The organism is Plasticicumulans lactativorans (assembly GCF_004341245.1).
Lineage (GTDB): Bacteria > Pseudomonadota > Gammaproteobacteria > Competibacterales > Competibacteraceae > Plasticicumulans_A > Plasticicumulans_A lactativorans.
Window position 1 is genome coordinate 1 of the sequence record NZ_SLWY01000005.1, and the last position, 55,156, is coordinate 55,156.

Annotated in this window: 55 protein-coding genes and 6 tRNA genes (1 of these 61 cut by a window edge); 48 read left to right on the forward strand and 13 right to left on the reverse strand. The window is 69.8% G+C overall.

Annotation, left to right across the window (positions count from 1 at the left end):
* Window positions 1-1,650 precede the first annotated feature (1,650 nt).
* The 5 genes from EV699_RS04590 to rpsU form a co-directional block, all read right to left on the reverse strand.
* Window positions 1,651-1,727, reverse strand: a tRNA-Ile gene (locus tag EV699_RS04590).
* Between the two features lie 49 nt (window positions 1,728-1,776).
* The gene (gene rpoD, locus EV699_RS04595; RefSeq protein WP_132539453.1) at window positions 1,777-3,633 is read right to left on the reverse strand and encodes an RNA polymerase sigma factor RpoD; all 1,857 of its coding nucleotides are present in this window, start codon (window positions 3,631-3,633) and stop codon (window positions 1,777-1,779) included.
* Window positions 3,634-3,721: 88 nt separating this feature from the next.
* Window positions 3,722-5,452, reverse strand: a complete 1,731-nt coding sequence (gene dnaG, locus EV699_RS04600) for a DNA primase (protein ID WP_132539455.1) — start codon at window positions 5,450-5,452, stop codon at window positions 3,722-3,724.
* A 78-nt stretch (window positions 5,453-5,530) separates the two neighbouring features.
* Complete coding sequence (locus tag EV699_RS04605; RefSeq protein ID WP_132539457.1) at window positions 5,531-5,977, reverse strand: GatB/YqeY domain-containing protein; 447 nt, start codon at window positions 5,975-5,977, stop codon at window positions 5,531-5,533.
* Between the two features lie 27 nt (window positions 5,978-6,004).
* Window positions 6,005-6,220 (reverse strand): 30S ribosomal protein S21, encoded by a 216-nt coding sequence (rpsU, locus tag EV699_RS04610; protein WP_132539459.1) that lies wholly within the window; start codon window positions 6,218-6,220, stop codon window positions 6,005-6,007.
* 118 nt (window positions 6,221-6,338) lie between these two features.
* On the opposite strand from rpsU, the gene tsaD reads away from it, so the two are divergent.
* Window positions 6,339-7,361 carry a tRNA (adenosine(37)-N6)-threonylcarbamoyltransferase complex transferase subunit TsaD gene (gene tsaD, locus EV699_RS04615; RefSeq protein WP_132539461.1) on the forward strand — a complete coding sequence of 341 codons (1,023 nt, stop codon included), beginning with the start codon at window positions 6,339-6,341 and terminating at the stop codon, window positions 7,359-7,361.
* Between the two features lie 3 nt (window positions 7,362-7,364).
* Here tsaD and plsY read toward each other — a convergent pair whose 3' ends face one another.
* Window positions 7,365-7,994, reverse strand: a complete 630-nt coding sequence (gene plsY / locus EV699_RS04620; protein ID WP_132539463.1) for a glycerol-3-phosphate 1-O-acyltransferase PlsY — start codon at window positions 7,992-7,994, stop codon at window positions 7,365-7,367.
* A 103-nt stretch (window positions 7,995-8,097) separates the two neighbouring features.
* Here plsY and folB point away from each other — a divergent pair, with 103 nt between their 5' ends.
* Together folB and folK are read left to right on the forward strand one after the other, a co-directional pair.
* Window positions 8,098-8,454 carry a dihydroneopterin aldolase gene (gene folB / locus EV699_RS04625; protein WP_132539465.1) on the forward strand — a complete coding sequence of 119 codons (357 nt, stop codon included), beginning with the start codon at window positions 8,098-8,100 and terminating at the stop codon, window positions 8,452-8,454.
* A gap of 7 nt (window positions 8,455-8,461) precedes the next feature.
* A complete protein-coding gene (gene folK, locus EV699_RS04630) occupies window positions 8,462-8,956 on the forward strand; it encodes a 2-amino-4-hydroxy-6-hydroxymethyldihydropteridine diphosphokinase (RefSeq protein WP_132539467.1) in 495 nt (164 codons plus the stop codon).
* A 13-nt stretch (window positions 8,957-8,969) separates the two neighbouring features.
* On the opposite strand, the gene EV699_RS04635 is transcribed toward folK, so the two are convergent.
* Both EV699_RS04635 and EV699_RS04640 read right to left on the reverse strand, forming a co-directional pair.
* Window positions 8,970-9,647: a TIGR04211 family SH3 domain-containing protein gene (locus EV699_RS04635; RefSeq protein ID WP_132539469.1), complete on the reverse strand. Its 678-nt coding sequence runs from the start codon at window positions 9,645-9,647 to the stop codon at window positions 8,970-8,972.
* 77 nt (window positions 9,648-9,724) lie between these two features.
* Complete coding sequence (locus EV699_RS04640) at window positions 9,725-10,474, reverse strand: pteridine reductase (protein WP_132539471.1); 750 nt, start codon at window positions 10,472-10,474, stop codon at window positions 9,725-9,727.
* A gap of 65 nt (window positions 10,475-10,539) precedes the next feature.
* Between EV699_RS04640 and EV699_RS04645 the strand changes: the two genes are divergently transcribed.
* Entirely contained in the window at window positions 10,540-11,736 is a 1,197-nt protein-coding gene (locus EV699_RS04645) for a class I SAM-dependent methyltransferase (protein WP_132539473.1), read from the forward strand.
* Window positions 11,737-11,748: 12 nt separating this feature from the next.
* On the opposite strand, the gene EV699_RS04650 is transcribed toward EV699_RS04645, so the two are convergent.
* From EV699_RS04650 to EV699_RS19860, 3 genes are all read right to left on the reverse strand, one after another.
* Window positions 11,749-11,964 carry a hypothetical protein gene (locus EV699_RS04650; RefSeq protein WP_132539475.1) on the reverse strand — a complete coding sequence of 72 codons (216 nt, stop codon included), beginning with the start codon at window positions 11,962-11,964 and terminating at the stop codon, window positions 11,749-11,751.
* A gap of 75 nt (window positions 11,965-12,039) precedes the next feature.
* Window positions 12,040-13,254 (reverse strand): multifunctional CCA addition/repair protein, encoded by a 1,215-nt coding sequence (locus tag EV699_RS04655; protein ID WP_132539477.1) that lies wholly within the window; start codon window positions 13,252-13,254, stop codon window positions 12,040-12,042.
* A 16-nt stretch (window positions 13,255-13,270) separates the two neighbouring features.
* Window positions 13,271-14,269 (reverse strand): glycosyltransferase, encoded by a 999-nt coding sequence (locus EV699_RS19860; RefSeq protein ID WP_165904034.1) that lies wholly within the window; start codon window positions 14,267-14,269, stop codon window positions 13,271-13,273.
* 117 nt (window positions 14,270-14,386) lie between these two features.
* On the opposite strand from EV699_RS19860, the gene EV699_RS19865 reads away from it, so the two are divergent.
* Window positions 14,387-15,946: a GGDEF domain-containing protein gene (locus EV699_RS19865; protein WP_165904035.1), complete on the forward strand. Its 1,560-nt coding sequence runs from the start codon at window positions 14,387-14,389 to the stop codon at window positions 15,944-15,946.
* A gap of 72 nt (window positions 15,947-16,018) precedes the next feature.
* A complete protein-coding gene (locus tag EV699_RS04670) occupies window positions 16,019-17,125 on the forward strand; it encodes an aminopeptidase (protein ID WP_243662559.1) in 1,107 nt (368 codons plus the stop codon).
* On the opposite strand, the gene EV699_RS04675 is transcribed toward EV699_RS04670, so the two are convergent.
* Window positions 17,098-18,054 carry a complex I NDUFA9 subunit family protein gene (locus tag EV699_RS04675; RefSeq protein ID WP_132539485.1) on the reverse strand — a complete coding sequence of 319 codons (957 nt, stop codon included), beginning with the start codon at window positions 18,052-18,054 and terminating at the stop codon, window positions 17,098-17,100. The genes EV699_RS04670 and EV699_RS04675 overlap by 28 nt on opposite strands.
* 280 nt (window positions 18,055-18,334) lie before the next feature.
* Here EV699_RS04675 and EV699_RS04680 point away from each other — a divergent pair, with 280 nt between their 5' ends.
* From EV699_RS04680 to EV699_RS04740, 14 genes are all read left to right on the forward strand, one after another.
* Complete coding sequence (locus EV699_RS04680; RefSeq protein WP_243662560.1) at window positions 18,335-19,135, forward strand: sulfite exporter TauE/SafE family protein; 801 nt, start codon at window positions 18,335-18,337, stop codon at window positions 19,133-19,135.
* Between the two features lie 80 nt (window positions 19,136-19,215).
* Complete coding sequence (locus EV699_RS04685) at window positions 19,216-19,653, forward strand: hypothetical protein (RefSeq protein ID WP_132539489.1); 438 nt, start codon at window positions 19,216-19,218, stop codon at window positions 19,651-19,653.
* Window positions 19,654-19,671: 18 nt separating this feature from the next.
* Window positions 19,672-20,427: an SDR family oxidoreductase gene (locus tag EV699_RS04690; protein WP_132539491.1), complete on the forward strand. Its 756-nt coding sequence runs from the start codon at window positions 19,672-19,674 to the stop codon at window positions 20,425-20,427.
* Between the two features lie 111 nt (window positions 20,428-20,538).
* Window positions 20,539-21,603, forward strand: a complete 1,065-nt coding sequence (locus EV699_RS04695) for an efflux RND transporter periplasmic adaptor subunit (protein WP_132539493.1) — start codon at window positions 20,539-20,541, stop codon at window positions 21,601-21,603.
* A gap of 3 nt (window positions 21,604-21,606) precedes the next feature.
* A complete protein-coding gene (locus EV699_RS04700) occupies window positions 21,607-24,699 on the forward strand; it encodes an efflux RND transporter permease subunit (protein ID WP_132539495.1) in 3,093 nt (1,030 codons plus the stop codon).
* Window positions 24,696-25,442: an SIR2 family NAD-dependent protein deacylase gene (locus EV699_RS04705; RefSeq protein ID WP_243662561.1), complete on the forward strand. Its 747-nt coding sequence runs from the start codon at window positions 24,696-24,698 to the stop codon at window positions 25,440-25,442. Before EV699_RS04700 ends, EV699_RS04705 begins: the two co-directional genes overlap by 4 nt.
* A 139-nt stretch (window positions 25,443-25,581) precedes the next feature.
* The gene (locus tag EV699_RS04710) at window positions 25,582-27,840 is read left to right on the forward strand and encodes an arginine/lysine/ornithine decarboxylase (protein ID WP_132539497.1); all 2,259 of its coding nucleotides are present in this window, start codon (window positions 25,582-25,584) and stop codon (window positions 27,838-27,840) included.
* 99 nt (window positions 27,841-27,939) lie between these two features.
* Window positions 27,940-29,985, forward strand: a complete 2,046-nt coding sequence (gene pbpC, locus EV699_RS04715) for a penicillin-binding protein 1C (RefSeq protein WP_243662562.1) — start codon at window positions 27,940-27,942, stop codon at window positions 29,983-29,985.
* 178 nt (window positions 29,986-30,163) lie between these two features.
* Window positions 30,164-30,652: a DUF2244 domain-containing protein gene (locus tag EV699_RS04720; protein WP_132539501.1), complete on the forward strand. Its 489-nt coding sequence runs from the start codon at window positions 30,164-30,166 to the stop codon at window positions 30,650-30,652.
* Window positions 30,653-30,731: 79 nt separating this feature from the next.
* Window positions 30,732-31,928: a cytochrome c oxidase subunit II gene (gene coxB, locus EV699_RS04725; protein ID WP_132539503.1), complete on the forward strand. Its 1,197-nt coding sequence runs from the start codon at window positions 30,732-30,734 to the stop codon at window positions 31,926-31,928.
* Window positions 31,929-31,939: 11 nt separating this feature from the next.
* Window positions 31,940-33,538, forward strand: coding sequence for a cytochrome c oxidase subunit I (gene ctaD, locus EV699_RS04730; RefSeq protein WP_132539505.1), 1,599 nt, complete (start codon window positions 31,940-31,942; stop codon window positions 33,536-33,538).
* A 60-nt stretch (window positions 33,539-33,598) separates the two neighbouring features.
* Window positions 33,599-33,724 carry a hypothetical protein gene (locus EV699_RS20410; RefSeq protein ID WP_279389399.1) on the forward strand — a complete coding sequence of 42 codons (126 nt, stop codon included), beginning with the start codon at window positions 33,599-33,601 and terminating at the stop codon, window positions 33,722-33,724.
* Window positions 33,721-34,281, forward strand: a complete 561-nt coding sequence (locus EV699_RS04735) for a cytochrome c oxidase assembly protein (RefSeq protein ID WP_243662563.1) — start codon at window positions 33,721-33,723, stop codon at window positions 34,279-34,281. The genes EV699_RS20410 and EV699_RS04735 overlap by 4 nt, the downstream gene beginning before the upstream one ends.
* Before the next feature lie 55 nt (window positions 34,282-34,336).
* Window positions 34,337-35,203 (forward strand): cytochrome c oxidase subunit 3, encoded by an 867-nt coding sequence (locus EV699_RS04740; RefSeq protein ID WP_132539507.1) that lies wholly within the window; start codon window positions 34,337-34,339, stop codon window positions 35,201-35,203.
* 6 nt (window positions 35,204-35,209) lie between these two features.
* On the opposite strand, the gene EV699_RS04745 is transcribed toward EV699_RS04740, so the two are convergent.
* Window positions 35,210-35,413: a twin transmembrane helix small protein gene (locus EV699_RS04745; RefSeq protein ID WP_132539509.1), complete on the reverse strand. Its 204-nt coding sequence runs from the start codon at window positions 35,411-35,413 to the stop codon at window positions 35,210-35,212.
* Between the two features lie 101 nt (window positions 35,414-35,514).
* On the opposite strand from EV699_RS04745, the gene EV699_RS04750 reads away from it, so the two are divergent.
* The 28 genes from EV699_RS04750 to rpoB all read left to right on the forward strand — a co-directional run.
* A complete protein-coding gene (locus tag EV699_RS04750; protein ID WP_243662573.1) occupies window positions 35,515-36,288 on the forward strand; it encodes an SURF1 family protein in 774 nt (257 codons plus the stop codon).
* A complete protein-coding gene (locus tag EV699_RS04755) occupies window positions 36,276-36,872 on the forward strand; it encodes a hypothetical protein (RefSeq protein ID WP_132539513.1) in 597 nt (198 codons plus the stop codon). The genes EV699_RS04750 and EV699_RS04755 overlap by 13 nt, the downstream gene beginning before the upstream one ends.
* Window positions 36,873-36,876: 4 nt before the next feature.
* Complete coding sequence (locus tag EV699_RS04760; protein ID WP_132539515.1) at window positions 36,877-37,875, forward strand: COX15/CtaA family protein; 999 nt, start codon at window positions 36,877-36,879, stop codon at window positions 37,873-37,875.
* On the forward strand, window positions 37,872-38,771 hold the full coding sequence (cyoE, locus tag EV699_RS04765; protein WP_132539517.1) for a heme o synthase: 900 nt from the start codon (window positions 37,872-37,874) through the stop codon (window positions 38,769-38,771). Before EV699_RS04760 ends, cyoE begins: the two co-directional genes overlap by 4 nt.
* A 179-nt stretch (window positions 38,772-38,950) precedes the next feature.
* A complete protein-coding gene (ccoN, locus tag EV699_RS04770) occupies window positions 38,951-40,399 on the forward strand; it encodes a cytochrome-c oxidase, cbb3-type subunit I (RefSeq protein WP_132539519.1) in 1,449 nt (482 codons plus the stop codon).
* Window positions 40,400-40,421: 22 nt separating this feature from the next.
* Window positions 40,422-41,156 (forward strand): cytochrome-c oxidase, cbb3-type subunit II, encoded by a 735-nt coding sequence (gene ccoO / locus EV699_RS04775; protein WP_132539521.1) that lies wholly within the window; start codon window positions 40,422-40,424, stop codon window positions 41,154-41,156.
* Window positions 41,157-41,207: 51 nt separating this feature from the next.
* Window positions 41,208-41,438, forward strand: a complete 231-nt coding sequence (locus EV699_RS04780) for a cbb3-type cytochrome c oxidase subunit 3 (RefSeq protein ID WP_132539523.1) — start codon at window positions 41,208-41,210, stop codon at window positions 41,436-41,438.
* On the forward strand, window positions 41,419-42,354 hold the full coding sequence (gene ccoP / locus EV699_RS04785) for a cytochrome-c oxidase, cbb3-type subunit III (RefSeq protein WP_132539525.1): 936 nt from the start codon (window positions 41,419-41,421) through the stop codon (window positions 42,352-42,354). The genes EV699_RS04780 and ccoP overlap by 20 nt, the downstream gene beginning before the upstream one ends.
* Window positions 42,355-42,500: 146 nt before the next feature.
* Complete coding sequence (ccoG, locus tag EV699_RS04790; protein WP_132539527.1) at window positions 42,501-43,904, forward strand: cytochrome c oxidase accessory protein CcoG; 1,404 nt, start codon at window positions 42,501-42,503, stop codon at window positions 43,902-43,904.
* 2 nt (window positions 43,905-43,906) lie between these two features.
* On the forward strand, window positions 43,907-44,737 hold the full coding sequence (locus tag EV699_RS04795) for a FixH family protein (protein ID WP_132539529.1): 831 nt from the start codon (window positions 43,907-43,909) through the stop codon (window positions 44,735-44,737).
* A 5-nt stretch (window positions 44,738-44,742) separates the two neighbouring features.
* Window positions 44,743-47,193 (forward strand): heavy metal translocating P-type ATPase, encoded by a 2,451-nt coding sequence (locus EV699_RS04800; protein WP_132539531.1) that lies wholly within the window; start codon window positions 44,743-44,745, stop codon window positions 47,191-47,193.
* A gap of 9 nt (window positions 47,194-47,202) precedes the next feature.
* Window positions 47,203-47,409, forward strand: a complete 207-nt coding sequence (gene ccoS / locus EV699_RS04805) for a cbb3-type cytochrome oxidase assembly protein CcoS (protein WP_132539533.1) — start codon at window positions 47,203-47,205, stop codon at window positions 47,407-47,409.
* A complete protein-coding gene (locus EV699_RS19870) occupies window positions 47,399-47,539 on the forward strand; it encodes a hypothetical protein (RefSeq protein WP_165904033.1) in 141 nt (46 codons plus the stop codon). Before ccoS ends, EV699_RS19870 begins: the two co-directional genes overlap by 11 nt.
* An 81-nt stretch (window positions 47,540-47,620) precedes the next feature.
* Window positions 47,621-48,607, forward strand: coding sequence for a bifunctional biotin--[acetyl-CoA-carboxylase] ligase/biotin operon repressor BirA (birA, locus tag EV699_RS04810; RefSeq protein WP_132539535.1), 987 nt, complete (start codon window positions 47,621-47,623; stop codon window positions 48,605-48,607).
* Window positions 48,604-49,347, forward strand: a complete 744-nt coding sequence (locus EV699_RS04815) for a type III pantothenate kinase (RefSeq protein WP_132539537.1) — start codon at window positions 48,604-48,606, stop codon at window positions 49,345-49,347. The genes birA and EV699_RS04815 overlap by 4 nt, the downstream gene beginning before the upstream one ends.
* 59 nt (window positions 49,348-49,406) lie before the next feature.
* Window positions 49,407-49,482, forward strand: a tRNA-Thr gene (locus EV699_RS04820).
* A gap of 177 nt (window positions 49,483-49,659) precedes the next feature.
* Window positions 49,660-49,744, forward strand: a tRNA-Tyr gene (locus tag EV699_RS04825).
* A 71-nt stretch (window positions 49,745-49,815) separates the two neighbouring features.
* Window positions 49,816-49,889 (forward strand) — tRNA-Gly (locus EV699_RS04830).
* A gap of 15 nt (window positions 49,890-49,904) precedes the next feature.
* Window positions 49,905-49,980 (forward strand) — tRNA-Thr (locus EV699_RS04835).
* Window positions 49,981-50,035: 55 nt separating this feature from the next.
* Window positions 50,036-51,226 (forward strand): elongation factor Tu, encoded by a 1,191-nt coding sequence (gene tuf, locus EV699_RS04840; RefSeq protein WP_132539540.1) that lies wholly within the window; start codon window positions 50,036-50,038, stop codon window positions 51,224-51,226.
* A gap of 56 nt (window positions 51,227-51,282) precedes the next feature.
* A tRNA-Trp gene (locus EV699_RS04845) sits at window positions 51,283-51,358 on the forward strand.
* A gap of 84 nt (window positions 51,359-51,442) precedes the next feature.
* Window positions 51,443-51,820 (forward strand): preprotein translocase subunit SecE, encoded by a 378-nt coding sequence (gene secE / locus EV699_RS04850; RefSeq protein ID WP_132539542.1) that lies wholly within the window; start codon window positions 51,443-51,445, stop codon window positions 51,818-51,820.
* Between the two features lie 4 nt (window positions 51,821-51,824).
* A complete protein-coding gene (gene nusG / locus EV699_RS04855) occupies window positions 51,825-52,358 on the forward strand; it encodes a transcription termination/antitermination protein NusG (RefSeq protein WP_132539544.1) in 534 nt (177 codons plus the stop codon).
* 102 nt (window positions 52,359-52,460) lie between these two features.
* A complete protein-coding gene (gene rplK / locus EV699_RS04860) occupies window positions 52,461-52,892 on the forward strand; it encodes a 50S ribosomal protein L11 (RefSeq protein ID WP_132539546.1) in 432 nt (143 codons plus the stop codon).
* Window positions 52,893-52,895: 3 nt separating this feature from the next.
* Window positions 52,896-53,594 (forward strand): 50S ribosomal protein L1, encoded by a 699-nt coding sequence (gene rplA, locus EV699_RS04865; protein WP_132539548.1) that lies wholly within the window; start codon window positions 52,896-52,898, stop codon window positions 53,592-53,594.
* A 293-nt stretch (window positions 53,595-53,887) separates the two neighbouring features.
* Window positions 53,888-54,424: a 50S ribosomal protein L10 gene (gene rplJ, locus EV699_RS04870; RefSeq protein ID WP_132539550.1), complete on the forward strand. Its 537-nt coding sequence runs from the start codon at window positions 53,888-53,890 to the stop codon at window positions 54,422-54,424.
* Window positions 54,425-54,478: 54 nt separating this feature from the next.
* Window positions 54,479-54,856, forward strand: a complete 378-nt coding sequence (gene rplL / locus EV699_RS04875; protein ID WP_132539552.1) for a 50S ribosomal protein L7/L12 — start codon at window positions 54,479-54,481, stop codon at window positions 54,854-54,856.
* Between the two features lie 202 nt (window positions 54,857-55,058).
* Window positions 55,059-55,156, forward strand: partial view of a DNA-directed RNA polymerase subunit beta gene (rpoB, locus tag EV699_RS04880; RefSeq protein WP_132539554.1) — the start only. The gene runs 3,979 nt beyond the window's last position; the window shows 98 of its 4,077 coding nt (coding positions 1-98); its start codon is at window positions 55,059-55,061; its stop codon lies off the right edge, out of view.

Genomic DNA, 55,156 nt, shown 5'->3' on the forward strand with positions numbered 1-55,156 from the left:
ACGCTGTTTGCCCTGGTCAACCTGTATCAGGCGAGGAAACCACTCATGGCCTGAGTGCGCCTGCCATCCGCCTGCAGTGGCTAAAACGGCCCTGCAGGCGCAGGGCGACTGACCCATTTCCGGATTCGGCGCCGGAAGCGGGTCAGAAAATGACCGGTCCGGGGGCGGGTGAATGGGGAATGGATCTGATCAGAGGTTCCTATGGTTTGATGGCGCTCTGATCTTGGTCGGACTGCTTCTTACGTTTGGTTCAGTTTTGCTATCACCGTCTGCTCGGGTAGACCGACCATTCATTCCAGACGGCGAAGTCCCACAATTTGTCGCTTCGGTTATCGCCGGACTATTCCTGATTGTCGGAATGCTGAGGGTCATGCTCCGGAGTACGAAGCGCACAACGATGCTTAAGATGGAGATGGCAGCGCTGAGTAAGCGTCGTCTATAAAATGCTTCCAGCCGACGGGCCTCGCTTCGCTCGGCCCGCGCCTAAAGCACGGCGTCGCAGGCCGTGGAAGGGTTTTGTTAGCGGCGCTTAGGGCGTCGATCTGTGGCATGGGCATTATCGGCGTTGACGCTACTTGCCGTTCATGCACGCCAGCACCTTTGCGTTGATTTCGTTCGAACCGGGCGCCATGCACTCCTGAAGGGGGCGGCGTGGCGCGCTTGAGAGTGCTTGCACCGGGGCCGGCGTTTTCTGTGGTGTGCTCGGTGCAGGTGGTGTCGGTCTGGATGTTGCCGGCGGTGATGGGGGTGGCTGGCGTACCGTCGGCTCGGGCATCGGCGCTGTCCGCACCGGGGCGGGTGGTGGAGTCGGTTTCAGGATTGCCTGTATCTGTGCGGCGGTTTGTCGTTTTTGCTCGTTGAGAGAGGTCTTTACTTGCGAGACGACTGTCTGTCCGACGATGGCTATCACGGCTGCCATGATTCCGGCTCTCAGCAGGCGGGGCGTTATACTTTTCGCGCTGTCTCGCCAACTGCGCTCCTTCGCCTGGTCTTCCTTCACCGAGGGGTAGTAGTACGAGCGTTCACGTTCCGCTCGTGTTCTGCGGGGTTTCGGCATTGGCGGGCTGTCTCCTTCTGCCTCGTCTTCGGGTTTAATTTAAGGCTTGCTCCACCATATGCCTTGGTCCTGTGGCGGTTGCTCCGGTGTGGTGGCTGGTGCTCGCCGAGGGGCTTGTGGTGGTGTGTATTGCTGCGGCGTGAACTGTGGTGCTGGTGGCAGTGCTCGTTGCAATGATCGCGATACGCTGCTGCCGAATCCCTCGATCATCTTGGTTGCGATGTACATGCTCGCAGTCCACCGGATCAGGTCGGCTGCCAGTGTTCCGAGCATGATTGCGACCGCGATCGGCAGGCACCACTGCCAGGGGCTTCGGTTGCTTTCCAAGCGGCGATCGATGTCTCTGCGTCGGACGTGATCGTACTGTTCCATCCTTTTCCCTCGGCTGCATCCCGTCACCGGGTGTCCCTTCCCTAACTCCCGGCTGAACTGCCGTTTCGTCCCCATGAACCACCTCCGGTTTCGTCTTGCACCTTAACAAGGTGTCCTCGAAACCGGCAGCAGCCCACGGCTCAACCCGCTGGCCGGGTTGACACTTGGTTGACACTGGAAAAGGGCAGGGGCCTACGCTCGCGCGTAAGCCCCTGATTTTATGGTGGGCCCTGCAGGGCTCGAACCTGCGACCTAGCGATTATGAGTCGCCAGCTCTAACCGACTGAGCTAAGGGCCCGTGGCGGGGGTGGAGTATACGCACCGCGGGCCGGGCGGTGCGAGCCGTGTCATTCGATGTCGAGGAAGCTGCGCAACTGCTCGGAGCGGTTGGGGTGGCGCAGCTTGCGCAGCGCCTTGGCCTCGATCTGGCGGATGCGCTCGCGGGTGACGTCGAACTGCTTGCCGACCTCCTCCAGGGTGTGGTCGGTGGGCATGTCGATGCCGAAGCGCATGCGCAGCACCTTGGCCTCGCGCGGCGTGAGGCTCGCGAGCACCTCGTAGGTGGCTTCCTTCAGCCCCTCGATGGTGGCGGCCTCGAGGGGCGACATCACGCTGGTGTCCTCGATGAAGTCGCCGAGGTGGCTGTCCTCGTCGTCGCCGATCGGGGTCTCCATCGAGATCGGTTCCTTGGCGATCTTGAGGACCTTGCGCACCTTGTCCTCGGGCATCTCCATGCGTGCGGCGAGTTCCTCGGGGGTCGCCTCGCGGCCCATCTCCTGCAGCATCTGGCGCGAGATGCGGTTGAGCTTGTTGATCGTCTCGATCATGTGCACCGGGATGCGGATGGTGCGCGCCTGGTCGGCGATCGAACGCGTGATGGCCTGGCGGATCCACCACGTGGCGTAGGTCGAGAACTTGTAGCCGCGGCGGTATTCGAACTTGTCCACCGCCTTCATCAGCCCGATGTTGCCTTCCTGGATCAGGTCGAGGAACTGCAGGCCGCGGTTGGTGTACTTCTTGGCGATCGAGATCACCAGGCGCAGGTTGGCCTCCACCATCTCCTTCTTGGCGCGCCGGGCCTTGGCTTCGCCGATCGACATGCGACGGTTGATCTCCTTGATGTCGAGCACCGCCAGCGAGGTCTCGCGTTCGATCCCGGCGAGGCGCCCCTGCGCCGCGCGGATGGTCTCGCGGTGCGGTTCCAGCGCCGCCGAGTACTTCTTGCCGGCGCGGATGTGCACGTCGACCCAGTCGGGGTCGGTTTCGTGCTCGGGAAACGAGGCGATGAAGATCTTGCGCGGCATCTCGGCCTTGTAGACGCAGCAGTCCATGACGATCTTCTCTTCGGCGCGGATCCGGTCGACCAGCGCACGCAGGGTTTCGACCAGCATGTCGAGCACCTTCGGCACCAGCTTCAGCTCCATGAAGCGGTCGGCCATCTGCGTGCGCAGCGTCACGGTGGCGGCATGCTGCGGGCCATGCGCCTCGATGCTCGCGAGCACGGCGGTGTGCAGTTCGCGCAGTTCACCGAAGCGGCGGGCGGCCTCCTCGGGATCGGGGCCGGTGTCGGCCGTTTCGGACGTGTCGTCGGCCTCGTCGTCGTCGTCGCCCACCGCGACGTCGGTGCTGACCGAGAGCGCGTCGATGTCCGGTTCGTGCTCGACGGCGGCCGCTTCGGCCGGCAGTTCGTCGAGACCGACGAAGCCGCTGATGATGTCGGCCAGGCGCGCTTCGCCGCTCTCGACCAGGGCGTACTCCTTCAGCAGTTCCGACACCGTCAGCGGATAGCTGGCGAGCGCCGAGAGCACCTGGGCCATGCCCTCCTCGATGCGCTTGGCGATCAGGATCTCGCCCTCGCGGGTCAGCAGTTCGACGGTGCCCATTTCGCGCATGTACATGCGCACCGGGTCCGTGGTGCGGCCGAACTCGCTGTCGACGGCGGCGAGGGCGGCGGCGGCCTCCTCGGCGACGTCGTCATCGTCGGTGGTGACGGAGCTGTCGTTGAGCAGCAGGGTATCGGTGTCCGGGGCGAACTCGTGGACTTCGATCCCCATGTCGTTGATCATCGAAATGATGTCTTCGATCTGTTCGGGGTCGACGATATCGTCCGGCAGGTGATCGTTGACCTCCGCATAGGTCAGGAAGCCCTGTTCCTTGCCGCGGGCGATCAACTTCTTCAACTGCGACTGTTGCTGTTCGCTCATGACCTTACTATCGCACCCAACTGTTAGAGTGAAGCGGGCTAAAACAAACTCGGAAGTTTAACACAAGGCTTCCCACCTGCTCGTCCCCTCACTCCGCCGGGCGTCCGCCGCGGCGCAGCGCGTCCTTCTCCTCGTCGCTGAGGGGCTCGCCGCGCGCGAGCTTGTCGATCAGGGGCTTGGGTCCGCTCTGCCGGCTGAGGAGCAGGGCGAGCGTGTCCCGGAACTCGCCGAGGAAATCGAAGTGTTCGGGCGCGACCTCCGGCTGCCAGGCGAGGAGTCGTTCGAGCACGTGCCGCTCCGTCGTTCCGCGATCATAGCGTTCGAGCAGCACGCCCAAGGGCAGGTGGGGGTTCCCGCGCAGCATTTCAAGCAGTTCCGTCAGCAGCTTGATGCCGGGCAGCGGGGCGTGTTCGAGCCCTGGCGGGACATCGACCTGGGTGGCGAGTTCGGGGTGAGACAGCAGCAGCGCGATGGCGTGCCGGACCGGCGTCCTGCGGTGGTCGACCCGGCCGGCGGGCGTGCCGCCCCCCGGCGCCGTCTGCTGCAGGCGCGTGAAGCGATGCACCAGCGACCCGGCGCCGATGCGCTGGACGAGCATTTCGCGCAGCGGCGTATCGGGCATGCGTTCGAGCAGTGGCTTGGCGAGTTCGAGCAGGCGCGCATGACCGTCGACGCTGTCGAGGTTGTCCACCTGGGCTTCCAGATGCGCGACCAGGTAATCGCCGAGCGGCGCGGCCTCGCCCAGGCGCCGTTCGAAGGCTTCACGCCCTTCGCGGCGAACCAGCGAGTCGGGGTCCTCGCCCTCCGGCAGGAACAGAAAGCCCACCTGGCGCCCCTCGCGCAGGTGCGGCAGCACGTTCTCCAGCGCGCGCCAGGCGGCCTCGCGGCCGGCGCGGTCGCCGTCGAAGCAGAAGATCACCTCGCGCGTGATGCGGAACAGGCGTTCGGTGTGCTCGGACGTCGTCGAGGTGCCGAGCGTCGCGACGGCGTAGCGCACGCCGTGCTGCGCCAGCATGATCACGTCCATGTAGCCCTCGACCACCAGCAGGCGCGGGATGCTGCGCAGGGACGTGCGCGCCTCGTACAGGCCGTACAGCTCCTGGCCCTTGTGGAACACGGGCGACTCGGGCGAATTCAGGTACTTGGGCTGACCGTCGCCGAGGATGCGTCCACCGAAGGCGATGGTGCGGCCGCGGCGATCGCGGATCGGGAACATGATGCGGTCGCGGAAACGGTCGATCGGTTCGCCGCCCTCGCGGTCGGCGACGAGCCCGGCGGCGATGAGCGCGCGCAGCGCAGCCCCCCGCGCGCGCAGCGCCGTCGACAGCGCGTCGCGTCCGGGAGGGGCGAAACCGATGCCGTAGGCCTTTGCGATCTCGCCGCTGAGGCCCCGCCCGCGCAGGTAATCGATCGCCCGCTGACGCTCCGGGTGGGCGCGCAGCTGGCGCTGGAACCAGCGGTCCGCGGCATCGACCCAGGCGAGCAGGTCGTCGTCCGGCCGTTCCTGCGCGGGGTGCGCCTCGCGGGGTATCTCCAGGCCGACGAGACGGGCGAGTTCCTCGACGGCTTCGGGGAAGGCGAGGTGCTCGTACGCCATCAGGAAGTCGATGGCATTGCCGTGCACGCCGCAGCCGAAGCAGTGATAGAACTGCTTGGTCGGGCTGACGTAGAAGGACGGGGTTTTCTCGTTGTGGAACGGGCAGCAGGCAGCGAACTCGCGTCCCGACTTGCGCAGCATCACCCGGCTGTCGACGACCTCGACGATGTCGACTCGTGCGAGCAACTGGTCGAGGAAATCCTGGGGAATGCGACCGGCCATGTGCTGCGCACTTCGGGGGATGGCAGGGAGGCCCGGATGGGCCGGGCGCTCGCGTGCGGCGGACGGAGGCCCGGCGGCTCAGCCGCCGAGGCGGGCCTTGATGCGCGCGCTGACCTGCGCCATGTCGGCGCGACCCTGCACCTGTTCGCGGATCGCAGCCATGACTTTGCCCATGTCGCGCACGCTGGCGGCCCCGCTGGCCGCGACGGCGCGTTCGATCAGCGCGTCGATCTCCTCGGCCGACAGCGCCGCCGGCATGTAGCCCTGGATCACCCCGACTTCCGCCTGCTCCTTGGCGGCGAGGTCCTCACGGCCGGCGCTGGTGAACTGGGCGATGGATTCGCGCCGCTGCTTCAGCATCTTGTCGAGCACCAGCAGCGTCTGGCCGTCGTCGAGCTCGATACGCTCGTCCACCTCGCGCTGCTTGATCGCCGCCAGGATCAGGCGCAGGGTGCCGAGGCGGTCCTTGTCCTTGGCCCGCATGGCCTCCTTCACATCGTCCTGCAGGCGCTGTTTCAGCGACATGTCGTACGTCCGGAGCGCCGTTGCGGCTCAGTACAGACGCGTACGACGGGCGACTTCGCGCGCCATCTTCTTCTGGTGACGCTTGACGGCCGCCGCCGCCTTGCGCTTGCGCTCCTGGGTCGGCTTCTCGTAGAACTCACGCGAGCGGATCTCGGCGAGCACCCCGGCCTTCTCGCAGGCGCGCTTGAAGCGGCGCAGTGCGATGTCGAACGGTTCGTTTTCTTTCACTTTGACAACGGGCATTAAACCTGTACCTCAATGAGAATTGCGCGGATCACGGCAAGCGCGCGATTCTAAGCGTTCACCGTCGGCAAAGCAAAGCACGTGCTGACGGCCTCCCGCCGTGGTGGAACACCTGCAGATGATCGTTCTCGGAATCGAAACCTCCTGCGACGAAACCGGCGTGGCGCTGTACGCGCACGACCGCGGCCTGCTCGCGCACGTGCTGTACAGCCAGGTCGCGCTGCACGCCGAGTACGGCGGCGTGGTGCCCGAGCTCGCCTCGCGCGACCACGTGCGCAAGGCCGTGCCGCTGCTGCGCGAGGTGTTCCGCGCGGCCGGGCTCGCCAGCGGCGCGGTTGACGGCGTGGCCTACACCGCCGGCCCGGGGCTGGTCGGCGCGCTGATGGTCGGTGCTGCGCTCGGACGCAGCCTGGCCTGGGCCTGGGGCGTCCCCGCGCTGGGCGTGCATCACCTGGAGGGGCATCTGCTCGCGCCGCTGCTCGAGCCCGAGCCGCCGGCGTTCCCGTTCGTGGCGCTGCTGGTGTCGGGAGGGCACACGCTGCTCGTCGACGTCGCCGGGGTGGGGCGCTACCGCGTGCTCGGCGAGTCGGTCGACGATGCCGTCGGCGAAGCCTTCGACAAGACCGCCAAGCTGCTCGGGCTGCCTTACCCGGGCGGGCCGGAACTGGCGCGGCTGGCCGAGCACGGCGACCCGGCCCGCTTCAGCTTTCCGCGGCCGATGACCGATCGGCCCGGGCTCGACTTCAGTTTCAGCGGGCTCAAGACCTTCGCGCTGAACACCCTGCACGGGCTCGCGGGCAGCGCGCAGGACCGCGCCGACGTCGCCCGCGCCTTCGAGGACGCGGTGGTCGACACGCTGGCGATCAAGTGCCGGCGCGCGGTGAAGGCGACCGGCACGCGGCGCCTGGTGGTCGCCGGCGGCGTCGGCGCCAACCGGCGCCTGCGCGTGCGCCTGACCGAACTGATGCAGGAGCTGGGGGGGGGCGCCTACTACCCGCGGCCGGCGTTCTGCACCGACAACGGCGCGATGATCGCGCTGGCGGGCTGCCTGCGCCTCACGGCCGGGCAGGCCGAGGACCTCGCCATCCGGGCCACGGCGCGCTGGCCGCTGGACGGGCTCGAGGCCCCGGCCGCGGGCTGAGGGTCAGCCGGGCGTGCCCGGCCCCGCGCCGGCGTCGGACTTCTTCTTCTCGCCGATGCGGCCCTCGGTGCCGTCCAGCAGCTTGCGGATGTTGCTGCGGTGGCGCCACACGAGCAGCGGCACCATCGCCAGCACCGCCGCCACGTAGGCGCCCGGCAGCGCGAACCACCACAGGTACAGCGGCGCCAGCACGGCGGCGGTCAGCGCCGCCAGCGACGAGATGCGGAAGATGAAGGCCATCGCGAGCCAGGTCGCGAGGGCGGCCAGCGCCACCTGCCACGACAGGCCGAGGATCACGCCGAACGCCGTCGCCACGCCCTTGCCGCCGATGAAGCCGAAGAACACCGGATAGAGGTGGCCGAGGAAGGCGGCGCAGCCGGTCAGCGCCACGGCCGCGGGGGGCGCGTCGAGCGCCTTGGCGAGCAGTACCGGCAGCACCCCCTTGGCGAAGTCGCCGATCAGCGTGAGCAGTGCGGCCTTCTTGCCGCCGATGCGCAGGACGTTGGTCGCGCCCGGATTGCGCGAACCGGTACTGCGCGGATCGGGCAGGTTCAGCGCGCGGCAGACGATGATCGCGGTCGACGCCGACCCGCACAGGTAGCCGATCAGGACGCAGACGAAGGCGGTGAGCATGGGGTATTCACGCTGGCGGGTGGGGAGGCGAGGGGCGGGCGGAAGCGTGGTTCGCTTCCCGGCGATTCGACTATAGTCTGGCAAAATTCCCACGAGGCTGTGAATGGACATCATCTTCATCCGCGAGCTCGAGATCGAGACCGTCATCGGCATCTTCGACTGGGAGCGCCAGATCCGTCAGAGGATCAGCCTCGACCTGGAAATGGGCACCGACATCCGGCGCGCGGCCGGGGCCGATGCGATCGAGCACACCCTCGACTACAAGGCCGTGTCGAAGCGGCTGATCCAGTTCGTCAGCGAGTCCGAGTTCATGCTCGTGGAAACCCTCGCCGAGCGCATCGCCACGCTGGTGATGGGCGAGTTCGACGTCCCTTGGCTGCGGCTCACGCTGAACAAGCCGGGCGCCGTGCGCGGTTCGCGCTCGGTCGGCGTGATCATCGAGCGCGGCGTGCGGGGCTGAGCGGCAGATGGCCCGTGTCTACGTGAGCATCGGCAGCAACATCGACCGCGAGGCCAACGTCGCGTCGTGCCTGGTGGCCCTGCGCGGGGCCTTCGGCGCGATCGACTGCTCGCCGGTGTACGAATGCCCCGCGGTGGGGTTCAGCGGCGACGACTTCTACAACCTCGTGGTCGGCTTCGACACCGAGCTGGCGGTGCGGGAGGTGGCGACGCGGCTGCGCGAGATCGAGTTCGCCCACGGCCGGCGCCGCGACCTGCCGAAGTTCTCCGCGCGCACGCTCGATCTCGACCTGCTGCTGTATGACGCGCTGGTGCAGCACGGCGACGGCATCGACGTGCCGCGCGACGAGATCACCCGCTACGCCTTCGTGCTGCGCCCGCTCGCCGATCTCGCCGGCGAGCGGCGCCACCCCGAGCTGGGGCTGAGCTTCGCCGAGCTGTGGGCGCGCTTCGCGGTGCCCGACGCCGGGCTGCGGCGCGTCGAGCCGTCGGCGCCGACCTGAGCGCGCCGCGCGCTCAGAGTTCGCCCCAGCGCGAGCGGCGCTGCACCCGCAGCCGCGGCAGGACCAGGCCGAGCACGATGCCGCTCAGCAGCACCCCCGAGCCGAGCAGGAACCAGTCGCGCTGATTGCGATCGGCGAGCGACTGGTTTTCCTGCTGGGCGATCTGCAGGTTGCGCTCGAGCGTGACGACGCGTTCCTGCAACTCCTTGTTCTGCTGGTCGATCGCGATCGCGTTGGCGGCGGTGCGGCGGATCTGCGCGATCTCCTGCGTGATGCGATGGTTGTCGGCCGAGATCTGGCTGACGCTGGATTCGACGTCGCCCTTCTGCGTGGCCAGCGTGTCTAGGCGCTGCTTGAGGCTCGCGTTCTCGGAGCGCACGCGTTCGAGTTCGAGCTGCGACTGCGCGAGCGCATCGCGCGCCGACGGCGTTTCCATCAGGTACTGGCTCGGCATCCAGCCCTGCACGCCACCGTCGCTGGCCTTGACCAGCGTGAAGCCCTTGTCGTCGCCGGAATCCAGCACCTCGACCGGGGTGCCGCTCGGCAGCATGCGGACGATCTTGTGGCGCAGGCTGGCCCCGGCGCGCAGCGGGACTTCGAGCGTGTCGGCGACGTAACGGACGGTTTTCGCTTCGACGACGGGGATCAGCGGCAGGGTGAGGAGGATGAGGGCAAGCAGCGTTAGGCGCATGGCGGCGGGGGGTCTGTAGCGGATGGCCGGCCATTCTAGCCCAGCCCCGGACCCCGCCCAACCGCGCCCGGCCGGCGTCACATCGACAGGCTGCGCCCGCCGTCGACCGCCAGCACCTGCCCGGTGACGTAGGGCGCGTCGCGCAGCAGGAACAGCACCGTGCGCGCGATGTCGTCGGGGTTGCCGAGGCGTCCCAGCGGCACGCGGGCGAGGATCGCGGCCTGCGCGGCACTGCCGGCGCCCGCCTCCGGCCACAGGATCGCGCCGGGCGCGACGCCGTTCACGCGCACATCGGGGGCGAGTTCGAGCGCGAGCGAGCGCGTCAGCATCGCCATCCCCGCCTTGGCCATGCAGTACACGGTGTGGCGCGGCATCGGCGGGCCGGCGTGGATGTCGACCAGGTTGACGATGGCGCCGCGCGTCGCGCGCAGCGCCGGCGCCGCCGCCTGGGCGAGGAAGAACGGCGCCTTCAGGTTGCTGGCGAAGAGTTCGTCCCACTGCGCCTCGGTGGTGCTGCCGATCGGCGTCGGGTAGAAGCTCGACGCGTTGTTGACCAGCGCGTCGAGCCGCCCGAAGGCCGCGAGCGTGGCGTCGATGAGCCCGGCCAGGCGCGCCGCGTCCTGCAGGTCGGCGGCGAGCAGCGTCACCGAGCCCGGGCGCTGCGCGGTGAGTTCGGCCGCGAGCGCCGCGGCGGCCGGCGCCGAGTGGCGGTGGTGCAGCGCGAGGTTCATGCCGGCCGCGTGCAGCGTGCGTGCGATGCAGGCGCCGATGCGCCGCGCCGCGCCGGTGACCAGGGCCACGCGCCCGTTCAGGGTGATATGCTCCACGGCCCTTTCCTCCCGCGGTGATGGTCGGCGACGCCCGGCTGGCCGCGCAGCCCGACCGTAAGCCCATGCGCCCGCCGTCCGTATCGATCGACCGCCTGCCCCCGCCCACTGCCGAGGCGGCCGCGCACAGCGCGCGCCTGGTCGAGTGTATCCGCGCCGAGATCGCCGCGGCGGGCGGCGCCATCCCGTTCGAACGCTACATGGCGCTCGCGCTGTACGCCCCCGGGCTCGGCTACTACAGCGCCGGCGCGCAGAAATTCGGTGCCGCCGGGGACTTCGTCACCGCGCCCGAACTGTCGCCGCTGTTCTCGCGCTGCCTCGCGCGCCAGTGCCGCGAACTGCTCGACGCCCTCGGCGGCGGCGACATCCTCGAGGTCGGTGCCGGTTCCGGGGTGATGGCCGCCGACATCCTCGCCGAACTCGACGCCGCGGGGTGCCTGCCGGGGCGCTACCGGGTGCTCGAAGCCAGCGCCGAGCTGCGCGCACGCCAGCACGCCACGCTCGCGGCACGGGTGCCGCACCTGCTCGCGCGCGTGGACTGGCTCGAGCGCCTGCCGGACGGCGGCTTCGAGGGCGTGGTGCTCGGTAACGAGGTGCTCGACGCGATGCCGGTGCGGCGCTTCCGCGTCAGCGCCGCGGGGCTGCATGAGGTCGGCGTGGCGGTGGGCGAGGGGGGGGACCTCGAACTGGTCGAGCTGCCCGCCGACGCCACCCTCGCCGCGGCGGTCGCCGCGATCGAGACGGCGCTCGGCCGTCCGCTGCCACCGGGCTACGACTCCGAGCTCAACCCCTACCTCGACGGCTGGTTCCGCGGCCTCGCCGCCGCCGTCGCGCGCGGGGCGGTGATCCTGCTCGACTACGGTTATCCGCGCCGCGAGTACTACCACCCCGAGCGCACGCGCGGCACCTTGATCTGCCACTACCGGCACCGCGCCCACGAGGAGGTCCTGCTCTGGCCCGGCCTGCAGGATCTCACCGCCAACGTCGATTTCACCGCGGTCGCCGACGCCGGCGTCGGCGCCGGCTTCGCGCTGGCGGGCTACACCACGCAGGCCTACTTCCTGTTCGGCTGCGGGCTCGAAGCCCTGGTGGCCGAGACGGACCCCGCCGACACCGTGCGCTACCTCGCCCTCGCGCAGCAGGTGAAGCGCCTGACGCTGCCCGGCGAGATGGGCGAGCGCTTCAAGGCGATCGGCTTCCTGCGCGGGCTGGCGCTGCGGCCCTGCGGCTTCGCGCTTTTCGATCAGGGCCGCCGGCTCTGAGCCGGCGCACGCTCATGCGTGCACATCGAGTTCGCGGCCGATGCGGCGCTCCGGGTCGGCATCGGTGGCGCGGGTGGGCGGCGGTGCGGCCTCGCGCTCGCGCAGCGCCGCGGTCTGCTCCTCGCGCTCGCGCGCCTCGTCGAAGCGTTTCTGCGCCGCGGTCGGATCGGCGGCGGGGGTGGCCGGCGTGACTGCCGGCGGGACGGTGGGTAATGGCGGGATCTGCATCGCGGCGCCCTCCGGAAAGGCTTGTCGCCACCGAAGCTTAGGCCTCCCGGCCGGGTGCCGCCAGAGGCGCGCGCATCAGCCGGCCGCGGCGATCGCCGCGACGCGGGCGCGCTTCAGTTCCGCGGCGATCGCCGTGCCGCTCAAGCCCTGCGCGGCCAGCGCCTGCGCCGATACCGCGGCGGCGGCGGCGCGCGCGCGCTCGAAGCGCGCCGCCTGCGGGTAGGGGCGCTCCTCCAGGCCGGTGCGACCGCGCGCGTCGGCCTCGCAGGCGAGCAGGAACTGCGCGAAGCGTGCCGGGCGGCGCAGCGCGTCGAGGCGTTCGAGCGTGGCGAGCACGGTGTCGGGGCGCAGTTCGAGCGCGCGGTGGCAGTGGGTGTGGAATTCGGCGACCAGCACCGCGAGGTCGCGGTGCTCGGCCGGCGCGCGCAGGCGGGCGCAGACCTCGCGGACCAGGCGCGCGCTGCGCGCCTCGTGGCCGATGTGGCGCGGCCATTCGGCCGCCGGCGTGGTGCCCTTGCCGAGGTCGTGCAGCAGGGTGGCGAAGCGCGTCGGCACGTCGGCGCCGAGGCGTGCCGCCTGCGCCAGTGCCATCAGCACGTGCACGCCGGTGTCGACCTCGGGGTGGTGCCGTGGCGGCTGCGGCACCCCCCACAGCCGGTCGAGTTCGGGCAGCAGCCGCGCCAGCGCACCGCAATCGCGCAGCACCTCGATGCAGCGCCCGGGCCACGGCTCGCCGAGCGCGCGCGCGAGTTCGGCCCAGACGCGCTCGGGCACCAGCGCGTCGACCTCGCCGGCGGCGACCATCGTGCGCATCAGCGCGAGCGTCTCCGGGGCGACCGTGAAGCCGAGCCCGGCGTAGCGCGCGGCGAAGCGCGCCAGGCGCAGGATGCGCACCGGGTCCTCGGCGAAGGCCGGCGAAACGTGGCGCAGCACGCGGGCGTCGAGGTCGCGCAGGCCGCCCCAGGGGTCGGTCAGGCGGCCGTCGGCGGCGCGGGCGATGGCGTTGATGGTCAGGTCGCGCCGCGCCAGGTCCTCCTCCAGCGTCACCTCGGGCGCGGCGTGCACGGCGAAGCCGCGGTAGCCGGGCGCGGTCTTGCGCTCGGTGCGGGCGAGCGCGTACTCCTCGTGCGTCTGCGGGTGCAGGAACACCGGGAAGTCCTTGCCGACCGGGCGGAAACCGGCGGCCAGCATCTGCTCGGGGGTGGCGCCGACCACCACCCAGTCGCGCTCGCCGACCGCGCGCCCGAGCAGTTCGTCGCGCACCGCACCGCCCACCAGGTAGATCTCCATCGTTGCGTGTTCCTCTTCAGGTCGCGAACAGCCAGTCCTCGCCTTCGACCCGGCCCAGCGCGGCCAGGTCCGCGCGGATCGCCGGCTTGACCGAGCGCTGCGACACGGTGGCGAGGATGAAGGCATCGGCATGCGCGCGCGCGGCGGCGACCGGCAGCACCGGCCTGCCGCGCTTGCGCCCGCCGACCTTGCGCGGGTCCAGGTCGACGAAGGCGCGCACCGCCACGCCGTGGGCGAGCAGGCGATCATGCAGCAGCGCACCGGTGTCGGTCGCCCCCCACAGCAGCACCGGCCGGCCGCGCAGCACGTCGCGGGCGAGCGCGTCGGCCTTGAGTTCGAGCAGGCGCCGGCGGGTGCAGCGCGGGTCGGTGCGGGTGAGGCGCCCGGGGTGGTCGCGCCAGCGCAGCAGGATGCCGTCGGGCTTGGCCATGCCGATGCCGGCCGCCGCCGCGCGCAGCCAGAGCTCGTAGTCCTCCGGCCAGGGGCCGTCGCGGTAGGCGCCCAGGCGCTCCCAGGCCGCGCGGCGCAGCACCACGCTGGGGTGCGGCAGCGGGCTCTCGATGAACAGTTCGCGGCGGATGTCGGCCGGGCGGGTGAGGGCGTTGAGCCAGTCCTGGTAGGCGCGGTTGCCGGCGGCGGGCGGCCCGTCGGCGGTGACGATCTCCACCTGCGCGGCGCAGATGCCGACCCCGGGTTCGGCGTCGAGCAGCGCGAGCTGGCGTTCGAGCCGCGTCGGCAGGCTCTCGTCGTCGGCGTCCATGCGCGCGAGGAAGGCGCCGCGCGCCGCCTGCATGCCGTGGTTGAGCGCGCTGACCAGGCCGCGCCCCGGGTTGGCGAGCACGCGCAGGCGCGGGTCCGCCGGCAGCGCGGCGACGGCGCCGTCGGTCGAGCCGTCGTCGACGACGAGCAGCTCGAGCGCGCGCAGCGTCTGGCCGAGGATGCTGGCGACCGCGGCCGCCAGCAGCGCGCCGCCGTTGCGTACCGGCAGGACGACCGAAACCAGGGGGCGGGGCACGGGGGCGGGGGCTCGACGGCGGCGCGGCGCGCGAGCATAGCGCAGTCGTGCCCCGGCTTGCGCGCACCCCGCGGGCCCCGCATGCTGCCCGGTCGAAGCCGTTGCCGGAGCGAGCCGATGAACGCCGCGAACGATGCCACCGAGTGGAAGCGCAAGTACTTCGAGGTACTGCGCGAACTCGAGCGCAAGGAGCGTGACTGGAGCCTCGGCCAGGAGCTGCTGACGCTCGCGGTGCGCCGCCTCAGCCTGCTCGCGCAGGGGCTCGACACGCGCCTCGATCCGCACCTCGAATCGCTGCGCGCCGGCCTGCGCGGCGAGCTCGACCCGCCGCGGCTGCGCGCCGACCTCGGCCGCATCACCCAGCTGCTCGACGAGCTGCGCGATCTCGGCAAGAACGGGCTCGACGACGAGCTGGTGCGCCTGCTCGGGCTGCTCAGGCTGTCGACGTCGCGTCAGGCGGCGGTCGACAACCTCGTGGTGCGGCTGCGGCAGACGCCGCCGCCGCGCGAGGCGCTGATCGAGGCGATCGCGGTCGAGCTGAACCAGGTGCTGCTGCCGCCGACCGCGGCCGCGCCGCCGCCGGCGGCAGCGATACCGGCCGCGGCGGCCGCCGACCCCGCCCGCAGCGCCGAGCTGCTGTTCGGCAGTACGCTCGCCGAGCTGCTCGACGGCATCCGCCTCGCCTGGACGCCGCCGCTCGAACAGGCGCGCGAGGCGCTGCGCCAGCGCCTCGCCGCCGGCATCGAGCAGTCCGGCTGGCACACCGCGCTCGACGCCTGCGTCGAGCTGGTCAACCGCGCGGTGGCCGAGCTGGGCGGCGAGCGCGACGAGCTGCGACGCTTCCTCGAACAGGTGACCGAGCGCCTGCTGGCGCTCGAGGCGCTGCTGCGCGAGCAGGCCGCCGGGGTGGTCGAGGCGCGCGGCGGGCGCGCCGCGCTGGAGGGCGCGGTGGGCGCGGAGATGCGCGGCATGCGCGAGGGGGTGGAGCGGGCGCGCGACCTCGACAGCCTCAAGCGCAACATGCTGGCGCGCGTGGAGCAGATCGACCGCCACCTGCAGGCCTTCCGTTCTGCCGAGGAAGGGCGCCTGGCGCGCATCGACGAGCGCGTGCGCAGCCTGTCGGCGCAGCTGAGCTCGATGCACGAGGAAACCCGGGCGCTGCGCGGCCTGCTCGCCGAGCAGGACGAGCGCCTGCAGCGCGACCCGCTCACCGGCCTGAACAACCGCTTCGCCTACGACGAGCGCCTGCAGCGCGAGTTCGTGCACTGGCAGGCGCACGGCCAGCCGCTCGCGCTGCTGGTGTGGGACATCGACCACTTCAAGCGCATCAACGACACGCTCGGCCACGCGATCGGCGATCAGGTGCTGGTGGGGGTGGGGCGGGGGCTCGCCAGCGGCCTGCGCGGCGGCGACTTCGTCGCCCGCTACGGCGGCGAGGAGTTCGTGATGCTGCTCCCCGGCGTCGACCTCGACAGCGCCCGCGGCATCGCCGAGCGCATCCGCGCCGAGGTCGCGACGACGCACTTCCCGGTCACCGGCAGCGACGTCGCGGTGACGGTCTCCTGCGGCCTCACGCTGCTGCGCGAGGGCGACACGCCGCGCGGCTGCTTCGAGCGCGCCGACCAGGGCCTGCTCGCCGCCAAGCGCGGCGGGCGCAACCGCTGCGTGGCGGTGTGAGCACCGGGCGGACGCGCACCACCGGTGCGGGACGGCGTCCGCGCTGAGGTGCGCGCACGCGGCTCAGGCGCCGTGGCCGCCGTGCTGCTGCTCGGCGGCTGTGCGGAGCTCACCTACTACGGCCAGGCGTTCGAAGGCCAGGTGGAGCTGCTGGCGGCGCGCCGCCCGGTCGCCGAACTCGCCGCCGCGCCCTCCACCCCGGCGGCGCTGCGCGCACGGCTCGAACGCGCGCAGGCGATGCGCCGTTTCGCCGTCGCTGCGCTGGCGCTGCCCGACAACGGCAGCTACCGGAGCTTCGCCGCGCTGGGGCGCCCGCATGCGGTGTGGCTGGTGGTGGCGACCCCGCCGCTGTCGCTCGACGCGCGCGAGTGGTGCTTCCCGATCGCCGGCTGCGTCAACTACCGCGGCTACTTCGACGCCGCCGCCGCGCAGGCCTTCGCCGCCGAACGGCGTGCCGCCGGCGACGACGTGATGGTCGCCGGGGTGCCGGCCTACTCGACCCTCGGCTGGTTCGACGACCCGCTGCTCGACACCTTCATCGAGCTGCCCGAGGGGCGGCTCGCGGAGCTGATGTTCCACGAGCTCGCGCACCAGCGCGTCTACGTCGCCGGCGATCCGGCGTTCAACGAGGCCTACGCCACCGCGGTGGGGCGCCTCGGCGCGCGCGCCTGGCTCGCCGCGCAGGGCGCGCCGGGCGCGGCTGCGGACTACGCGCAGGCGCTGGCGCGCCAGCAGCAGTTCGTCGAGCGCGTGCTGGCGACGCGCGAGACGCTGGCGGCGCTGTATGCGAGCGCGGTCGACGACGAGGCCAGGCGCGCCGGCAAGGCACGCGCCTTCGCCGCGCTGCGCGCCGACTACGCGCGCCTGCGTGCGGCCTGGGGCGGCTACGCCGGCTATGACCACTGGTTCGGGCAGGACCTGAACAACGCCCGCCTCGTCGGCGTGACCACCTACCATCGCCTGGCGCCGGCCTTCGAGGAGATTCACCGGCTGCTGGGAGGGGATTTCGCCGCGCTGCACCGCGCGGTCGAGGCGCTCGCGGCGCTGCCGCCGGCAGCGCGCGATGCCTATCTCGCGGCCCTGCTCGCGCGCCCGGACGGCCCGCCGGCGGGGGCGCCGGCAGCGCCCGCCGTTAGCGCGGGCGGGCCGCCTCAGTCGCGCGCGGCGCGGGTGCGATAGCCGTCGTACGAGCCGCGGTAGTTGCGGCTCTTCATCTCGCGCGGCATCACCGCCTCGACCGAGCGCGGCGTGATGCCGAGCAGGGCGAAGCCGTCGGTGCCGCGCACCACGCTGTCGACCTGCAGCGAACGGTAGTTGTCGGTGGTGAACGGCTTGCCGGGCAGGCGCTCGAAGATCGCCGCCTGCAGGCGCGCCAGCCCGTCGGGCAGGCCGATGACGAGGCGTTTCACGCCGATGAGCTGTGCCGTGTACTCGACCAGTTCGCGCAGCGTGTAGATGCGGGGTCCGCCGAGTTCGAGGCGCTGGCCGACGCTGTCGGCGGCGTCGAGGCTGCGCACGAAGGCGTTGGCGACGTCGCCGACGTACACCGGCTGGAAGCGCGCCCCGGGGCAGGCGAGCGGCAGCGCCGGCGCCAGGCGCAGCAGCCGGGCGAAGCGGTTGAAGAAGCTGTCGTCGCCGCCGAAGATGATCGACGGCCGGAAGCTCGTGACCGCCACGCCGCTGACGGCGTGGGCGGCGTCCTCGCCGATGCCCTTGGACTTCAGGTAGTGGCTGGCGCCGTTCACGGCGTCGGCGTTGAGCGCGCTCATGTGCAGCAGGCGCGCCACGCCGGCCTCGCGGCAGGCGTCGGCGACCCGGCCGGGGAGCGTGGCGTGCACGTCGTCGAAGCGCTGGGCCGTGTCCTCGTTGAGGATGCCGATCAGGTTGATCACCGCATCCTGGCCGGCGAAGGCCGCCAGCAGCGCCGCGCGGTCACCGACCTGTGCTTCCACCAGCTCGACGTTCGGCATCACCAGCAGCTCGCGGCAGCGCCGCTCGCGGTGGCGGGTGAGCACGGTCACCTGGCGGCCCGAATTGGCCAGGCGCGTCACCAAGTGCCGACCGACGAATCCGGTGCCTCCGAGTACGCAGACGCTCTGTACGTTCATGGGCTTTCCTGTAGAGCCTGAAATCGCGACCAAGGGCCGGCGGTCTGCGCCGCCTGGCGATGCGCCCCGCGCCACCGGCGCGCGCCGGTCGGGGCGATCACGGTGTGCCCGCCGTGACGCCGCGGTGGCAGGACGCGCGCCGGTCCGCCCGTTACACTCCGCGGCGTCGAAGGCCGCAGCGGCACCGCGCTTGCGCGCAGCCCCCGCGACCGCGCCGAACTCTAGCACACGGCACCGGCCGCCACGCCGCGCGCCGGCACCGCCACCGAGGAGCCCCACCGTGCCCGACGTCGTCCTGACCCCCGCGCTCTACCTCGCCATCGGTGCGGCGGCGGGCGTCATGGCCGGCATGCTCGGCGTCGGCGGCGGTGTCGTGATCGTCCCGGCGCTCGCCTGGGCGCTGCTCGCCCAGGGCGTGACGCCGGCGCTGGTGATGCACGTCGCCATCGGCACCTCGCTCGCGACCATCGTCGTCACCTCGCTGTCGTCGATCCGCGCGCACCAGCGCCGCGGCGCGATCCTGTGGCCGGTGGTGCGGCGGCTGGCGCCGGGGATCGTCGTCGGCACCTGGATCGGTGCGAAGATCGTCGACCTGCTGCCGGCGGCGACGCTCAGGCTGATCTTCGGCGTGTTCCTGCTCAGCGTGGCCGCGCAGATGGTGTTCGCCGGCCAGCCCGCCGCGCACCGCGGCCTGCCCGGGCGGCCGGCCCTGCTCGGCGTCGGTGCGCTGATCGGCGCGGTGTCGGGGGTGGTCGGCATCGGCGGCGGCTCGCTGACCGTGCCCTTCCTCGGCTGGTGCAACGTCGGCATCCGCAACGCCGTGGCGACGTCGGCGGCGTGCGGCTTCCCGATCGCGCTGGCGGGCACGCTCGGCTTCGTCGTCACCGGCCTCGACGCCGCCGGGCTGCCGCCGTGGAGCCTCGGCTACATCAACGGCCCGGCCTGGCTCGGCATCGGCTGCGCGAGCATGCTGTTCGCGCCGCTCGGCGCGCGGCTCGCGCACACCCTGCCGATGCCGCTGCTCAGGCGCGTGTTCGCGCTGTTCCTGGGCGTGGTCGGCGTGCGCATGCTGTGGCCGTGACGCTCGCTGCGGCACGCCGCCCGTCCTACAGTGTCCAAGCGGTGCCCGGCTCACCCGCCGCTCACGAGGAGGTCCAGGCCATGATCCGCCCCGCATCGCTCTGTCTCGCCGTACTGCCGCTGCTCGCCGCCTGCGTCGGCGGGCCGGTTGCGCCCGGCTATCCGCCCGGCAACGCGGTGCCGTACTGGAAGGTGATCGGGCTCGGCACCGACACCTGCGCGCGCTTCAACGCCACCGCGCGCGGCAGCCCTGAGCGCGAGGCCTACCGGCAGTGGCTGCTCGGCTACCTGACGGCCTACAACGTGCAGGCGCCGAGCACCGCTGCGGTGATCGGCATCGGCAACCTGAACTACTTCGACAACTTCAAGACCTCGACCTACTTCGAGTGGCTCGAGGACTTCTGCCGCACCAACCCCGACGTGCCCTTCCACGTCGCCACGCAGCGTTCGGTGGCGCGCGAGTACAGCGAGATGCAGCGCCAGGAGCGCGTCGAGAATGGCCGCATGTTCCCCTTCTGAGCCGGTGGCGCACGCACGATGAGCGAACTCGACGGCAGGCGCGCCTGGATCACCGGCGCGAGCAGCGGCATCGGCGCCGCCACCGCGGCGCGCCTGGCGGCGCTCGGCGCGGAGGTGGTGCTGTCGGGGCGGCGCGCCGAGCGGCTGGCCGCCGTGGCGGCGCAGATCGAGGTCGCCGGCGGCCGCGCGCGCGTGCTGCCGCTCGACGTCGCCGAGCGCGCGGCGGTCGAGCGCGCCGGGGCGGAACTGGACGCCCTCGGCGGCGTCGACGTGCTGGTCAACAACGCCGGCGTGATGCACCTGTCGCCGCTGGTGAAGGTGCGCGTCGACGAGTGGGAGCGCGTCGTCGACGTCAACCTGAAGGGGGTGCTGTACTGCCTGGCGGCGGTGCTGCCGGGGATGGCCGCGCGCGGCGGCGGGCACGTGGTCAACGTCAGCTCGGTGGCGGCGCAGGTGACCTTTCCGAGTTCGGGGGTGTACTGCGCGACCAAGTTCGGGGTGCGGGCGCTGTCCGACACCCTGCGCAAGGAAGGCATCCGCCTCGGCGTGCGGGTGACCGACATCCAGCCGGGCGCGGTCGCGACCGAGCTGCCGGACACCATCCACTACGGGCCGGTGCGCGCCGCGGTGAGCGCCGCGGGGGCGCTGTACGGGCCGGACACGGCGATCCTCGCCGCCGAGGACGTCGCCGATGCGATCGCCTGGGCGGTGACGCGCCCGGCGCACGTCAACGTCGGCGAGATCGTGATCCGCCCGCGGGTGCAGGAAGCCTGAGGCGCAGCGGCCCGGCCGGGCGCCGGGGCCGTGCGCGATCCATTTCGAAGATGCAAGCACAGTCGAGCGCCGTGCCGACCGCCCCGTGCGGTCGCCGGCCACGCGGGAGTGATGATGCGATGCAGTAGGAGTTGGGTGCGCGGCGGGCTGCTGGCCGCCGTCATCGTCGGCGCGGCAGGGCCCGCGGGCGCGCAGCAGGCCGGCGGGCCGCCGGCGCTGCCGGTGAAGGCGGTCGCGGTGAAGCGCGACACCGTGATCGAGAGCATCACCGCCGTCGGCACCCTGCGCGCCAACGAGTCGGTGCTGATCCGTCCGGAAATCGCCGGGCGCATCCAGACCATCCACTTCCGCGAAGGCGACCCGGTCGTGGCCGGCGTGCCGCTGGTCACGCTCGATCCGGCCGAGTACAAGGCACAGGTCACCGGCAGCCAGGCGGATGTCACCGTCAGCGAGCTCAACTACGAGCGCCAGCGCAACCTCGACCGCAGCAAGCTCGCGAGCCAGCAGGACCTCGACAATGCCCGCGCCAAGCTCGATCAGGCGCGCGCCAAGCTGCAGCTCGACCAGGTGCGGCTCGACAAGACGGTGATCCACGCGCCGTTCGCCGGTATCGTCGGCCTGCGCGCGGTGAGCCCCGGCGCCTACGTGTCGCCGGGACAGGACATCGCCCGGCTCGACAGCCTGAACCCGATCAAGCTCGACTTCCGCGTCCCCGAGATCTACCTCGCGCGCCTGCGCCCCGGGCAGACGGTCGAGGCGCGTGTCGACGCCTACCCCGGCGAGACGTTCCACGGCGAGATCTTCGCCATCGACCCCACGCTCGACGAGACCACGCGCACGGTGCTGGTGCGCGCCCGTCTGGCGAATACCGAGGGCGAGCTGCGCCCCGGCGTGTTCGCGCGCGTGCAGATCGAGCTCGCGCGCCGCGAGCAGGCGCTGGTGATCCCGGAAGAGGCGGTCTGGCCCGTCGGCAACCAGACGCTGGTCTATGTGATCAGGGACGGCAAGGCCGAGAGCGTGCCGATCGAGCTCGGCCTGCGCCAGGCCGGTCGCGTGGAGGTGCGCAGTGGACTCGCGGCGGATGCGCTGGTCATCACCGACGGCCAGATGAAGCTGCGCCCGGGGGCGGCGGTCCGGCTGATGGATGCGCCGCCCGCGCCGCAACCGGGGGGATGAGCGATGTTCCTGCCGGATACGTCCATCCGCCGGCCGGTGCTGGCCACGGTGATGAGCCTGATGATCGTGCTGATCGGCTTCATCGCCTACACGCGGCTCGCGGTGCGCGAGTACCCGAACATCGACGCGCCGGTGGTGTCGGTGCGCACCGTCTACAAGGGCGCGAGCGCCGAGATCGTCGAGTCGCGCGTCACGCAGGTGCTGGAGGATTCGCTCGCCGGCATCGAGGGCGTGAAGCAGATGAAGTCGGTGTCGCGCGAGGAGGTCAGCCAGATCACGATCGAGTTCAAGCTCGAACGCAACATCGACGCGGCCGCCAACGACGTGCGCGACAAGGTGTCGCGCGTGCGCTCGCAGTTGCCGGACGACATCGACGAGCCGGTCATCGCCAAGATCGAGGCCGACGCGCAGGCGATCCTGTGGCTCGCGTTCTCCAGCGATCAGCACTCGGCGCTGGAGATCACCGATTTCGCCGACCGCAACGTCAAGGACCGGCTGCAGACGCTGCCGGGGGTGGCCTCGGTGATCATCGGCGGCGAGCGCCGCTACGCGATGCGGCTGTGGATCGACCGCGACCGTCTCGCCGCCTACGACCTGACGCCGGCCGACATCGAGGACGCGCTGAAGCGCCAGAACGTCGAGATCCCGGCCGGGCGCATCGAGTCGAGCCAGCGCGAATTCTCGGTGCTGGCCGCCGCCGACCTGGCCTCGCCGGCGCAGTTCGAGCGGCTGATCCTGAAGGAGGCGAACGGCTACCCGGTGCGCCTGCGCGACGTCGGCCGCGCCGAACTCGGCGCCGCCGACGAGCGCAACGCGCTGCGCTTCAACGGCCGCAACGCGATCGGCCTCGGCATCGTCAAGCAGTCGAGCGCCAACACGCTGGCGGTCGCGCAGGCGGTCAAGGCGCTGCTGCCGACGATCCGCGCCGGCCTGCCCGAGGGCATGCGCGTCGATATCGCCTTCGACAGCACCGTGTTCATCGAGAAGGCCATCGAGTCGGTGTACCGGACCATGGTCGAGGCGATGGTGCTGGTCATCCTCGTCATCTTCGTCTTCCTGCGCAGCGTGCGCGCGACGCTGATCCCCTTCGTGACCATCCCGGTGTCGCTGGTCGGCGCCTGCATCTTCCTGTACGCACTGGGCTTTTCGATCAACGTGCTGACCCTGCTGGGGATGGTGCTGGCGATCGGGCTGGTGGTCGACGACGCGATCGTCGTGCTGGAGAACATCCACCGCCACATCGAGGAGGGGCTGACGCCGCTGCGTGCCGCGCTGCAGGGCTCGGCCGAGATCGCCTTCGCGGTCATCGCGATGACGCTGACGCTGGCCGCCGTGTTCACGCCGCTCGCCTTCGCCACCGGCAACACCGGGCGGCTGTTCACCGAGTTCGCTCTGGCGGTGGCGGCGGCGGTGCTGGTCTCGGGTTTCGTCGCGCTGACGCTGACGCCGATGATGTGCTCGAAGATCCTGCGCCCGCACACGACGCACGGGCGGCTGTTCAACGCCGTCGAGAACGTCATCGTCGGCATGACCGAGGGCTATGCCCGGCTGCTCGCGGCGTCGCTGCGCGCCCGCTGGATCGTCTTCCTCGTGTTCGCCGTCACCGCCGGCGCGTGCGCCTGGCTGTTCACGCAGATGAAGTCGGAGCTGTCGCCGGTCGAGGATCGCGGCTTCATCATCGGCGTCGTGGTGGCGCCCGAGGGCGCCACCCTCGCCTACACCGACGGCTATGCGCGGCAGATCGAGCGCTTCTTCGGCGGCATCCCGGAGATGAACAATTACTTCTCCGTGGTCGCACCCGGCCTGGAGCGGCCGAATCCGGTCAACAGCGCGCTGTCGTTCGTGCGCCTGAAGCCGTGGGAGGAGCGCACGCGCAGCCAGCAGGACATCGCCCGGGAGCTCGCGCCGAAGATGTTCGGCCTGCCGGGGGTGCTCGCGTTTCCGATCAACCCGCCCTCGCTCGGCCAGAGCTTCCGCAACCCGCCGGTGCAGTTCGTGATCCAGGCGAACAGCTACCCGGAGCTGTCGCGCAACGTCGACCAGATGCTCGCCCGGCTGCGCCAGTATCCGGGGCTCGCCAACGTCGATTCCGACCTGCGCCTGAACAAGCCGCAGCTCTCGGTGCAGCTGAAGCGCGACAAGATCGCCGACGTCCAGGTGCGCGTCGACGACATCGGCCGCGCGCTCGAAACCCTGCTCGGCGGCCGGCAGGTGACGCGCTTCAAGCGCGAGGGACGCCAGTACGACGTGATCGTGCAGCTCGGCGCCAGCGATCGCGTCACCCCGGCCGACCTCGAAGCGATCTTCGTGCGCGGCGAGGGCGGCAGGCTCGTGCAGCTCTCCAACCTGGTCGAGGTCAAGGAGACGGTCGCCGCCAAGGAGCTCAACCACTTCAACCGCCTGCGGGCGAGCGTGATTTCGGCCAACGTCGCGCCCGGCTACACCCTCGGCGAGGCGCTGGATCGCATCGATGGCATCGCCCGCGAGGTGCTCGGCCCGGCCCGGTCGACCGCGCTCGACGGCCAGTCGCGCGAGTTCCGCGAATCGGGGGCGACGCTCTACGTGACCTTCGCGCTCGCGCTCGCCTTCATCTACCTGGTGCTCGCCGCGCAGTTCGAGAGCTTCGTGTCGCCGTTCGTGATCATGCTGACGGTGCCGCTGGCGATGACCGGCGCGCTCGGCGCGCTGCTGCTGACCGGCGGCACGCTGAACGTCTACAGCCAGATCGGCATGGTGATGCTGGTGGGGCTGATCACCAAGAACGGCATCCTGATCGTCGAGTTCGCCAACCAGTTGCGCGGCGCCGGCATGGCGGCGCGCGAAGCGGTGGTCGAGGCCTCGCGGCTGCGCCTGCGGCCGATCCTGATGACCACCGCGGCGATGGTGCTCGGCGCCATCCCGCTCGCGCTGGCGCACGGCGCCGGCGCCGAGTCACGCCAGCAGATCGGCTGGGTGATCGTCGGCGGGCTCACCCTCGGCACGCTGCTGACGCTGTTCGTGGTGCCGGCGTTCTACAGCCTGCTGGTGCGGCGCGTGCACCACGCCGGCGAAGACGTCGGGAGCCCGGCCGTGGCCGCCGGCGGCCACGGCGCGTGAACGCGGTCGCGATCCCCGCGGCACTGGTCGCGCGCCTGCGCGCGGCGCGGCGCGTCGCCGTGCTGAGCGGTGCCGGCATCTCGGCCGAGAGCGGGGTGCCGACCTTCCGCGACGCGCAGACCGGGCTGTGGGCGCGCTACCGCCCCGAGGACCTCGCCACGCCGGCGGCGTTCGCGCGCGATCCGCAGCTCGTCTGGGACTGGTATGCGTGGCGCCGCGAGCGGGTCGCGCAGGCGCAGCCCAACCCCGGGCACCGGGCGCTGGTGGCGCTGGAAGGGCGGGTGGCGGCGTTCACGCTGATCACGCAGAACGTCGACGGGCTGCACCGGCGCGCCGGCAGCCGGCGCGTGATCGAGCTGCACGGCGACATCACCCGCAGCGTGTGCTCGGTGGAGCGGTGCGAGGTCGGTGCCTGGGACGACACCGGCGAGCGGCCGCCGCGCTGCCCGGCATGCGGTGCGCCGCTGCGCCCCGACGTGGTGTGGTTCGGCGAGGCGCTGCCGCGGGCGGCGCTCGCGGCAGCGCAGGCGGCAGCCGAATCCTGCGAGGTGTTCCTGTGCGTCGGCACCTCGACCGTGGTCTACCCGGCGGCCGAACTGCCCTTCGCCGCGCAGCGCAGCGGCGCCTGCGTGGTCGAGGTGAACCCCGACGCCACGCCGTTGTCATCATCGGCCGACTTCCGCCTGCCGGGGCCGGCCGGAACCGTCCTGCCGGCCCTGCTGGCGGCGCTCGACGCCACCTGAGGCTGTCGTCCGGCCCGCGCCGCGCGCCGGCGCGCGGCTGTCACGAAATCGCCCGGGCGCACGTGCTAGAGTCCGCCGCTTTCCATCGGTCGGGCCCCAGCCGCCCACCGCGCCGCTCCTACCCGTTCGGGAGACGCCCATGAAATTCCGCTTTCCCATCGTCATCATCGACGAAGACTTCCGCTCCGAGAACACCAGCGGCCTCGGCATCCGGGCGCTGGCGCAGGCGATCGAATCCGAAGGCTGGGAGGTGCTCGGCGTCACCAGCTACGGCGACCTGACGAGTTTCGCGCAGCAGCAGTCGCGCGCGTCGGCCTTCGTGCTGTCGATCGACGACGAGGAGCTCAGCTCGGCCGAGGCCGCCGCCTCGGCGATCGGCCAGCTGCGCGCCTTCGTCGAGGAGATCCGCTTCAAGAACGCCGACATCCCGATCTTCCTGCACGGCGAGACGCGCACCACGCGTCACATCCCGAACGACATCCTGCGCGAGCTGCACGGCTTCATCCACATGTTCGAGGACACGCCCGAGTTCGTCGCGCGCTACATCATCCGCGAGGCGCGCGAGTACGTGGACTCGCTGGCGCCGCCGTTCTTCCGCGCGCTGGTGCACTACGCCAACGACGGCTCGTACTCGTGGCATTGTCCGGGGCATTCGGGCGGCGTGGCGTTCCTGAAGAGCCCGGTGGGGCAGATGTTCCACCAGTTCTTCGGCGAGAACATGCTGCGTGCCGACGTCTGCAACGCGGTCGAGGAACTCGGCCAGCTGCTCGACCACACCGGGCCGGTGGCGGCGAGCGAGCGCAACGCCGCGCGCATCTTCAACGCCGACCACTGCTTCTTCGTCACCAACGGCACCTCGACCTCCAACAAGATGGTGTGGCACCACACCGTCGCGCCGGGCGACGTGGTGGTGGTGGACCGCAACTGCCACAAGTCCATCCTGCACGCGATCATCATGACCGGGGCGGTGCCGGTGTTCCTGACGCCGACGCGCAACCACTACGGCATCATCGGCCCGATCCCCGAGAGCGAGTTCGCACCGGAGACCATCCGCCGCAAGATCACCGCCAACCCGCTGCTCGCCGACGTCGACGCCGCCAGCGTGCGCCCGCGCATCCTGACGCTGACACAGAGCACCTACGACGGCGTGCTCTACAACACCGAGACCATCAAGCGGCTGCTCGACGGCTGGATCGACAACCTGCACTTCGACGAGGCCTGGCTGCCGCACGCGGCCTTCCATGCGTTCTACGGGACCTATCACGCGATGGGCAAGAACCGCGTGCGCCCGCGCGAGGCGGTGGTCTATTCCACACAGTCCACGCACAAGCTGCTCGCCGGCATCAGCCAGGCCTCGCAGGTGCTGGTGCAGGACTCGCAGACGCGCAGCCTCGATCGCAACCTGTTCAACGAGGCCTACCTGATGCACACCTCGACCAGTCCGCAGTACGCGATCATCGCGAGCTGCGACGTGGCCGCGGCGATGATGGAGCCGCCCGGCGGCACCGCACTGGTCGAGGAGTCGATCGCCGAGGCGCTCGACTTCCGCCGCGCGATGCGCAAGGTCGACGAGGAGTTCGGCGAGGGCTCGTGGTGGTTCAAGGTGTGGGGACCGGACGGGCTCGCCGACGAGGGCATGGGCGAGAGCGCCGACTGGGTGCTGCGCGCCGGCGAGCGCTGGCACGGTTTCGGCGACATCGCCGCCGGCTTCAACATGCTCGACCCGATCAAGGCGACGATCATCACCCCCGGGCTCGACGTCGACGGCGACTTCGCGGATTCGGGCATCCCCGCGGCGATCGTCACCAAGTACCTGTCGGAGCACGGGATCATCGTCGAGAAGACGGGGCTCTACTCGTTCTTCATCATGTTCACGATCGGCATCACCAAGGGGCGCTGGAACAGCCTCGTCACCGAGCTGCAGCAGTTCAAGGACGCCTACGACCGCAACAGCCCGCTGTGGCGCGTGATGCCCGAGTTCGTCGGCAAGCACCCGGCCTACGAGCGCGTCGGCCTGCGCGAGCTGTGCGACAGCATCCACGGCGTCTACAAGGCCAACGACATCGCCCACGTGACCACCGACATGTACCTGTCGCACATGGAGCCGGCGATGCGCCCGAGCGATGCCTACGCGGCGCTGACGCACCGCCGGATCGAGCGCGTGCCGATCGATGTCCTCGAAGGGCGCGTCACCGCGATCCTGCTGACGCCGTACCCGCCGGGCATCCCGCTGCTGATCCCCGGCGAGCGCTTCAACCGCACGATCGTGCGCTACCTGCAGTTCGCCCGTGACTTCAACGGCCGCTTCCCCGGCTTCGAGGCGGACATCCACGGCCTGGTGCGCGAGACCGTCGACGGGCGCAGCGAGTACTTCGTCGACTGCGTGATGCAGCGCTGAAGCGTTGCTCCGTGCCTGCGCGCACCACCCAGGCGCAAAACGCCGGTGGCGCGCGGCGCGCGGTACGGGGGCATGGTCGTGTCGGGGGCGCGAAGGGGCGTGTGGCGCAGCGTGCGGCTGCTGGTACTCGCGGCGTGTGCGCTGCTCGCGCTCGACCACCTGTTCCCGCCCGACCTGGGCCGTCTGCAGCGCGTGTCGGTGCAGTTGCTGGACGCCGACGGCGTGCTGATGCACGTGCAGCTGTCGGCGGACGGCTACTGGCGCCTGCCGCTGTCGCTCGACGCCGTCGACCCGCGCTTCGTCGACACCCTGGTCGCCTTCGAGGACCGGCGCTTCTGGTGGCATCCGGGCGTGGACCCGCTCGCGCTCGTGCGCGCCGCTGGGCAGTGGCTGCGCCACGGCCGCGTGGTGTCGGGCGGCTCGACGCTGACGATGCAGCTCGCACGCCTGCTCGAACCGCGCCCGCGCACGCTGCGTACCAAGCTCGTCGAGATCGCGCGCGCGCTGCAGCTCGAATGGCATTACGACAAGCGGCAGCTCCTCTCGATGTACCTGACGCTCGCGCCCTACGGCGGCAACGTCGAGGGGCTGCGCGCGGCGAGCCTGGTGTGGCTCGGCAAGGAGCCGCGCGCGCTGAGCGCCGCCGAGGCCGCGCTGCTCGCGGCGCTGCCGCAGTCGCCGAGCCGGCTGCGTCCCGACCGCCACGCGCGGGCGGCCGGCCTGGCGCGCGACAAGGTGCTCGGGCGGGTCGCCGCGCACGGCGGGCTCGCCCCCGGGCGGCTCGCCGAGGCCCTGGCCGAGCCGGTGCCGAGCCGGCGCCTGCCCCTGCCGCGGCAACTGCCGCACCTCGCCGCTGTGCTGCAGCGTGAACGGCCGGCGGGCAGCGCGTTCCCCACCTCGGTGCGGCGCGAACTGCAGCGCGGCGTCGCCGGGCTCGCGGCGCGCGCGCTGGAGGCCTGGGGCCCGCGGGTCAACGCGGCGATCCTGGTGGTCGACCACCGCCAGCGCCGCGTGCTCGCCTACCTCGGCGCCGCCGACACCGGCGATCCGGCCCGCGGCGGGCAGCTGGACCTCGTGCGCGCGCTGCGCTCGCCGGGCTCGACGCTGAAGCCGCTGGTCTACGGCCTCGGCTTCGAGGACGGCGTGATCCAGCCGGGCACACGCATCGACGACGTGCCGACGCGCTTCGGCGACTACGCCCCGGCGAACTTCCAGGACCGCTATCACGGCGAGGTCAGCGCGCGGGAGGCCCTGCAGTGGTCGCTGAACGTCCCCGCGGTGGCGGTGTTCGAGCAGGTCGGGCCGGCGCGGACCGCCGCACGCCTGCGCGCCGCCGGCATCGAGCTGCGCCTGCCGGCGGGCGCCGAACCGGGGCTGCCGCTGGTGCTCGGCGGCGTCGGCACCCGCCTGTGGGATCTGGTGACGCTCTACGCCGCGCTTGCCGAGGACGGCGAGGCGCGGCCGCTGCGCCTGCTCGCCGATGCGCCCGAGGGGGCGGCGGTGAGCCTGCTGTCGGCGCGCGCCGCCGGGCAGGTCGCCCGCATCCTCGAGGACGCGCCGCCGCCGCCCGAGGCGGTTGCCGCCGAGGCGCAGCGCGAGCCGCGGCGGATCGCGTACAAGACCGGCACCTCGTATGGCTTTCGCGACGCCTGGGCGATCGGCTTCGACGGCGCCCACACCGTCGGCGTCTGGGTCGGGCGCGCCGACGGCTCGCCCAGCCCCGGGCAGTTCGGCCGCAACACCGCGGCGCCGCTGCTGTGGCGCGTGTTCGACCTGCTGCCCGCGGCGCCGCGGCCGAATGCGCCGGCCGTGGCGCAGGCGGACGCGCCCGCGCGCCTGCCGGCGCGCTGGCAGCGCCTGGGGCCCGCGCCGGCGGCGCGCAGCGCGCTCGCGGTGAGCTTCCCGCTCGACGGCTCGCGCCTGCCGCTGCCGCCGCCCGGCGCCGAGCTGCCGCTGGTCGCGCAGGGCGGCGAGCGGCCGCTGCGCTGGCTCGTCAACGGCGTGCCGCTGGCGCCGGCCGGGCTGCGCCGCAGCAGCGTCTGGCTGCCCGACGGTGCCGGCCGCGTGCGCGCCACCGTCATCGACGCCCGCGGCCGCAGCGCGAGCGCCGAGTTCTGGCTCGAGCGCCCGGCGCCGTGGCCGTGAGCGCCGCCCGGCGCGCGATCGGCGCTTGCAATGCGGGCGGGGGTTAAGGCAAGGTTCGCCGCGGATCGCCGAGGTGTTCGCGCCCCGCGTCGATTGCCGCACATCCGCCGCATCGGCTCCGCCCGGCGCGGCAGCGAGACTTCCCGCTGACCCGTGAACCGAGTGCGCCCGGCGGTCGATGGTCGACATGCAACCCGGCAGTGCCGACACCCTCGTGTGTTTCGTGCTGCGTCCGAATCGCTCGGCCTCACGTCGCACACTCGGTCTGTTCTACGCCAGTCTGTGCTCGGTGTCCGCAGGGGTGGCCGGAGGCTTCGCGAGCGTCGGCCTGTGGCCGGTATTGCCCTTCGCCGGACTGGAGCTGCTGGCCCTGGGCGTGGCGCTGGCTTGGGTGGCGCGGCAGGCCGAGCGGGCGGAACGCGTCTGCGTGACGGGCGAGCGCGTGACCATCGAACGCCGTCCGCCGGACGGTGCGGCGGTCAGCCTGCCGCGCCTCTGGGCGCAGGTGGAGTTCTGGCGCGACGCGCGCGCCTGGCGGCCGAGTCGACTGGTGCTCGCGTCGCACGGACGGCGTGTCGAGATCGGTGCCTTCCTGACCGATGCGGAGCGCGAGCAACTGGCGCGAGCGCTGCGCGGCTGGGTGGGGAGCGCGGCGGCCCGGCATTAGAACGGACAAGAAAACCCTCCGGGGTGCCCCGGAAAAGGGCCCGGAACAGGCGGGCCGATACCTGAGGAGAGATCAAGGCATGTCAGCCAGTCGTCGAGTCGCGGGCGCATGCGGCCGTGCAGCCCTTGCCGGTTCGCTGTTGTGGGGGACGGTCGCGCAGGCGGCCTTCGAGCTCAACATGACGCCCGGCGCCACCGCGGTCAGCCGCGACGTCTATCACCTGCACATGACGATCTTCTGGATCTGCGTGGCGATCGGCGTGGTGGTGTTCGGGGTGATGTTCTGGTCGATCTACCACCATCGCAAGTCGCGCGGGGCGGTGCCGGCGCAGTTCCACGAGAGCACCGCGATCGAGATCGCCTGGACGGTGGTGCCGGTGATGATCCTCGTCGGCATGGCCATCCCGGCGACCAGGACGCTGGTCGCGATGGAGGACACCAGCAATCCCGACCTGACGGTGAAGATCACCGGCTACCAGTGGAAGTGGCGCTACGAGTATCTGCAGGACGGCGTCAGCTTCTACAGCAACCTCAAGACCAGCGCGCAGCAGATGCACGGCGAGGCGCCGAAGGGCGAGCACTACCTGCTCGAGGTCGACAAGCCGCTGGTGCTGCCGGTGGGCAAGAAGGTGCGCCTGCTGACCACCGCGGCGGACGTCATCCACTCGTGGTGGGTGCCGGCGCTGGCGATCAAGAAGGACGCCATCCCCGGCTTCATCAACGAGGTGTGGACGCGCATCGACACCCCCGGCACCTATCGCGGCCAGTGCGCCGAGCTGTGCGGCAAGGACCACGGCTTCATGCCCATCGTCATCGTCGCCCTCAACGATGCGGACTACGCGAAGTGGCTGGCCGACACCAAGGCGAGCCTCGCCGCCGAGGCCGACAGCGCCAACCGCACCTGGGACAGGGCCGAACTGATGAAGAAGGGCGCCGAGGTCTACCAGACCTGCGCGGCCTGCCATCAGGCGAACGGCGAGGGCCTGCCCGGCGTCTTCCCGCCGCTGGTCAAGGGCAAGCCGTTCAGCGGCTCCGAGGAGATGCTGAAGCCGCTGCGCGAGCGCGGGCTGCTCGCGGCCGACAACACCATTGCCGCCGTCAGCGTGGAACAGCAGGCCGCCGTCATCCTCAAGGGCATTCCGGGCACGGCCATGGCCGCCTTCGGGCCCCAACTCGGTGATGTCGAAGTCGCGGCGCTGCTGACCTACATCCGCAACAGCTGGGGCAACGACCTCGGCGACGTCGTCCAGCCCGCCGCCATCAAGGCCCTGCGCTAGGAGTGAACCCCATGAGCGCGACCACCGCCCACGATACCCACCACGACGATCACGCCGCGCCGCGCGGCCTGATGCGCTGGCTGACGACCACCAACCACAAGGACATCGGCACGCTGTACCTGCTGTTCTCGCTGACGATGTTCTTCGTCGGCGGCAGCTTCGCGCTGGTGATCCGTGCCGAGCTGTTCCAGCCCGGCCTGCAGATCGTCAACCCGCACTTCTTCAACCAGATGACCACCATGCACGCGCTGGTGATGATCTTCGGCGCGGTGATGCCGGCCTTCGTCGGCCTGGCCAACTGGCTGATCCCGATGATGGTCGGCGCGCCGGACATGGCCCTGCCGCGCATGAACAACTGGTCGTTCTGGATCATGCCCTTCGCCTTCACGCTGCTGCTGTCGACGCTGTTCATGGACGGCGGTGGTCCGGCGGGCGGCTGGACGCTGTACCCGCCGCTCAGCCTGCAGACCGGCGCGGCCTTCCCCTTCGTGATCCTGTCGATCCACATGATGGGCGTGTCGTCGGTGATGGGCGCGATCAACGTCATCGCCACCATCCTCAACATGCGCGCGCCGGGCATGACGCTGATGCGCATGCCGCTGTTCGTGTGGACCTGGCTGATCACCGCCTACCTGCTGATCGCGGTGATGCCGGTGCTCGCCGGCGCGGTGACGATGCTGCTCACCGACAAGTACTTCGGCACCAGCTTCTTCAATGCCGCGGGCGGTGGCGACCCGGTGATGTTCCAGCACATCTTCTGGTTCTTCGGCCACCCCGAGGTCTACATCATGATCCTGCCGGCGTTCGGGATCGTCTCGCAGATCATCCCGACCTTCGCGCGCAAGCCGCTGTTCGGCTATGCGTCGATGGTGTACGCGACGGCCTCGATCGCCTTCCTGAGCTTCATCGTCTGGGCGCACCACATGTTCACCGTCGGCATGCCGCTCGCCGGCGAACTGTTCTTCATGTACGCGACGATGCTGATCGCCGTACCCACCGGGGTGAAGGTGTTCAACTGGGTGGCGACGATGTGGCGCGGCTCGATGACCTTCGAGACGCCGATGCTGTTCGCGATCGCCTTCGTCGTGCTGTTCACGATCGGCGGCTTCTCCGGACTGATGCTCGCGATCGCCCCGGCCGACTTCCAGTACCAGGACACCTACTTCGTCGTCGCGCACTTCCATTACGTGCTGGTGCCGGGCGCGATCTTTTCGATCATGGCCGCGGCCTACTACTGGCTGCCGAAGTGGACCGGCCACAGGTACGACGAGAAGCTCGGCCGCCTGCACTTCTGGTGCTCGGCGATCGGCGTCAACGTGCTGTTCTTCCCGCAGCACTTCCTCGGCCTCGCCGGCATGCCGCGGCGCATCCCCGACTACGCGCTGCAGTTCACCGAGTTCAACATGATCTCGTCGGTCGGCGCCTTCATGTTCGGCTTCTCGCAACTGATCTTCCTCTACGTGGTGATCAAGTGCATCCGCGGCGGCGAGCCGGCGGGCGACCGGGTGTGGGAAGGTGCGCACGGCCTGGAATGGACCCTGTCGTCGCCGCCGCCGCACCATTCCTTCCAGACGCCGCCCGAGATCAAGGAAGCCGAGGCGCACAGCTGACAGCAGGCGCGCCGCCCTGCGCATGACGCACCGGGCGGCCCTGAACCGCGGAGAATGCTCGTGGAACAAGACCTGACACAGGCTGCCAGCCGGCAGCGGGCGGCGGTGCGTCGCACCGCCTGGGTGCTGACCGTCACCGCGGTGGTGTTCTACCTCGGCTTCATCTGGCTGGCGGGGCGCCCGTGAGCACCGAGTCCACGGAACCGCTGGCCACCACGGCCGCGGCCAACCGCCGCTCGGTACGGCGCCTGCTCGCCGTGGTCGTCGGCATGTTCGGCTTCGGTTTTCTGATGGTGCCGTTCTACGACGTCATCTGCGACATCACCGGGCTCAACGGCAAGACGCGCAACAGCGTCGCCGACGCCGCGCCGGTGCGCGTCGACGCTTCGCGCACGGTCACCGTCGAATTCGTCGCCAGCGTCAACGCCGATGCGCCGTGGGAGTTCCGCCCCGACGTCGTGCGCCTGGATGTGCACCCGGGCCAGTTCTACCAGACGCATTTCTACGCCCGGAACCTGCAGGACCGGCCGCTGGTGGCGCAGGCGATCCCGAGCGTCGCGCCCGGCCTCGCGGCCACGTATTTCCAGAAGATCGAATGCTTTTGCTTCAACCGGCAGGCCTTCGCCGCCGGCGAGGGCCGCGAGATGCCGGTGACGTTCCGGCTCGATCCGGCCCTGCCGGCCGACACCCGCACCGTGACGCTCTCCTACACCCTGTTCCGGGCCGAGGGGCAGGGCGGCTGAGCGCCGACAACGAGACCACCACGCGCCCGATCGAGGCGCAGGGAGACAGGACGCGATGAGCGAGGTTCACCACGGCAGTTACTACGTCCCGCACAGCAGCGTGTGGCCGATCGTCGGCTCGGTCGGCCTGTTCACGACCATGCTCGGCGGAGCCAACTGGCTCAACGGCCACTCCAACACGCTGTTCATCATCGGCCTGTCGATCATGATCGTGATGCTGTTCGGCTGGTTCGGGACGGTGATCCGCGAGAGCGAGGGCGGCTTCTACAACGCGCAGATGGACCGCTCGTTCCGCTGGGGGATGAGCTGGTTCATCTTCTCCGAGGTGATGTTCTTCGCGGCGTTCTTTGGGGCGCTGTTCTACGCGCGCGAGTTTGCGCTGCCGTGGCTCGGTGGCAGCGCGGAGTCGAAGTTCGGCACCCACGAGTTCCTCTGGCCCAACTTCGAAACGCACTGGCCGACGAACGGTCCGGGGTTCGTCGGCGGCAGCTTCGAGGTGATGGGCGCCTGGGGTCTGCCGGCGATCAACACGCTGATCCTGCTGTCGAGCGGCGTCACGGTGACCTGGGCGCACTGGGGGCTGCTGAAGAACAACCGCCGGCAACTGATCATCGGCCTCGCCGCGACCGTCGCCCTCGGTTTCCTGTTCGTCACGCTGCAGGCGATCGAGTACAGCCACGCCTACCAGCACATGAACCTGAAGCTCAGCACCGGCATCTACGGCTCCACCTTCTTCATGCTGACCGGCTTCCACGGCCTGCACGTGACGATGGGCGCGATCATCCTGAGCGTGGTGCTGTTCCGCTCGATCGCCGGGCACTTCACCGCCGAGAAGCATTTCGCCTTCGAGGCGGCCGCGTGGTACTGGCACTTCGTCGACGTGGTGTGGCTCGGCCTGTTCGTGTTCGTCTACTGGCTCTGAGGGGCCTCACAGGCCGTGCGGCCTGATCAGGCCGGTCATGTAGGCGAGCATCAGCATGATGAAGAGGGCGACCGAGAGCCCGATGCGCACCGTCAGCGCGCGTACCGTGCGGTCGTTGCGCTGGCGATCGTGCACCAGGAAGTACAGCCCCGAGGCCAGGCTCGCCACGATGGCGAGGAGAGCCACGACGACGAGCAGCTTGAAGGTCATGGATCGTGCTCCGTGGAAAAGGGGGCGGGCGAGTATAGCCGCCGCGGGGCGCGACGCTGTCGGCGCCGCCGCCGCGGACGGTGGTGTGTGCCACCGTGCCCATGGCTAGCGCCGGCGCTTCGGTCGTGGCGCAGCGCCGCTGGCGGCGGCTGGCGCCGTGGCTGCTGGCCGTGGTCGCCGGCAGCGGATTCGTCGGTCTCGGTGTCTGGCAGTTGCGGCGTGCGGACGAGAAGGCCGCGCTGATCGCGGCCTTCGAGGTGCGCAGCCGGGCGCCGGCGGTGGCGCTCGCCGAGCTCGACCCCGCCGACCCCGCCAACCGGTTCCGCGAAGTGCGGGTGAGCGGACGCTACGTCGCCGAGCACCAGTGGCTGCTCGACAACCAGTTGCAGCATGGCCAGCCCGGCTACCGCGTGCTGACGCCGCTGGACCCCGGCGGCGCGGCCGCGTGGGTGCTGGTGGACCGGGGCTGGGTGGCGCAGGGGGAGACGCGTCAGGTGCTGCCGGAGGTGAGCGCGCCGCAGGGCAGGGTCACGGTGCTCGGGCGCCTGTCGCAGCCGCCCGAACCGGGGGTGCGGCTCGGCCACTGGCCGGCGCAGCCGTCCTGGCCGGCGGTGGTGCCCTGGTTCGACTTCGATGCCGCCGAGCACGCGCTCGGCCATCCGCTCGAGCGGGCGGTGATCCTGCTCGATCCCGCCGCGCCCGGCGGGTACCGGCGGGAGTGGGCCGTGAACCTGGTGACGCTGAGCCCCGACCGGCACCGGGCCTACGCGGTGCAGTGGTTCAGCCTGGCCGTCGCCGTGGCGGTGACGGCGGGAGTGCTCGAGTGGCGCCGGCGGGCGGCGCTCGGCAAGGAGAAAGAAGCATGTCGTCGATGAGTCTGCGTGCAACGGCGGCCGGTCGGCCGGCCCGTCAGCGCACGCTGCTGGTGGCGCTGATCGCGCTGTTCCTGCTGCCGCTCGTGCTCGCCTGGGTGCTGGTCGGCCACTGGCGCCCGTCCGGGAGTGCCGAGCACGGCGAATTGCTGGTGCCGGCGCGGCCGCTGCCGCAGGTGTTCATCACCGCGCACGCGCTGCACGGTCGCTGGACGCTGGTCTACCTTGCCACCGGGCCGGGGTGCGACGCGGCGTGCCGCGGGGCGCTGTACCGCCTCCGGCAGGTGCGCCTCGCCACCGGCAAGGACATCGACCGCGTGCAGCGGCTGGCGCTGTGGCTCCAGCCGGCCGACGCGGCGACCCGCCAGTGGCTCGCGGTCGAGCACGCCGGCCTCGCCGGCGCCGAGGCCGCTGCCGGGGAACTGCAGCCCTTCACGGCCGCGTGGCCGGCGGGAGGCGCGGTTGGCCGGTGGATCTACCTGGTCGACCCGCTGGGCAATCTGGTGCTGCGCTATCCGGCCGATGTCGACGCCAAGGGCATCCTGTCGGACCTGCAGCGCCTGTTGAAACTGTCGAAGATCGGGTGAGTCCATGCCGCGCACCGCATTCGCCCGCCTCGCGCTGTTCGCCGCCGTGCTCGCCCTGAGCGTGGTCGTGCTCGGTGCCTACGTGCGCCTGTCGCACGCCGGGCTCGGCTGCCCGGACTGGCCGGGCTGCTACGGCCGCCTCGACGTGCCCGACGAACCGCACCTGATCGCCTCGGCCAATGCCGCGTTCCCCGACCGTCCGGTCGAGGTCGCCAAGGCCTGGAAGGAGATGCTGCACCGCTACCTGGCGAGCGGCCTGGGGCTTGCGATCGTCGTCCTCGCGGCGCTCGCGTGGCGCCAGCGCCAGGTACCGGGGCAGGCGCGGGTGCTGCCCTTGGCGCTGGTCGCGCTGGTCGTGTTCCAGGGCGTGCTCGGGATGTGGACGGTGACGCTGCTGCTGAAGCCGCTGGTGGTGACCTCGCACCTGCTGTTCGGCCTCACCACGCTGGCGCTGCTGTGGTGGCTGGCCTTGCGCCACGCGCCGCTGGTGCCGACGCTGAGCCCCGCTGGCTCCTGGCGCGGCTGGGGGCTGCTGGCGCTGCTGCTGCTGGTCGGCCAGATCGCGCTCGGCGGCTGGACCAGCACCAACTACGCGGCCCTGGCCTGCCCCGACCTGCCGACGTGCCAGGGGCAGTGGTGGCCGACGACCGACTTCAGCACCGCGTACACCCTGTGGCACGGGCTCGGCCGCTCCTACGAGGGCGGCGTGCTCGACAATGCCGCCCGCGTCACCATCCACCTGACGCACCGCCTGGGGGCCATCGTCGTCGGCGGCGTCATCGGGGGGCTGGCGTGGCGCCTGCTGCGGGCGGCCGAGCGGCCGCTGCGAGTGCTCGGCGGCGTGCTCGCCACGTTGCTGGCGACGCAGATCAGCCTCGGCCTGGCCAACGTCGCCCTGCACCTGCCGCTGCCGGTGGCGGTCGCCCACAATGCCGGCGCGGCCGCGCTGCTGCTCGCCCTCGTCACCCTGCAACACATGCTGCGACCGAAGGACGTCACATGAGCCTGCATTCCCTCACCGTCGCGCGGCCCGGCTGGCGCGACTACCTCGAACTCACCAAGCCCAAGGTCGTGGCGCTGATCACCTTCACCGCGATGGTCGGCATGTTCCTCGCCACGCCCGGCATGGTGCCGTGGGATGTGCTGCTCGGCGGTTCGGCCGGCATCGCCCTGGTCGCGGGCGCGGCGGCCGCGATCAATCACGTGGTCGACCGGCGGATCGACGGCCTGATGCTGCGGACCCGCCAGCGGCCGCTGCCGACCGGCCAGCTCTACGGGGCGCAGGCGCTGGCGTTCGCGGGCGGCCTGTGCGCGCTGGGCATGGCGGTGCTGCTGGCCTGCACGAACCCGCTGACCGCGGCCCTGACCTTCGCGTCGCTGATCGGCTACGCGGTGATCTACACGATGTTCCTGAAGCGGGCGACGCCGCAGAACATCGTCATCGGCGGGGCGGCCGGCGCGGCTCCGCCGCTGCTCGGCTGGACCGCCGTCACCGGCACGGTGGAGGAGGGGGCGCTGCTGCTGTTCCTGCTGATCTTCGTGTGGACGCCGCCGCACTTCTGGGCCCTGGCGATCCACCGCCACCAGGACTACGCCCGCGCCGAGATCCCGATGCTGCCGGTGACGCACGGGCTCGCGTTCACCCGCCTGCAGATCCTCCTGTACACCATCATCCTGTTCATCGTCAGCCTGCTGCCCTTCCTCACCGGCATGAGCGGCGTGCTGTACCTCGCCGGGGCCGTGGGCCTGGGCCTGCGCTTCCTGTGGCTGGCCGGACGCCTGTACGCGCGCGCCGACGACCGCCTGGCGATGCCGGTCTTCGGCTATTCGATCGTGTACCTGTTCGGGCTGTTCAGCGCGCTGATGCTCGACCACTACCTGCGCGGCTTCCTGGCATGAGGTCCGTGAGCGTCGGCGTGGTGCACCATGAGAGGGCGCACTTTTGATTGAGCGCTTTTGTCCGGCTCCCCTAGAATGAGCGGTTGTATCTTCGGACGGGTCGCGCGTGCGTCTCAGCGGCGTCGGCGTGCGCGCCCCGAATGTCCCACCAGCCACCGATCCTGCAAGGAGATCGCGTCATGGCTATAAGCGCAGCAGCGTCAGCCGAGCAGTACAACTACGACATCGTGCGCAAGTTCACGATCATGTCCCTGGTCTGGGGCGTGCTCGGCATGGCGGTGGGGCTCTACATCGCCTGCGAACTGGCGTGGCCGTTCCTGAACTTCGACATTCCCGAGATCACCTTCGGACGTCTGCGCCCGGTGCATACCACGCTGGTGATCTTCGGCTTCGGCGGCTGTGCCCTGTTCGCGACCTCCTACTATGTCGTGCAGCGCACCTGCCAGGCGCGACTGCTCAGCGACGCGCTCGCCGACTTCACGTTCTGGGGCTGGAACCTCGGCTTGCTGCTCGGCATCGTCAGCTACATGGCGGGCATGAGCCAGGGGCGTGAATACGCCGAGTTCGAATGGCCGATCGATCTCGCCATCGCCGTGGTCTGGGTGGTTTATTTCTTCAATTTCATCACCGTGATCGTGCGCCGGTCGCAGCCGCACATCTACGTGGCGAACTGGTTCTACCTCGGCTTCATCCTCGCCACCGCCATCCTGCACATCTTCAACAACCTGGCGGTGCCGATCTCGCTGACCAAGTCCTACAGCCTGTTCGCGGGCGTTCAGGACGCGATGACGCAATGGTGGTACGGCCATAACGCCGTCGGCTTTTTCCTGACGGCGGCCTTTCTCGGAATGATGTATTACTTCGTGCCCAAGCAGGCGGGGCGGCCGGTCTACTCGTACCGCCTGTCGATCATCCACTTCTGGGCGCTGATCTTCCTGTACATGTGGGTCGGTGCCCACCACCTGCACTGGACCGCGCTTCCCGACTGGGTGTCGACGCTGGCGGCGACCTTCTCGGTGCTGCTGCTGCTGCCGTCGTGGGGCGGCATGATCAACGGCGTCATGACCCTTTCCGGGGCGTGGGACAAACTGCGGACCGACCCGGTGATGCTGTTCCTGATCACCTCGCTGTCGTTCTACGGCATGTCGACCTTCGAAGGCCCGCTGATGTCGCTGAAGAGCGTGAACGCGCTCTCGCACTACACCGACTGGACGATCGGCCACGTGCACTCGGGCGCGCTCGGCTGGGTCGCGATGGTGACCTTCGGCTCCTTCTACCACCTGGTGCCCCGCCTCTGGGACACCAAGATGTACAGCCAGCGCCTGATCTACGTGCACTTCTGGCTCGCGACCATCGGCATCGTGCTGTACATCACCGCGATGTGGGTCGCCGGCATCGGCCAGGGGCTGATGCTGCGGGCCTTCGACGACTACGGCAATCTGGCCTACAGCTTCGTCGAATCCGTGGTGTTCCTGCACAAGCCCTATGCCTGGCGCGCCCTCGGCGGAGCCTTCTTCGTCTCGGGCATCGTGCTGATGTGCTTCAACGTGGCGATGACGGTCCTGGCCGCACGGCGCGAACAGGCGGCGCTCGAAGCCAAGCTGGCCGCCAAGCTGGCGCGTACCTGATCGATACCCGGGAGCCACTCGCATGCGTCACGAGCACATCGAAGTCAACTCGGGGCTGATGATCGCCCTGGTGCTGGCGGTCATCAGCATCGGCGGACTGGTCGAGATCGTCCCGCTGTTCTACATCAACGAGACGATCGAAAAGGTCGACGGCGTGCGTCCGTACACGCCGCTCGAACTGCGCGGGCGCGACATCTATGTCCGCGAAGGCTGCTACCTCTGCCATTCGCAGATGGTGCGCCCGTTCCGCGACGAATGGCTGCGTTACGGCCACTATTCGCTCGCCGCGGAATCGAAGTACGACCATCCCTTCCAGTGGGGCTCCAAGCGCACCGGTCCGGACCTGGCGCGTGTCGGCAACAAGTACTCGGACCAGTGGCAGGTCCAGCACCTGCTCAAGCCGACGTCGGTGGTGCCGGAATCGATCATGCCCAACTACCCGTGGCTGCTGCACAATGACCTCAGCTACGCCGATGTCGGCGACCGCATGAGGGCGCTGCGGCGCACGGGGGTGCCGTACTCGCTGACGCAGGCCGAGTACGAGGCCAACGTCAAGACCTTCGGCAAGGACGTCGCCGACAAGCTCGACATCAGCCAGGCGCAGGACAATCTGCTCAAGCAGGCACGCGGGCGGAACTACGACGGCCTGCCCAATCGCATCACCGAGATGGACGCGCTGGTCGCTTACCTCCAGGTGCTCGGCACCATGGTCGACTTCAGCAAGTACGACGAAGGCTACTTCGCCGAATTCCGTTGATGGCTCATCGGTCCGGCTGGTCGGCGGCAGGCGACCCGCCAGGAGTGTGTGATGTTCGACTGGTTCCAGTGGTTCACCCGACTCGACAACAGCAAGATGCTTTCGCTGGTGCTGTTCCTGTCGGCGTTCTGCGGGATCCTGGTCTACGTGTTCGGCAACCGCCGCCGCGGGCAGCGGCTCGAGTCGTACAAGAACATCCCGTTTCTGGACGATACCCCACCGCCGCCCGGTGCCGAGGCCAAGCCCAGCAAGGTGAAGGATAATGAGCAACACGACGACTAATCCGCAGAAGCCGACCGCGGTACAGACCACCGGCCATGCCTGGGACGGCGATCTGCAGGAGTTCAACAATCCGCTGCCGCGCTGGTGGCTGTGGGCGTTCTACGCGACGGTGGTGTTCGCGATCGGCTACTGGTTCGTCTACCCCGCCTGGCCGGTCGGCGGGTCGTGGACCAAGGGCTTTGCCAGCGCGACGTTCTCGGTCGGTGGCAAGGAGCAGACGATGCGCTGGAACACCCGCAGCGAACTGCTCCAGGACCTCGACAGCGGCGCCGGCGCGGTGCGCCAGCGCGAGTACCTGCAGAAGATCGCGAGCGCGGACCTCGAGCAGGTGCGCCAGGACCCGAAGATGCAGGACTTCGTGCGGCAGGCCGGCAAGGTCCTGTTCGGCACCAACTGCGCGGCCTGCCACGGCAGCGGCGGCCAGGGCGTGATCGGGCAGTTCCCGGCCTTGAATGACGACGACTGGCTGTGGGGCGGTACCGTCGACGACATCCGCAGGACGCTGATCGGCGGGCGCAACGGCTTCATGCCGGCATTCCGCGAGGCGCTGACCCCGGCCCAGGCCGACGATGTCGCCCAGTACGTGCTCACGCTGTCGGGCATCGTGCAGCCCGACGAGGCCGCCGAGCGCGGCAAGGCGATCTTCCACGGCAGCGTCGGGGGCTGCTATTACTGCCACGGCGATGCCGGCAAGGGCATCAAGTCGATGGGTGCGGCGAATCTCAGCGACAAGATCTGGACGCTGGTGGACGTCAACGCCACCGCGACGGTCGCCGACAAGCATGCGCTGGTGCGCTCGGTGATCTGGAACGGCGTGCAGAACCGTCGCCAGATGCCAGCGTTCGGCCATCGTCTGTCGGACGCCGAGATCAAGCTGCTCGCCTTCTACGTCCATCAGTTGGGTGGCGGTCAGTAACTGCTCCCCGCCAGCCGGTCGCCCCACGCGGCCGGGCGGGCCGGGGGCGCGGCGCGCCATGCTGATGCGCCGCGCCCCCGGTCCCAAGCGTCGATCCGATCGCCTGCCGTGTGACGCCCGGATCGACCTTCCTCCAAGGTGCCGTCATGGCCGAAGCTGAAGTCCAGCTCTATCAGAAGCGCCTCCCCATCCACCCGCGATCGGTGCAGGGGCGTTTCCGCAACATCAAGTACGCGGTGCTGGCGCTGGCCTACAGCGTGTACTTCCTGCTGCCCTGGGTGCGCTGGGAGCGCCCGATGGGGGTCAACCAGGCCCTGCTATTCGACATTCCCGGGCGCAAGTTCTACGTGTTCGACCTGGTGGTGCAGGCGCAGGACATCTTCTGGCTCGCCGGCCTGCTGGTGATCGCGGCGATGCTGCTGTTCTTCGTCACCGGGGTCGCCGGGCGCGTGTTCTGCGGTTATTTCTGCTTCCAGACCCTGTGGACCGATGTGTTCGTGCTGATCGAGCGCTGGGTGCAGGGGGAGCGCCCGGCGCGGCTGCGCCTGGCCAAGCAGCCGTGGGATGCCGAGAAGCGGCGCAAGATGCTCACCACCTGGGGGCTGTGGCTCGCCACCTCGTTCCTCACCGGGCTGACCTTCACCCTCTACTGGGCCGACGCACCGACGCTGGTGTGGCAGATGTTGACCCTGTCGGCGCCGTTCCCGGCCTACGCGACCACGTTTCTGCTGACGTCGACGACCTTCGTGATGGCCGGCCTCGCCCGCGAGCAGGTGTGCACCTACATGTGCCCCTACGCGCGCTTCCAGAGCGTGATGTTCGACCGCGACACCCTGATCATCGCCTACGACCAGAAGCGCGGCGAGGGAACGGCCGGCCGCGCCCGCATCACCAAGGAGATGAAAACCCGCGAGGAGCGGGCCGCCGCCGGCATCGGCGACTGCATCGACTGCGGCTACTGCGTACAGGTGTGCCCCGTCGGCATCGACATCCGCAAGGGCCTGCAGCTGCAGTGCATCTCGTGCGCGCTGTGCGTCGACGCCTGCGACAGCATCATGGACAACCTGGGCTGGCCGCGCCGGCTCATCGCCTATACCTCCGACAACGCCCAGCAGGGCAAGCCGACGCGCGTGCTCAAGCCCAAGACCCTCGGATACGGTGTCGCGCTCGCCGCGGCGATCGTCGCCCTGGGCTGGAGCGTGGCGACCCGCGAACCCCTCGACGTATCGGTCGAGCAGGTCCGACAGCCCCTGTCGGTGACGCTGTCCGATGGCCGCATCCAGAACAGCTACGAGATCAAGCTGAACAGCAAGGTCACCGCCCCGGGGCGCGTCCGTATCGCGATCAGCGGCCTGGACGGGGCCGAACTCGATCTGGGCGGGCTCGACGTCGTCACGCTGGACCCCGAGCAGCGCCTGCGCGTCATGGCCAAGATCAAGCTGACGATGAGCGGCAGCGGCGGGCGGCGCGAGTTCCAGTTCGTGCTGACCCCGGACGGTGCGCTGGGACAGGCACCGATCCGCTTGCCGGTGACTTTCCACGGGCCTTGACGATGAACGATCTGCTGCTCTCGCTGGCGCTCGGAACCGCCCTGGTCGCGGCCGCCAATCTGTTGCTGTACCGCTTCAGCCGCTGGGGCGGCCTGCGCGTGGCGCTGCTGGTGGCGGCGCTCACCGTGATCGTCTACGTGCCCCTGGCGCTGCGTGACTGGCCGGGAGGCGACGTGTTCGCGATCCACCTGGCGCTCTATCTGGTGGTGTCGTGCCTGTTCGGAGTCATCGCCGGCGCCCGCGACCGCGCCCTGGTGCTCGGTCGTGGCGCCGACCGTGGCGAGCGCGCCTTCATGCTGGGGCCGGCGGCGATCATCGGCTTCTTCGTCGTGCTGGTCGCCGTCGACACCGTGTTCGTGATGGTCGCGCAGAACGGCCTTTCCAGTGATCTCGCACGCCGCCTGCTGCCGCGCCCCGTCGACGAGAGCGCCGCCAGTTCCGCCTTTCCCGGCGTGGTGTCGCACGATTTCCAGAAGAAGGAGGCGCTCTACAACGCCTATCTCGAACGCGTCGAGCGCCAGCGCGAGCGCGGCTGGCAGGTGCACAAGGGCTGGCTCGGCGAGCCCGCCGCCGGCCGGGAGACGGACTTCCAGGTCGTGGTGCGCGACCGCAACGGCCGCCCGGTCAGTGGCGCCGAGGTCGGCGGCGAGTTCCTGCGCCCCTCCGACGACCGCCTGGATACCCGCTTCGAGATGCACGAGGGCGAGGCCGGTGTCTACCGCGCGCGCATCGCGCTGCCGGCGCCGGGCATGTGGAACCTGGTGCTGCTGGTGCGCAGGGGCGAGGACATGCACGAAGTGCGGGCGAACACGTCCGTTGCCGCCCGCGAGTGAGCGCGATGGAGCGCGTCGAGACCTTGCCGGCTGCGACCGAGGCCGGGATCGGAGCCGAGCGCGAATGCTTTCACTGCAGCCTGCCGATTCCCGACGGCACCCGCTTCCACGTCGTCGTCGACGGCCGCCCGCACCGGCTGTGCTGTCACGGCTGTGAGGCCGTCGCGCGGGCGATCGTCGACGCCGGGCTGACGGGTTACTACCGCCACCGCACGGCGCCGTCGCGCCGCGCCGAGGATCTCGTCCCGGCGCAACTGCGCGAGATGGAACTCTATGACCGCGACGATCTGCAGCGCAGTTTCGTGCGCGCGGCGGAGCAGGGCACGGTGCGCGAGGCCTCGCTGATCCTCGAAGGCATCGTCTGCGCAGCGTGCGTGTGGCTGAACGAGCGCCACGTCGGCGCCGTGCCGGGCGTGCTCGAGTTTCGTGTCAACTACTCGACGCACCGCGCGCATCTGCGCTGGGACAACGCCCGCGTCCCGCTATCGCGGATCCTCAAGACGATCGCCGCAATCGGCTACGTCGCCCACCCCTTCGACCCCGGTCGCCAGGAGGCGCTGCAGCGGAAGGAGCGGGCGCAGGCCCTGCGCCGCGTCGCGATCGCCGGGCTCGGCTCGATGCAGGTGATGATGCTGGCGGTCGCGCTGTACGCCGGCGACTACTACGGCATAGACGCCGACATCCGGCACTTCCTGCGCTGGATCAGCCTGGTGATCACCGTGCCCGTGCTGATGTACGCCTCCACGCCGTTCTTCCAGGCGGCTTGGCGCGACCTGCGCCGCGGTGCTCTCGGCATGGACGTGCCGATCGCTGCCGCCGTGCTGCTCGCGACGGTGGCGAGCGCGTGGCACACGGTGACCGGCAGCGGCGAGATCTACTTCGACTCGGCGACGATGTTCGTGTTCTTCCTGCTGTCGGGGCGCTTCCTGGAGATGGCCGCACGCCACCGCGCCGCCCAGGTTTCGGAGGAGCTCGTACGCATCCTGCCGTCGACGGCGACCCGGCTCGACCCGACGGGGGCCGAGACGGTGGTCGCGGTGGCCGAACTCGCTCCCGGGGACCGGGTGCTGGTGCGCCCGGGCGAAACGGTACCGGCCGACGGACAGGTGCTCGAAGGCGCGAGCAGCGTCGACGAGTCCCTGCTCACCGGCGAGAGCCTGCCGCTCGCGAAAGGGTTCGGCGATGCCCTGGTCGGCGGCGCGGTGAACGTCGAGAGCCCCCTGGTGATGCGCGTCGAGCGGGTGGGGGCCGAGACCGTGCTGTCGTCGATCGTGCGCCTGCTCGATCGCGCGCAGAGCGAGAAGCCGCGGATCGCGGCGCTCGCCGACCGCATCGCCGGCGGGTTCGTCGCCGCGCTGCTGGTGATCTGCGCGGGCGTCGCCTGGTGGTGGTGGCAGCACGACGCGGCACGCGCCTTCCCGATCGTGCTCGCGGTGCTGGTGGTGACCTGCCCGTGCGCGCTCGGCCTCGCCACGCCGGCCGCGATCACCGCGGCCACCGGTCGCCTCACCCGCAACGGCCTGCTGACCACGCGCGGCCATGCCCTCGAAACCCTGGCGCGGACCACCCACGTCGTGTTCGACAAGACCGGGACGCTCACCCACGGCAAGCTGCGGCTGGTCCGGGTCGTTCCCGCCGGCGCGCTGGCAGAGGCGGAATGTCTGGCGATCGCGGCCGCGCTGGAGCGTGGGTCGGAGCACCCGGTCGGCCGGGCGCTGGTCGAGGCCACGGACGACCGCCGCCAGGCCCACGACATCGCCAACGTCCCCGGGCAGGGGGTGAGCGGCATGCTCGACGGGCAGCGCTATCGCATCGGCAAGCCGCAGGCCGAGGGGCTGCCCGCGGCCGCGCAGGGCGACGACGGTACCTGGGTGGAACTCGCCGGCGAGGCGGGCGTGCTCGCCTGGTTCCAGTTCGCCGACCGCCTGCGCGGCGATGCCGCCGAGACCGTCGCGGCGCTGCGGGCGCTCGGCCTGCAGATCCTGCTGCTGTCGGGCGACCGCCCCGGGGCGGTGGCCGCGGTGGCCGCGGAAGTCGGGATCGCGCATGCCGAGGGTGGCCTGCTGCCGGCCGACAAGCTCGCCCGCATCGGTGCCCTGCAGCGCGAGGGGGCGGTGGTGGCGATGGTCGGTGACGGCATCAACGACACCCCGGTGCTGGCTGCCGCCAATGTGTCGATCGCGATGGGGAGCGGCACGCAGCTCGCGCATGCAGCTGCCGACATGGTGCTGCTCGCGAGCAGCCTGCGGCAGCTGGCCGAGGGCATCCGGGTGGCACGACGCACGCTCGCGATCATTCGCCAGAACCTTGCCTGGTCGCTGATCTACAACGTGCTGGCCCTGCCGGCCGCGGCGGCCGGCTGGATCACGCCCTGGATGTCCGCCATCGGCATGTCCCTGAGTTCGGTGCTGGTGGTACTGAATGCCCTGCGGCTGCGCGCCGACGGTCGCCGCTGAGGGACGGTGATGGAAATCCTCTACCTGCTGATTCCGCTGGCGGTGATCATCATGATCGTCGCGGCGTGGGCGTTCGTGTGGTCGGTCAAGTCCGGCCAGTTCGATGACCTCGAAGGGCCTGCACACCGCATCCTGATGGACGACGACGATCCGCGCATTCCGCGGCCACCGCAGGAGCGGCTCGACGAGCCTTCCTTGAAGGAGCATGACCGTTGAACTACCATTCGGCCACTTAAATGTCTGCTGGGACGGCCGCTCCATGTTCACGTTCGAGAACTTCCCGATGGTGGTCATCATCGCGCTGATCCTGCTGGCGTGGCTCAGTTTCTTCTCGGTGATCCTCTGACGCGGCGGGTATCCTCGACGCATCGGGACACGGCCTCCGCGGAGGCCGTTTTCGTTTTCCGAGGCCGTGACGGCGGACCGAATGGCACAAGCGACGCGTGAACGAGCGGTGCTCGACACCCTGGCCGATGGCGCCTTCCACTCCGGCGAGGATCTCGCCCGGGCGATCGGCACCAGCCGCGCGGCGGTATGGAAGATCGTGCGTGGCCTGCAGGCGCGCGGCTTCGACGTTCACAGCGTGCGGGGGCGCGGCTACCGCCTCGGCAGTGCCGTCGAATGGCTCGACGCCGCGGCCATCCGCGCTGCGCTCCCCGGAGATGCCGTGGATTCGATCGACACGATCGACGTGCTGCCCAGCGTCGATTCCACCAATACCTGGCTCACCGCCCGCGCCAAGGCGGGGGCGCCTGCGGGCGCCGTGTGTCTCGCCGAAGCGCAGAGCGCGGGCCGCGGACGCAGCGGACGGCACTGGCACTCGCCGGCCGGCGCTAACCTGTACCTGTCGCTGCTGTGGCGCTTCGGCTTCGCACCCGCGCAGCTCAGCGGCCTGTCACTGGCGGTCGGCGTGGCCGTCGTCCACGCCCTCGAGCGCTTCGGGGTGGCGGACATCGGCCTGAAGTGGCCCAACGACGTGGTCGCGGGTGGTCGCAAGCTGGGTGGAGTGCTGCTCGAGTTCGGCGGCGAATCCGGTGGACCCTGCCATGTCGTCATCGGCATCGGCATCAATCTGCACATGCCGGCGAGTGCCGTCACGGCGATCGATCAGCCGTGGACGGACCTCGCGACGCTCGGTGGCGGCGCGGTTTCGCGCAACCGCCTGGCGGCGATGTTGATCGGCGAACTGGCGGCCACCTGCCGGCGCTTTGCGGACAGCGGCTTCGCGGCGTTCGCTGCCGAGTGGCAGCGCTACGACATCGCCATGGGGCAGGCGGTGAGGCTGTCGTGGCCCGGACACGCGGTCGAGGGCGTGGCGCGCGGCGTGGATGCAACGGGTGCCGTGCTGCTCGAGGCCGGCGGCACGTGCAGGAGCTTCGCCGTCGGTGAGCTCAGCCTGCGGTTGGCGACGTGATCCTGTACGTCGACATCGGCAACACGCGCCTCAAGTGGCTCGGCGAGGCCGCTGGGCGGGTGCCCGTGCGTGGCGCCTTCGTGCACCGTGATGGCGACCTCGCGGTGCTGCTGCAGCAGGCCTGGAGCGACCTGCCGCTGCCGGCGCGCGTGCTCGTCGTCAGCGTCGCCGGGGAGGGCATGGCCTCGACATTGACGCAATGGGTGCAGCGGCAATGGGGGCTTGCGATCGAGTTCGTACACAGCCGTGCCAGCGGCTTCGGCGTCGTGAACGCCTACGCGGAGCCGACCCGCATGGGAGCCGATCGGTGGGTCGCGATGGTGGCCGCGCGCGGATTGACCCAGGGGGCATGCTGCGTGATCGATTGCGGCACGGCGGTGACGGTCGACGTGCTGTCGGCACAGGGGCGGCACGCGGGCGGGGTGATCTTCCCGGGGCTGCAGTTGATGCGTCTGGCGCTCTACCGTGACACGCAGCGCATTCCCGCCGAGCCCGTGGGCGCCGCGCCGGTGGCGCCGCTCGGTCACGACACCGCGTCCTGTGTGGCGGCCGGTGTGCAGCATGCGGTCGCGGGCGGGATCGGTCGCGTCGTGGAGAGTGCCCGCGTGCGTGTCGGAGCGTCACTCGACTGCTTCATCACCGGTGGCGACGGGCCAGCCCTCGCTGCCGTGCTGGGGGGCGACTACCAGTTGCACCCGGACCTGCTGTTCGAGGGCTTGCGGCGGATCGCCGCGGGTTAGCGGGGCGCTTGGTCGGGCGCATGCCGCTGCGATAGACTTCCGCGTCCGGTTTCCGCGGCGCTGACGTAGCTCAGTCGGTAGAGCAGCTGCCTTGTAATCAGCAGGTCGGGGGTTCGATTCCCTCCGTCAGCACCACCGGGTCGATTTTTCCGCTGTCGGCGCGATCGCATCGACGCGCATGCGCACGATCTGCTCGGATCGCTTAAGGCGATGAATGATTTATGGTTTTTGACGTACCTTCCGGCGCTTGGTGCACTCTGGCGGTGCTTGACAGCGCCAGGTCCGTCAAAGAGAATGCGCGTCTCGTTTTTCGGAGGGGTTCCCGAGCGGTCAAAGGGAGCAGACTGTAAATCTGCCGGCTCAGCCTTCGAAGGTTCGAATCCTTCCCCCTCCACCAGTTTTTTGCGAGCGCGCTGCAGCCGCTCGGAGCGGTCCCCGCAAGGTGCTCATGGCTGGAAGGTCAGCAAAGCGGGTGTAGTTCAATGGTAGAACCTCAGCCTTCCAAGCTGATGGTGTGGGTTCGATTCCCATCACCCGCTCCATGAATGGATTTTTTGGCCCATGTAGCTCAGTCGGTAGAGCACGTCCTTGGTAAGGACGAGGTCACCAGTTCGAATCTGGTCATGGGCTCCAGATCGTTAGGCGTCAGGAATGGGTTGGCTTCATCTGTCAAACCGGGAGTGTCTCGATGGCTAAAGAGAAGTTCGAGCGTACGAAGCCGCACGTGAACGTTGGCACGATCGGTCACGTGGACCACGGCAAGACGACGCTGACGGCGGCGCTGACGAAGGTGGGGGCGGAGCGGTTCGGTGGCGTGTTCAAGGCGTATGACCAGATCGACGCGGCGCCGGAAGAGCGCGCCCGCGGGATCACGATCGCCACGGCGCACGTCGAGTACGAGAGCCCGAACCGGCACTACGCGCACGTGGACTGCCCGGGCCACGCCGACTACGTGAAGAACATGATCACGGGCGCGGCGCAGATGGACGGCGCGATCCTGGTGTGCTCGGCCGCGGACGGTCCGATGCCGCAGACGCGCGAGCACATCCTGCTGGCCCGCCAGGTGGGCGTGCCCTACATCGTCGTGTACCTGAACAAGGCCGACATGGTCGACGATCCCGAGCTGCTCGAGCTCGTCGAGATGGAAGTGCGCGACCTGCTGTCGAGCTACGACTTCCCGGGCGACGACACTCCGATCATCACCGGCAGCGCGCTGAAGGCGCTCGAGGGCGACCAGAGCGAGATCGGCGTGCCGTCGATCATCAAGCTGGTCGATGCGCTGGACACCTACATCCCGCAGCCCGAGCGCGAGGTCAACAAGCCGTTCCTGATGCCGATCGAGGACGTGTTCTCGATCTCCGGGCGTGGCACCGTGGTGACCGGGCGCATCGAGCGCGGTCGGGTGAAGGTGGGTGACGAAGTGGAGATCGTCGGCATCCGCGCGACGACCAAGACCACCTGCACGGGCGTCGAGATGTTCCGCAAGCTGCTGGATTCGGGCGAGGCGGGGGACAACGTCGGCGTGCTGCTGCGCGGCACCAAGCGCGAGGACGTGGAGCGTGGCCAGGTGCTGGCCAAGCCGGGCACGATCAAGCCGCACACCAAGTTCGAAGCCGAGGTGTACGTGCTGTCGAAGGAGGAGGGCGGCCGTCATACGCCGTTCTTCAAGGGCTACCGGCCGCAGTTCTACTTCCGCACCACGGACGTGACGGGCGCGTGCGAGTTGCCGGAAGGCGTCGAGATGGTGATGCCGGGCGACAACATCAAGATGGTGGTGAGCCTGATTGCCCCGATCGCGATGGAAGAGGGCTTGCGTTTTGCGATTCGCGAAGGCGGTCGCACCGTCGGCGCCGGTGTCGTCGCCAAGGTGATCGAGTAAACAGGGCGTTAAGCCGGCGGGAATGGATCGTCGTTCCCGCCAAGCGTTTCAGCAACAGGCCAGTAGCTCAATTGGCAGAGCAGCGGTCTCCAAAACCGCAGGTTGGGGGTTCGAGTCCCTCCTGGCCTGCCACTTCCCAGTGTGTGCAGTCCGGGATGCTGTTGCTGTTATCCGGGGCGCGATGCGCCCCAGAATTCCGGAGTGTGACGTTCGGCGATGAACCCTAAGCCTGAAGCTGAAGTTTCCAGGTTCGATACCCTCAGGTGGTCTGCCGCGCTTGCGATCGTCATCGTTGCAATCGGCCTCTATCACTATTTTGCCCAGCAGTTGCTGGTCGTGCGTGTCGGCGGGGTGCTGCTTGCGTTCGCGATCGCGCTCGCTCTCGTGTGGGGGACGCGCCTGGGGCAGGAGGCGATCGGCTATCTGAGTGACTCGCGCGTCGAGTTGCGGAAAGTCGTGTGGCCGACGCGCCAGGAAACCCTGCAGACGACGCTTGCCGTGGCGCTGATGGTGCTGGTGATGGGGATTTTCCTGTGGCTTCTGGACATGCTCCTCCTGTGGGGGGTGCGCCTCCTGACCGGCCAGGGAGGGTGACGGCATGAGCATGCGTTGGTACGTCGTTCAGGCCTATTCGGGTTTCGAGTATCAGGTACGGAAGTCGCTGGAGGAGCGCATCCAGCGCGAAGGTCTGCAGGAGCGCTTCGGCCAGATCCTGGTGCCCACCGAAGAGGTGGTCGAAATGCGCGATGGCTTGCGCCGCAAGAGCGAGCGCAAGTTCTTCCCGGGCTATGTCCTGGTGCAGATGCTCATGGATGAAGACACCTGGCATCTGGTCAAAAGCGTGCCCAAGGTGCTCGGCTTCATCGGTGGTTCGAGCGACAAGCCCGCGCCGATCAGCGAGAAGGAAGCGCAGATCATCCTGCAGCGGGTGCAGGACGGCACCGACAAGCCCCGCCCGAAGGTCTTGTACGAACCCGGCGAAGTCGTGCGTGTCATCGACGGGCCGTTCAACGATTTCAGCGGTGTGGTGGAAGAGGTCAATTACGAGAAAAGCCGCCTGCGGGTCGCCGTCCTCATTTTCGGACGCTCCACCCCCGTCGAGCTTGAGTTCGGCCAGGTCGAAAAGAGCTGAGCCGCCGGATTGCAGCGGAAATCGCCCGCCACCCCTGGCAGGGCGATTTCCTTTTTTCATCATGGGGAGCCGCGAGGCGTTTGCACCCGCTTGGAGTGAATCATGGCAAAGAAAGTCACTGCATACGTGAAGTTGCAGGTGGCCGCTGGCAAGGCCAATCCGAGTCCGCCAATCGGCCCCGCGCTCGGTCAGCACGGCGTCAACATCATGGAGTTCTGCAAGACGTTCAACGCGCAGACCCAGCAGATGGAGCCGGGTATGCCCATTCCGGTGGTGATCACGGTCTACAGCGACCGCAGCTTCACCTTCATCATGAAGACGCCGCCGGCAACCTATCTGATCAAGAAGGCGGCGGGGATCACCGCGGGAAGTTCCAACCCCAATACCAAGAAAGTCGGCACGATCACCCGCGCCCAGCTCGAGGACATCGCCAAGGTGAAGGCGCCGGATCTGACGGCTGCCGACGTCGATGCGGCGGTGCGCACCCTGGCGGGAAGCGCGCGATCGATGGGCCTCGTCGTGGAGGGCATGTAAGCCATGGCCAAGCTCAGCAAGCGTATGCAGGCGATCCGCGCGGCGATGACGCCCGGCAAGGTGTACGGTGCCGAAGAGGCCTTCGGTGCCCTGCAGGGATTCGCGCGCGCCAAGTTCCGTGAATCCGTGGACGTGGCGGTGAATCTCGGCGTCGATCCGCGCAAGTCCGACCAGGTGGTGCGTGGTTCCACCGTGCTGCCGAACGGCACCGGCAAGACCGTGCGGGTGGCGGTGTTCACCCAGGGGGCCAACGCCGAGGCTGCGAAGGCGGCGGGTGCCGACGTCGTCGGGTTCGAAGATCTGGCCGAGAGCGTCAAGGCCGGCAACCTCGATTTCGACGTGGTGATCGCCTCGCCCGATGCGATGCGCATCGTCGGCCAGCTCGGCCAGATCCTCGGCCCGCGTGGCCTGATGCCCAATCCGAAGGTCGGGACGGTGTCGCCCGACGTCGCCGGTGCCGTGCGCAATGCGAAGGCCGGCCAGGTGCGTTACCGCACCGACAAGGCGGGCATCATCCACTGCACGCTCGGGAAGCTCGATTTCGAGCCGGCCAAGCTGCGCGAGAACCTCGCCGCCCTGATGGCCGACCTGCAGAAGATGAAGCCTTCGACCTCGAAGGGCGTGTACGTGAAGAAGATCACGGTCTCGACCACCATGGGGCCGGGCCTCAGCGTCGATGTCGCGAGCGTGAGTGCGGGCTGAGCCCGCACCGATGCAGGAACTTTGGGCGGCCGTTCAGCCGAGCGGCCGTCGTCAAAGACCGCAGGTGCCGCGAGGCTTAATCGGTGTCCGACGTGCGTCGGTGCCGCCTGCGCAGACGGCGTAGCCCTTACCGGTTCTGGTGACCTGGCGAGGCTGCCGTTTTGGGACGATCCCCGCGCTTGCGCTGGGGTTGGAGATCTACCGTTGGCGGTTGCGGGAGGGGGCCGGTCGGCGCCCGGGGGATTGTGGCCATGCAGGCTCGATCACGCCGCTCCGCTTCAGAGGGTAGTTATATGAGTTTGAATCTGGCAGAGAAGCAAGCCGTCGTCGCCGAGGTTGCCGAAGTGGCTGCCACTGCGCATTCGGTGATCGCTGCGGAATACCGCGGGATCACCGTGGCGCGGTTGACAGCGCTGCGGGTCAAGGCACGCGAGAACGGCGTTTATCTGCGGGTCGTCAAGAACTCGCTCGCGCGCCGCGCGGTCGAGGGCACGGGTCTCGCGTGCATCTCGCCCGCGCTGGTGGGGCCGCTGATCCTGGCGTTCTCGCAGGAAGATCCGGGCTCCGCCGCCCGTGTCATCAAGGAGTTCCTGAAGGACAAGGACAACGACAAGCTGGTCGTGAAGGCGCTTGCCTTCGGCGGGCAGTTGCTCGGTCCCAAAGACCTCGACGCGCTGGCGAGCATGCCGACCCGCGATCAGGCCATCAGCCTGCTGATGGCGGTGATGAAGGCACCGGTCGAGAAGTTCGCCCGTACGCTCAACGAAGTGCCGGGCAAGCTGGTCCGCACCGTCGAAGCGATCCGCATCCAGAAGGCCGAGGCGGCCTGACCGGCCTGCGCTTTCGTCCGTCACGTTACTGAATTCCTGTAGGGAGCTATCAGAATGGCCGTTTCCAAAGAAGACATCCTGGACACCATTGCCAACATGACCGTGATCGAGATCGTCGATCTGATCAAGGCCATGGAAGACAAGTTCGGCGTGTCCGCCGCCGCTGCCGTCGCCGCCGCCCCCGCCGCCGCCGCCGCCGCGGCTGCCCCGGTCGAGGAGCAGACCGAGTTCAACGTCGTGATGACCTCGTTCGGCGAGAACAAGGTCAACGTCATCAAGGTGATCCGTGCGATCACCGGCCTCGGCCTGAAGGAAGCCAAGGACCTGGTCGAAGGCGTGCCGTCGATCGTCAAGGAAGCGGTGTCCAAGGCCGATGCCGAGAAGATCAAGAAGGATCTGGAAGAAGCCGGCGCCAAGGTCGAAGTCAAGTAACTGCGACCGCTTGCAGTCGGGGCTCCGTCCCGCTGCAGGTGTTTGAGGAAGGGCTGGTGGCCGAGGCCACCGGCCTTTCCCTGTTCAGGAAAGTGAGTTGCGTAGCACCCAGTCACCGCTCGCACGCCATGTAGCGGTGCTTGGAGAGGGAACCACGGCACTACCCCCGGTCCGTGGCCCGAACCGTTGAAGAGGACCCCCGATGGCCTACACCTTCACCGAAAAGAAGCGCATTCGTAAGGACTTCGGTAAACGCCCGAGCATTCTCGAGGTGCCTTACCTGCTCGCGATTCAGCTGGA

What these genes read in the sequence shown, in the direction of transcription:
- rpoD (WP_132539453.1), bottom strand. Translation starts at nt 3,633, where the DNA reads ATGAGCGAACAGCAACAGTCGCAGTTGAAGAAGTTGATCGCCCGCGGC.
- dnaG (WP_132539455.1), bottom strand. Translation starts at nt 5,452, where the DNA reads ATGGCCGGTCGCATTCCCCAGGATTTCCTCGACCAGTTGCTCGCACGA.
- EV699_RS04605 (WP_132539457.1), bottom strand. Translation starts at nt 5,977, where the DNA reads ATGTCGCTGAAACAGCGCCTGCAGGACGATGTGAAGGAGGCCATGCGG.
- rpsU (WP_132539459.1), bottom strand. Translation starts at nt 6,220, where the DNA reads ATGCCCGTTGTCAAAGTGAAAGAAAACGAACCGTTCGACATCGCACTG.
- tsaD (WP_132539461.1), top strand. Translation starts at nt 6,339, where the DNA reads ATGATCGTTCTCGGAATCGAAACCTCCTGCGACGAAACCGGCGTGGCG.
- plsY (WP_132539463.1), bottom strand. Translation starts at nt 7,994, where the DNA reads ATGCTCACCGCCTTCGTCTGCGTCCTGATCGGCTACCTGTGCGGGTCG.
- folB (WP_132539465.1), top strand. Translation starts at nt 8,098, where the DNA reads ATGGACATCATCTTCATCCGCGAGCTCGAGATCGAGACCGTCATCGGC.
- folK (WP_132539467.1), top strand. Translation starts at nt 8,462, where the DNA reads ATGGCCCGTGTCTACGTGAGCATCGGCAGCAACATCGACCGCGAGGCC.
- EV699_RS04635 (WP_132539469.1), bottom strand. Translation starts at nt 9,647, where the DNA reads ATGCGCCTAACGCTGCTTGCCCTCATCCTCCTCACCCTGCCGCTGATC.
- EV699_RS04645 (WP_132539473.1), top strand. Translation starts at nt 10,540, where the DNA reads ATGCGCCCGCCGTCCGTATCGATCGACCGCCTGCCCCCGCCCACTGCC.
- EV699_RS04650 (WP_132539475.1), bottom strand. Translation starts at nt 11,964, where the DNA reads ATGCAGATCCCGCCATTACCCACCGTCCCGCCGGCAGTCACGCCGGCC.
- EV699_RS04655 (WP_132539477.1), bottom strand. Translation starts at nt 13,254, where the DNA reads ATGGAGATCTACCTGGTGGGCGGTGCGGTGCGCGACGAACTGCTCGGG.
- EV699_RS19865 (WP_165904035.1), top strand. Translation starts at nt 14,387, where the DNA reads ATGAACGCCGCGAACGATGCCACCGAGTGGAAGCGCAAGTACTTCGAG.
- EV699_RS04675 (WP_132539485.1), bottom strand. Translation starts at nt 18,054, where the DNA reads ATGAACGTACAGAGCGTCTGCGTACTCGGAGGCACCGGATTCGTCGGT.
- EV699_RS04685 (WP_132539489.1), top strand. Translation starts at nt 19,216, where the DNA reads ATGATCCGCCCCGCATCGCTCTGTCTCGCCGTACTGCCGCTGCTCGCC.
- EV699_RS04690 (WP_132539491.1), top strand. Translation starts at nt 19,672, where the DNA reads ATGAGCGAACTCGACGGCAGGCGCGCCTGGATCACCGGCGCGAGCAGC.
- EV699_RS04695 (WP_132539493.1), top strand. Translation starts at nt 20,539, where the DNA reads ATGATGCGATGCAGTAGGAGTTGGGTGCGCGGCGGGCTGCTGGCCGCC.
- EV699_RS04700 (WP_132539495.1), top strand. Translation starts at nt 21,607, where the DNA reads ATGTTCCTGCCGGATACGTCCATCCGCCGGCCGGTGCTGGCCACGGTG.
- EV699_RS04710 (WP_132539497.1), top strand. Translation starts at nt 25,582, where the DNA reads ATGAAATTCCGCTTTCCCATCGTCATCATCGACGAAGACTTCCGCTCC.
- EV699_RS04720 (WP_132539501.1), top strand. Translation starts at nt 30,164, where the DNA reads ATGGTCGACATGCAACCCGGCAGTGCCGACACCCTCGTGTGTTTCGTG.
- coxB (WP_132539503.1), top strand. Translation starts at nt 30,732, where the DNA reads ATGTCAGCCAGTCGTCGAGTCGCGGGCGCATGCGGCCGTGCAGCCCTT.
- ctaD (WP_132539505.1), top strand. Translation starts at nt 31,940, where the DNA reads ATGAGCGCGACCACCGCCCACGATACCCACCACGACGATCACGCCGCG.
- EV699_RS04740 (WP_132539507.1), top strand. Translation starts at nt 34,337, where the DNA reads ATGAGCGAGGTTCACCACGGCAGTTACTACGTCCCGCACAGCAGCGTG.
- EV699_RS04745 (WP_132539509.1), bottom strand. Translation starts at nt 35,413, where the DNA reads ATGACCTTCAAGCTGCTCGTCGTCGTGGCTCTCCTCGCCATCGTGGCG.
- EV699_RS04750 (WP_243662573.1), top strand. Translation starts at nt 35,515, where the DNA reads ATGGCTAGCGCCGGCGCTTCGGTCGTGGCGCAGCGCCGCTGGCGGCGG.
- EV699_RS04755 (WP_132539513.1), top strand. Translation starts at nt 36,276, where the DNA reads ATGTCGTCGATGAGTCTGCGTGCAACGGCGGCCGGTCGGCCGGCCCGT.
- EV699_RS04760 (WP_132539515.1), top strand. Translation starts at nt 36,877, where the DNA reads ATGCCGCGCACCGCATTCGCCCGCCTCGCGCTGTTCGCCGCCGTGCTC.
- cyoE (WP_132539517.1), top strand. Translation starts at nt 37,872, where the DNA reads ATGAGCCTGCATTCCCTCACCGTCGCGCGGCCCGGCTGGCGCGACTAC.
- ccoN (WP_132539519.1), top strand. Translation starts at nt 38,951, where the DNA reads ATGGCTATAAGCGCAGCAGCGTCAGCCGAGCAGTACAACTACGACATC.
- ccoO (WP_132539521.1), top strand. Translation starts at nt 40,422, where the DNA reads ATGCGTCACGAGCACATCGAAGTCAACTCGGGGCTGATGATCGCCCTG.
- EV699_RS04780 (WP_132539523.1), top strand. Translation starts at nt 41,208, where the DNA reads ATGTTCGACTGGTTCCAGTGGTTCACCCGACTCGACAACAGCAAGATG.
- ccoP (WP_132539525.1), top strand. Translation starts at nt 41,419, where the DNA reads ATGAGCAACACGACGACTAATCCGCAGAAGCCGACCGCGGTACAGACC.
- ccoG (WP_132539527.1), top strand. Translation starts at nt 42,501, where the DNA reads ATGGCCGAAGCTGAAGTCCAGCTCTATCAGAAGCGCCTCCCCATCCAC.
- EV699_RS04795 (WP_132539529.1), top strand. Translation starts at nt 43,907, where the DNA reads ATGAACGATCTGCTGCTCTCGCTGGCGCTCGGAACCGCCCTGGTCGCG.
- EV699_RS04800 (WP_132539531.1), top strand. Translation starts at nt 44,743, where the DNA reads ATGGAGCGCGTCGAGACCTTGCCGGCTGCGACCGAGGCCGGGATCGGA.
- ccoS (WP_132539533.1), top strand. Translation starts at nt 47,203, where the DNA reads ATGGAAATCCTCTACCTGCTGATTCCGCTGGCGGTGATCATCATGATC.
- EV699_RS19870 (WP_165904033.1), top strand. Translation starts at nt 47,399, where the DNA reads ATGACCGTTGAACTACCATTCGGCCACTTAAATGTCTGCTGGGACGGC.
- birA (WP_132539535.1), top strand. Translation starts at nt 47,621, where the DNA reads ATGGCACAAGCGACGCGTGAACGAGCGGTGCTCGACACCCTGGCCGAT.
- tuf (WP_132539540.1), top strand. Translation starts at nt 50,036, where the DNA reads ATGGCTAAAGAGAAGTTCGAGCGTACGAAGCCGCACGTGAACGTTGGC.
- secE (WP_132539542.1), top strand. Translation starts at nt 51,443, where the DNA reads ATGAACCCTAAGCCTGAAGCTGAAGTTTCCAGGTTCGATACCCTCAGG.
- nusG (WP_132539544.1), top strand. Translation starts at nt 51,825, where the DNA reads ATGAGCATGCGTTGGTACGTCGTTCAGGCCTATTCGGGTTTCGAGTAT.
- rplK (WP_132539546.1), top strand. Translation starts at nt 52,461, where the DNA reads ATGGCAAAGAAAGTCACTGCATACGTGAAGTTGCAGGTGGCCGCTGGC.
- rplA (WP_132539548.1), top strand. Translation starts at nt 52,896, where the DNA reads ATGGCCAAGCTCAGCAAGCGTATGCAGGCGATCCGCGCGGCGATGACG.
- rplJ (WP_132539550.1), top strand. Translation starts at nt 53,888, where the DNA reads ATGAGTTTGAATCTGGCAGAGAAGCAAGCCGTCGTCGCCGAGGTTGCC.
- rplL (WP_132539552.1), top strand. Translation starts at nt 54,479, where the DNA reads ATGGCCGTTTCCAAAGAAGACATCCTGGACACCATTGCCAACATGACC.